The organism is Lacicoccus qingdaonensis (assembly GCF_900101075.1).
Taxonomy (GTDB): Bacteria; Bacillota; Bacilli; order Staphylococcales; family Salinicoccaceae; genus Lacicoccus; species Lacicoccus qingdaonensis.
Genome location: NZ_FNFY01000012.1, coordinates 1 through 57,671, shown reverse-complemented (window position 1 = coordinate 57,671; position 57,671 = coordinate 1). Strand labels below are relative to the sequence as shown.

Below are 57,671 nucleotides of genomic sequence, written 5' to 3'. Positions count from 1 at the left end.
ACGATGGATGGCGGGTGATGATTCACCTTTTTAATTTGTACAAGGAATAATAATCACTTATCCTTTTGTTTCAGGAAGATCGATTCCGGTAATATAATAACTGTGGAAGATATTATGATATTGGAGGTTATTCAATTGTCAAAAGAACGTTTTCACTTTCAGTTGAAATCAGTCAGAGGAATGGTAATCAAGTCCATGGACGAAATCGACGACAGCCTTATCGAAGTGATTCCTGCCGGATATAATAACAATCTGTTGTGGCATTTTGGACATATTGCCACATTTATGGAAGGTGAAATCATCAGGCTGACAGGCAAGGATTCTTCTGTAAAAGAACGTTTCGACAAATATTTCGACAACGGCACTTCCCCTGCAGATTTTGATGATGATACTCCGGATAAAGAGGAAATCAGGAAAGTATTGGAAAGTCATGTGGACGAGTACAGCCAGGTGTCTCAGGAAAAGTTGGACGAGGAACTGGATGAAGAATTTTTGGGTATCACAAGAAGTGATGATCTTTCCGCGTTCATGATTCTGCATGAAGCCCTTCACGAAGGTAAGATACAGTCAATGGCTATTCTTTTGAATGAGCAATATTAATTAAAACGAAACTGAAACCAGTCAGACAGATAAAAAAACGCTATGAACACTGATATACCCGTGTTCATAGCGTTTTATACTGAGATTTCCAAAGTTTTTTCGGTCAATTTGACGCATGGTGTCCTCTGCCAATCATTCATCCCGCTTATTTCGTGTATTGCGCCAGTACTGGTAGGAAATCCATGTGGATATGAGGACTAGAATCCAGGCAGTGACGAGCACGGTACCGTTAAAGAGGGATTGATTGACTGCAAAGGCACCGATTGAGACGAGTGAGATTTGTCCGGGGATGGAGGCGATAACGGTGGCTGCTAAAAAAGCGGACTGATTGACGCCTAAAGCCCCTGCTCCGTAATTGACCGGCCAGTATGGCAGACCCGGCATCAGCCTTGCTGTACACATTGATATAAAGCCTGCGTTCCCCAAATACTTTTTAACCGTCGGTCCGTGACGGCCAAGGAGTTTGAAGGTCAGGTCCCGGCCGGTCAGTCTTGCCAGCCAGTAAGCCAGCCAGGAGCCGATCAATACGCCTGTATACGAGAACAAGCTGCCGGCTATAACACCGTATAGAGAACCTGCCACAAGGGCGGGTATGGTGACGGGTATTGGTGTAATGGCAATCAGAGCTGTAATACCGATAAAAACCAGCCAGCCGGCCCAGCCGTAGCTTTGGATCATCTCCCTTAACACTACAGGCTCCGGAATGTTCACATTAAAATTCACCCATATCAATGTGCCAATGGCTAAGACCAGGGTTAATAGTGAAACCATTGATCGTGGAGAAAAGGCGTCGGTACGGTCTTTATCCAAACTCATTGTGCTCCCTCTTTCCTGAAGAACTTATCCAAAATGATATTAATTACTAAATTGCTCCAAATAAACTGGGCAGACTCCCCCGTGTCTAAAGAGATAAAATCATTGTTTTAACTACTGTACCATTTATCATTGAATCTGGGCAGTTCATATTAATATAAAACATTTTTTGCCTGGCTATCAGTTTAAATATACTTCTACGATTTCTGGTCATAAAAAACCTCCTGAGATTTACAGACTTTTTATTTCATCTGTAAATTTAGGAGGTAACAGCTCCACTGCTGCGGTTAATGACATTTACTTTTATATTTTAATATTTAAAGCAATACAATGGATAAATATAACGACAGTATGATTAAAAACATGGAGAAGGATACGCTTGAAACCACAATGGATCTGGTCAGCGGCTTCTTCAATGCGGTATTTCTGATTAAAAAGATCAGAGGAACGACAGTGCTGATCAACCAGAGTATTGTAAGTTGTAAAGTGACATTTTCTAAATTTGTGTCTAAAAATAAAAAATTATTAAAAGTAAAATAGACAAGGACACCGATTGCTGCGAGGAATAGTATTGTACTGTACAAAAAAGGGAAAAATGGGTCTTCCTGTCTGACTGATTTTACACAGCCAATCACTAACTGATATAGGGCGGCTGCTGTAATGATAAATAGAATTAAGGCTAACATCCTGGTCTCTCCTGTATGATTTTTGAGTATGTCGTGAGGCATGTGCTTCAGTTATTATATTAATATCTTTTACAGCTGATCAAGCTGGACTGCCTCAACCAACTTGAGCAAAAAATCATAATCTCTCTATTTTGAAACTTATCATTTAACAGCTCAGGATGCAATTGACGATTTGTGAACATTTCCGAAGAAAAATGGACTATCCGCTTTTACCGGATAGTCCAACTATGTTTCAATTTTACTTTTTATTCAATTTCTCATTGATTGTTCTGCTGTCGAATACGGACAGCAGGTAGAACACGACAAAAATGATGAGCATAATGACAAATATTACACCGGCATAGAAGATAATGTCTGTTGTGTTGAGTGCGATCCATCCGTTGAACACGGCGATTGTGGTAAATGCGATGATTCCGGTGCCGAGCTGTATGACCATGGCCAGGGTGCTTGCCATCTGAGTATGATGCAGTGCAGATGCCACACCTATAAGGGCGGATGCAATCCATACAGATATTATTTCTGCAGGGTCGGCTCCAACGGTTGCGCCGAATACTCCATTCAACAAATAGATGAAACTCCCGATACCCACAGATAGTGATACAGTTATGATCAGATTCCTTAACATCAAATCCCCAGCCTTTCTTTTAATTTGGATACGTAACGTCTTGAAATACTCACTTTATTACCATTTTTCATGCGTGCAATCAGGTTTCCTGAGAACGATGGTTCCACACGGTCGATCATCTGAATGTTTAACATCCCGGATTTTGACACTTTCATAAATGTCTCTGACTGCAGTTCCTCCATCAGTGCACTCAAAGTTTTCGTTGTGACAATGTCATCGTCTTTTGTAGAAATCGTCAGTGTCTTATCCTGCACCTCGGCACAGATGATATCCGACTTCTGAACCATCAAAAATTCTTCATCTGAACGGATGGCCAGATTTTCTCTGTCAGTCGTGAAGTGATCTATGAATGATAGAATGCGTGCGCCGACTGTCGCAGTCTTTGTGTGAATTTTGATTTCATCATCATTTAATTGTTCATCAATAATTAATTCCGTCTTCATGAAAATCCCCCTTAACAGTTAACTTATTTTGCATATAAGCTGAATGTTTTTGCAAGAGATTTTAATACTATGGATGCGATAAAGAACAGCACGGCTATTTTAACGATGAACTGAACGGTATCTGTAATCGGCAAAGTCATATTCTGATAAGTGGCAGCGATCATGAAAAAGATGAAAATCCCGATAAATGTATTGATGAGAATTTTTTTCATAATAAATCTCTCCTTTGCTTTGTTGTTCACAGTATATAACGGGAAACTGTGCCGTCGGGGATTTTTCCGCAAGCGGCAGAAAAAATAGCCTGACCGGTAAATAAGTAATGGCTGATATCATGGTGCACTTCGATTTTGTGTGTTTTCAATCATTGTTAAACTGGTATATGTAATGAAAAGAGATTTTTTTATCAGAAGGAGTATATGTATGAAGGATGCCAGGCAACTTGAATCCAAACTGAATAATCTGGACGGCCAGAAATACGGGGCCTACAAACAGTTGAAGGGAATTTACCAGTTCAAAGATTTCAGGCTCGCAATCGATCATGTGCAGGTCGATCCGTTCGCACCGCCATCGAAGATGCGGTTGATCATGAACCGTGAAACCGCAGGTATTCCGGCTGCTCTGCTGGACTCGAAGAATAAAAGAATCGCAGTGTCAGATTTTTTGACACGTGCATTCGGAGAAAGTATAAGAAAACAAATCAAAACATCTGATATGAACAATAAAAATATCAAAATTATGATCGACCGTCCCGGGCAGGAAATATTGGAACGGACATCCACAGTCATCGATGAACAGGTTCTGGAAGTCCGGTTCGAAGCCGGTCTGCCAGCGGCAGGCAGGAAAATACTCGGAAGAGCTGCAGCACGCATCATTACCGGACTTCTGCCTGAAATTGCAGGCGATTCACTGTTTTATCAAAACATTGACCAAAAAGCACTGAGGGAACATGTGGAGATGATGCTGGACCAGGTACACATGCGAAAAGAGCTGGATGAGAGAGATCTTGTCGCCTTTGTTGCCGACGAGAGCATCCTGCCCCGCCACAGTGGTGTATCGGATAAACCGTTGAAAAATGCTGTGCCATTTTCAAGTCCGGAAAATCTGAAAGTTGAAATCAGCCTGCCGAGTGGACGGACGGTCACAGGCATGGGAATTGGCGAAGGTATCACCCTCATTGTCGGCGGCGGTTATCACGGCAAGTCCACCCTACTCCAGGCACTGGAACGCGGTGTTTATAACCATATACCGGATGACGGCCGTGAGATGGTCATTACACGAAATGATGCATCCAAAATCAGGGCGGAAGACGGCAGAAATATTGAAAAAGTGAATATCAGTACTTTCATCAACAATCTGCCGGCAAAGAAAGATACTCACGCATTTTCAACAGAGAATGCGAGCGGCAGTACTTCACAGGCTGCGAATGTAATGGAGGCACTCGAAGCGGATACGAGACTGCTGTTGATCGATGAAGACACTTCAGCGACGAATTTCATGATTCGTGATGCACGCATGCAGAAATTGATTGCACCGGACAAAGAACCGATTACACCGTTCTCCGGCAAAGTGAAACCGTTATATGAGGATAAAGATGTTTCAACGATACTGATTGTCGGCGGTTCCGGAGACTATTTCGATGTTGCCGACCGTGTGCTGATGATGGATGAGTACAAATTGAAAGATGTGACAGCTGCCGCAAAGGAAATTGCGGAGACGGAAGGATACAGGCGGGAAGATATGTCAGACAACACATTCGGTGAAATGACAGAAAGAGTGTTGCTGAAATCCGGATTTCCGAAGTCAGGCAAAGAATCCAGGCTGAAAACGAAAGGCCGGACGACGATATTGTACGGACGTGAACCGATTGAAATTTCCGGTCTGGAGCAGCTTGTGGATGACAGTCAGACCAACTGTATCTCGGTGATGATTGAATATTTCAGAAATCAAATATTGGATGACAGACTGACCATGTCTGAGACTGCCGACCGGATATACAATGATATCGAAAAGAACGGACTCGATTCAATATCCCCTTATTCCGGCCATCCAGGGAACCTGGCACTGCCGAGAAAACAGGAATTCATCGGAACACTCAACCGCTATCGCAGCCTGAAGGTAAAATAATGGTAAGGAGAATGTCATGAATATACTGAAAAATGACCAATACTTCCGCTATGGCGATGACAGATTTCAAGTAAAGACGAGAAGACCGGGATTGATTTTCCAGGATTTTGACCGGGAGGACTACGCTTTCGGTCCGCTCAGCCGTTTCGACCATGTGAAATTGGCACAGGACTACTGTATTGATATGCACCTGCATCATAATGATGAAATACTGAGCTATCTGTATAAAGGTGAAATGCTCCACCGTGATACAGCCGATAATAAAGTGCTGCTTACTCCGAACAAATTGATGACCATGAATGCAGGACATGAATTTTATCACGAAGAATCCACACCTGAGGAAGGGAACGAAATGCTCCAAATACTGATTCGTCCTGAAAAGGCGGATTTGACACCCGATGTACAGTTTTGGGACCGTGAGGTCAGCCGTAATTCCGAGTGGAACCTGATTGCGGGACCTGAAACAATGGAACCGCCGATGGTTTTGCGGAATGACGTTGCAGTAATGGATGTGCATGGAAGTGCCGGTGAAAAACTGATGATACCGGTCAAGGAAGGCATGACACCATTGCTGTATGTTATGGACGGCAGTATAGAAGTCCAGGGAGAGACGCTTTATAAAGGGGATGCGGTGACAGATGATCCCATCAGGCTGGAATCTCTCAGGCTGAAGGAAGACTCGACACTCGTTTTGTTTCTCGTCAACCTGGATGCACCGATGACACTGAAAGGGAATTTCAGCGGCCATAAATGTAACAATATGGAAAAATATCAGAAATAGAAGTAAAAAGCATCCATTTCAATGGATGCTTTCATTGTTTAACCGTATTTATTTATTCACCTGATGATCGAGCGCCTGGCCAGTCAGAGCTTTGACTGCCTGATCAGCCGCGGTTTCTGCCATCTGATCCCTTGCTTCAAAAGTATCATTCCCGATATGCGGTGTCAGAATGACATTATCAAGCTTTGCGAGCTTTTCATTGATGTGCGGTTCTTTTTCATGCACATCAAGAGCTGCAGCCTGTATCTCTTTATTTTCAAGGGCTTCATACAGTGCTTCTTCATCCACCACACGGCCGCGTGCAGTGTTGATGAAATATGCAGTGTCTTTCATCTGTTCAAATTCTTTTTTGCTGAACAGATGATGGGAGGTTTCATTGTAGTTCATCTGTGCAATTACATAATCTGCTTCTTTCAAGGCCTCTTTAAGGGTCACTTTTTCAGCATTGATCTCCGTTTCTTTCTCTTCGTGGTCCACATACAGAATCTTCATATCAAATGCCTGGGCAAGTTTGCCGATATACTGTCCGATCTGTCCGAATCCGACAATCGCGAGTGTTTTACCGATGACCTGGCTGCCTCCGAGGTAACCCATGACCTGCCAGCCGTCAAACTCATTTTTTACAGCCATTTCATGGCCGGGCAGGACACGTCGTGACAACGTCAGCATCAATGTAACTGCGAGTTCTGCCGTTGATGCGACAGACTTGTGGACCGGGGTATTCGTCACCGCGATATTATGCTTCTTCGCTTCTTCAATATCGATATTGTTGAAGCCGGCACCTACGTTTGCGATCATTTTCATGTCCGGGTTCGCGTGGATGACTTCAGCCGGCACCTGGACATTGACGCCTGTAATCAATCCATCAGCGTTTTTAATATTTTCGATGATCTGATCCTGGTCCGGTGTGGTCAATTTCTCATGCATATTCAGTTCAATATTTTGATCTTCAATAATTTTTACGGCACTATCTGGAAGTTTTACAGAACTATAAACTTGTGGCATAATCATCCTGCTTTCTTTTTCAAAAATAATGTTTTCATACATTCTGGCATACTTGAATGAAAATGTACCGCCTCTTTCAGCGTCGATATCTTGAGCTCATCCATCATTAACCGTTGATAACCTTATCCGTCAAACGAAAAAATAAGCGAAAGTCTGTCTTTAAATTTTCAGAGCGATAATTAAAATTATGTTAAATTGAAAATCCTTTTAACATCATTGTAAGCTTTTTCAGCAGTAGCCAGTGCACCTTCCAGGTGTCCTCCATGATTCTTTTAGAAAATTAAAATAATCATATCACAGTTATTTCCTTAATAGAATATTTAAGGGGCACTGGCAAAAAAAGAATCGTAAAATGATGAAAGTGCCAATAAATCGCATGTATAGCTTGTAAATGAATATATTGAAAATAAAGAAATGGTGCGGGCATATGTTATATACCTGCACCATTTTTACAGATTTGAACTGGGTTTGAGACCAATGGTACAGTCTCATGATGCCCTGATAATCAAGCTTTTGTCCTATAGCTGGTGTTATGGTCTTTCAATGTCCTGTCTTTTCCAAATAAAAAGTGCTTCTCCATATTGGGAGAATATTCTGAATTAATCGTCTCCTGCCCTATCGCTTCAGCAACAGAACGCAACATTGCCGGCGAAGCCCCACAGCATAACCCAATATAGTTGATGCCGATATTATGCGCCTTCCGAGCCCAATCAGCCAGTTCATAACGGTTATGGTACAGTGGATCTAACGCAGTTGGGAAAGTCGTTTCCATTGGCAGGTGACAACTGCATCCACCGTCCGGCAGATTAAAGAAAGTCGGGTGTTCTTCTGTCGTACGGTATGGCAGTGGAACGCCCCCGACATAGCCATCAACTTCTTTACGTATTTTTTCAAGATATGGGTGCATGCTGTCCGGACCGCGGAAACAGTTCATCCCTACTACAAGGGCACCTTCTTCTGATAATATTTTGCAGGACTCTTCCACGGTATACCCGTCTCTTAAAATATTTTCACCCATCAGTCCAAGTGTAATTACGGCTGGCAACCCTTGTCTTTGAATTTCTTCCAGCGCAATCAGTGCTTCTTCATGATAATAGAATGTTTCACCCTGAATATAATCGACGCCCTCCTCTTTACACCAACCCACCATCTCCCTGAATATTTCTCTGACTTTTTCTTTTGATTCAGAATCCTCGGGATCAAAAATATTAGTGTTTGAGATATTACCGGCGACCAATGCTTCTTCTTCCGGGTGTTCCAGGGCAACTTCTTTTGCTAACTGAATTGCGCTCCTGTTCAAAGGCTCCAGTAAATCTTCTTTGCCAATAATCCTCATTTTTTCTCTGTGGGCATTATAGGTGAAGGCGAGCACCACATCTGAACCTGCTTTCATGTAATCACGGTATGTTTGTTTCAGTGCTTCCGGATTTTTCAATGCGACCTCCGGAACGAAAGAACCTGCTTGCAGATATCCTCTGCGTTCAAGTTCAAACAAATAACCTTCCCCTACAATAACTGTGCCATTTTCCAGTCTTTTTTCCAAACTTCGTTTCATATGAATCCCCTCCTTATAAATTAAAATAAGTTTACCACGGTAAAATCGATATAGTGTAATACTGAATGTTCATGGCGCAATATAACATTTGGCTATATCCATAATGAATCATCCGGAAATGCTGAAGTTAAATCAACAGAGATGGAGGATGGTTCAGAACTAGCCCCGGATGATTATTGTGTTGTTATGATTGCTGAAATATTGCCGGCGTGATATTACGGTTATTACATATGGATATCCTTTTTGTTCAACAAGTCTCTTTCTACAGCAATGCATCGATGATCATATAAATGCCGATAATCAAAAGACCTGATATCAGCACCGTAGACAGTGTCTGACTGTCCAGTGACCGGTTGATCCGCACACCGATTTTGGAACCGATATAGGTCACAATGATAAGGATGATGACGTAACCCCACAATATATTGTCCTGGGCAAAAATGACCGACGGAACTGGCCAGGCTGGAAGTGAATATGATGATCATGCTTGTCGCAACAGCAACATAGGGGAGAAGTTCAGCACAATAATCATCAACGGAGTCATAAGTGCACAGCCGCCGATGCCAAAAAGGCCGGCACCGATGCCGATAAAGAATGAAGCAGTAATACCCAACACCGGTTTGAAATCCTTTTTCTCTTTATATAAATCAACTTTTCTTTTATCATCTTATTTTTTGAAGTCAGTACAGTATATATGAGCAGTAAAAATATCCCGAAAATGATACCGAAGGAATCTTGATTCAAAAACCTGCTTAAATAAGCACCCGTAAGGGAGCCTGATATAAATTATCATAACACAACTATTTCGTAATTTTGTTTCAAGTATAGCGCTAATAAAATATACATTATTTTTAAGATGTTTATATTTAACACTGATTATTTATTGTTTCTGCTGAAACTTAAAATATTATTTTAAGATTATATATCAATTAGTATAATATATATATAAATTGTGCTATCATATTTCATTGATGTATTTTACAAATATTAATTAGAAGGCTGGATTGTATGTCAAACTCAGATTCATTTGATTTTAAAAAGAACCTGCCGCTCCTCGTCGTTCTGCTGTCAGGTGCTTTCGTCACAATTTTGAACCAGACACTTCTTGGCACAGCCCTTCCGCCTATAATGAATGATCTTAATTTAAGCGGCAGTACTGCTCAGTGGCTGCAATCTATATTTATGCTGGTCAACGGGATCATGATTCCTGTTACGGCTTTTTTAATTGATAAATTTACTACACGCAGACTGTTTTTGACTGCGATGGGATTATTTACACTTGGTACATTATTATGTGCCATTGCACCGAGTTTTTCTATACTTATGGCCGGCCGTGTGCTTCAGGCATCAGGTGCGGGTATCATGATGCCTTTGATGCAGACGATACTTTTCCTGTCTTTCCCGGTTAACAGAAGAGGGACTGCCATGGGGCTGTTCGGTCTGATTATCGCTTTTGCACCGGCAATCGGGCCGAGTCTGTCAGGATTTCTGGTCGACCAGTTCCCTTGGCGAAGTGTCTTCATTGTTGTGCTGCCGATTGCTGTCATCGATATCATTGCCGCATACTTCCTGCTCAGAAACGTAACAGAACTTAAAAATCCAAAAGTGGATGTCACATCCATCATACTTTCCACGCTCGGATTCGGCGGTATCTTATACGGATTCAGTGTCGCAGGTGATACCGGCTGGCTCAGCTGGCAGGTACTGCTGACTGTAATCGGCGGCGGATTGATTCTCTACTTCTTTATAACGAGACAGTTGAAACTGAAAGAACCGCTGCTCGAATTCAGAGTGTTTCAGAACAAGACATTCAGCCTGGCGACAGCACTCGGCATGGTCGTCTTTGCTGCGATGATCGGTACAAATGTGATACTTCCGCTCTACATGCAGAATATGGCGGGTTTCTCAGCACTGGAATCCGGACTGGTTCTGTTGCCGGGAGCGATAATCATGGGCTTTTCAAGTCCGATCACCGGCTATCTTTTTGACAGATTTGGCGGAAAGTGGCTTGCGAGAATCGGAATGTTCTTACTTGCAGTCACGACCTTTGGATTCATAGACTTGAGTGCAGAGACCAGTTTCAGTTATCTGGCGACCATGCATGCACTGCGTATGATGTCCATATCGATGGTCATGATGCCGATGACGACATTGGCGCTCAACCAGCTGCCGAATGATCTGATATCACATGGTACGGCTGTGAATAATACATTCCGGCAGGTGTCAGGTGCGATCGGCACAGCGATTCTTGTAACGGTCATGAGTACTGCCGCCATCCCATCAGATGGTGTGGAAGGTACCATTCATGGCGTGAATGTATCCTTTATCGTTGCAGGTGTCGCATCCTTCCTCGGATTTATACTTTCTTTCAGATTGAAAGAAGAAGTAAAACCCGGAGATTGATTAAAATAAAAACCCATTAAAAAAACAGTCCGTCAAATCTGACGGACTGTTTTTATTCATACATATAAATATTATAGAAGCATTGTTCTGCCTATTTGACGATGACTACAGGAATGTTCGAGCGTTTGGCGACTTTATGGCTGACACTCCCCATGACCATTTCCTGCAGTGTATTCAGCCCTCTGCTGCCGAGGACCACCAATTGATATGAACCGCTGTTGGCTGCTGAAACGACCGTTTCATTTGGAGTGCCGTGTTCGAAACGAATATTGCAGGAGATTTTATTAGTTTCATACAGCTCAACAATCTTTGCCAGCTTTTCTTTCCGTTTATGGATGATGCTCTCAGAGGGGCTGCTGTGCAGCACGTCATTTTTGGAAGTCTCTGCATCAATCACATTAATTATGGTGATTTCTGTCTCACCATTGATGAAATTTAAACTTTCTTCAGCAGCCCTGAAGCTGTTATCAGAACCGTCTGCTGCAAGCAAAATGTTTTTATACATATATGTTCTCCCCTTGTATTAAGTTAAATGTTGTTCGTTGATCTGACTCAGTTCTTTAACAATTTTACGACTGTCTGCATTCAACTGGTGGACATAAACGGTGTTCCCTTTCTCTTCAAACTTTCTGACAATCGTATCGACCGCGTCCACTGCGGAATCATCCCATAAGTGAGCCCGTGAGAAATCCAGCTGAACCGGTTTATCATATTTCTTGAACTCAATCTGCTCGATTGTCGTATCGATTGATGCAAAGAAAATCTGTCCTGCAAAACGCAAAGTGACTGTGTCGGCCAATTCTTCCAAATGCACATCGACTTTTGAAATTTTGGTCGCAAAGAACAGAGCACTGAATACGACACCGACGATGACACCGATTGCCAGGTTGTCAGTCATTAAAACAATGATGACTGTAATCAGCATAACAAATGCGTCAGTACGCGGTGCCTTTTGAAGGAATCTGAAAGAGCCCCAGTCGAATGTACCGATGGATACCATTACCATGATACCTGCTAAAATCGGCATCGGTATTTGTACGACCCATTCGCCCAGTACGATAATGAGAAACATCAGGAAAACACCCGCCGTGAAAGTGGATAACCTTGTTGTGGCACCGGACCTGACGTTTATGACGGACTGTCCGATCATTGCACAGCCGCCCATGCCGCCGAAGAAACCGGTGACGAAGTTGGCGATACCCTGACCGCGTGATTCCCTGTTCTTACTGCTGTATGTATCTGTCGCATTATCGACGATTCTTGCGGTCAGCAGACTTTCAACCAGGCCGACAAGTGCCATCGAAACTGAGTATGGCAGGATGATCATCAACGTTTCCATCGTAAACGGCACATCCGGCAGGAAGAAACTCGGCAGAGAACGATCGATGTCCCCCAAATCACCCACCGTTCCGACATTTGAACCGAAGATGAGATAAATACTTGTCAGAACGACAAGTGCGATCAACGGTGCCGGTATTTTTTTGAAAAATCTTGGTACGACATATACGATAAATAACGTAATGATGACATAAATATATGTATCTATTGATATTCCAAAAATATGTTCCAACTGTGACATGAAAATCATAATTGCAAGCGCGTTGACGAAACCGATCATCACCGAATTAGGGATGAATTTCATCAGTTTGCCGACTTTGAGGATACCTAATATAATTTGAATGACACCCATCAGTATCGTCGCTGCAAGCAGATAATCCACACCGTACTCGCTGACCAGAGGGGTAACGAGCAGTGCGATAGCTCCAGTGGCAGCTGATATCATTGCAGGTCGTCCGCCGACGAAGGATATTATGACGGCAATAAGAAATGAGGCGTATAATCCAACCATCGGATCGACCCCGGCAATGATTGAGAATGCGATGGCTTCCGGTATTAATGCCAGAGCAACAACAATGCCGGCCAAAATATTAGTGCCCGGTGCCGTCAGCCATTCCCTTTTAAATTTTTCAACCATAAATACACTTCCTAATCTATTAAATAACTAAAGCAAGTATAACAGAACAGTTTCATAAGTCTACCCGTTTTGAGAACTAAAACTGAAAAATAATGTTATAATATTGTAAAGACAGGAGTGGAAACAAATGAAATATGGTTATATCCGGCCGATTGAATTATATGATGAAATTGCCGGCCAAAAAGGGAAAATAAAAAAACTCACAAATGATATTCATATAGAGGAACATGCAGAAAATAAAAGAAGACATCAGCTGGATACCCTCCTCGATCAGATTTTGCAGGAAAATGATGAACTGATTGTCACTGACCTGTGTATATTGGCAGATTCAACAAAACATCTCGCAGATATTATATTTGTATGCAGTAAAAAATCGGTTCATATAGAAGTCCTTAATCCGGGCATTTCAATTTCACCTGATTCTCAATATACTTTCGAACAGGTGTTGAATGAGATATCTGCTTTCCAAAGCGATGTTGTCAAATTCAGAACACAATTAGGACTCAATAAAGCGATCAAAGACGGGAAAAAGATGGGCAGACCGAAGAGAAGCGATGACAATATTAAAAAAGCGGTTGAAATGTATATGTCAAAAGAATATACACTGGATGAAATCAAAGAGCACACGAATATCAGCAGGGCGACACTCTACAGACATCTGGAAAGCTGATTTCTAATGGGCAGAAGTCTGCATCTCAGACCGGTCTTACCCATATGTCATTAATGTTCACATTATCAGACTGGCTTGTAATGAAAAGGATGATCCAAAAATTTTGGACCATCCTTTTGTACTATATTATATGAGAATTTCGGACCATATTTTTACTGCAGTTGCCAAAATGAGCAGTGCGAGTACCCATTGAAGTATTTTTACATTCATCTTCTGGCCGGCTTTGGCTCCGAGCGGTGCGGCAATCAGACTGGCGATGATCATTATCACTGCCGGTCCGTATAATACCTGATCGGTGACAATCTTTCCGACGGTAGTGCCGATGGAAGAGATGAACGTCACAGCCAGGCTGGTGGCAATCGTCACCCGCGTGGGTATCTTAAGGACGACCAGCATAATCGGTACCAGTATGAAAGCGCCGGCCGCACCGACTATACCTGCCGCTACCCCCGTTATGAGAGCGAGGCCGGCCGCAAGAGGCGCATTAAAGTTCAGTCTCTCTCCAGGTGAAAATGGTATTTCTTTTTTCGGCAAGAACATCATTACAGCGGCAATCGTTGCAAGGACGGCATATACAGCATCCACATGGTTTTCGGCTAGAAACTCGGAACCATATCCTCCTGCAAGACTGCCAGCTAATATCGCAGTTCCCATATAGATGATCAGCTTCATATTGAGATAGCCGCTGTTTTTATAAGCCCAGACACCGCTGATAGTGGCGAAAAACACCTGCACTGCGCTGATCCCTGCCACTTCATGCGAAGTGAATGCGGCGAAACCGAGCACAGAAGGGATATAAAGAAGCATCGGGTATTTGATGATGGAACCGCCGATGCCCACCATACCAGAAATGAAAGAACCGATAAAACCAATCAGAAATATGACGATGATGAATGAAATATCCATTATTTCATCGCTTCTTTAATGCCTGCATATCCTTTTTCGATATTGACGATATCATCGAAACCGTTGGCTTTGAGTACACTTGCTGCAATGGCGGAACGTACACCGGATTGGCAGTGGACATAAATTTTATCATTTTTATCAAACGGCACATCTTTTTTACCGAGCTGTCCGAAATGAAGATGTTCCGCATTCTCGAGGTTTCCTGAGTTATATTCGGAAAGGGAACGCACATCGAGGATATTGAATTCTTTATGGTTGTTGACAATATCATTTGGCGAGATGTTTTCATAGGAATCATCGGAATACTTTTCAGCCTCATCAGACGGTACAATGAGTTCAAGGTGATCAAAACCGATGGAAGCGAGGTCTTCCTGCAGTTCTTTGCTGTCTTTCGGGTTGCCAATGACTGTCATCGGCTGGTCATAATCGATATACCATCCTGCAAACTGCAGAAAATTTTGGTTATAAGGAACATTGATCGCCCCTTTTTTGAATCTTTTTTTAAAGTCTTCTTTACTTCTCAAGTCGAACACCTGCCCGGGAAGTGTATCCGGCGTTCCGACCGTCACTTCCCTGACTTTGAATTCCGGCAGCCCTTCTTTGTTGACCTTTTTCATTTGTGCGAAATACGTCGGGGGCTCCGGCTGATCTCTGGTCAGTTCTGTGATGAATGCACCTTTGTCCTCATACTCGAATACCCAGTTATTCTTGAGTTCATAACCGAGAGTGGATAAAGGTACTGCACCCAGGGATTTACCACATGCGCTTCCTGCACCGTGTCCCGGCCATATCTGCATGAAATCAGGGTAACCTTCCATCTTTCTTAAAGAATCAAACATGGCATTGGCCCCTTCTTCCGTTGTACCTTCCATATTTGCGGCTTCTTCAAGCAGGTCAGGCCGCCCGATATCACCGACGAACATGAAGTCCCCGGTGAAGATGCCCATCGGCTCATCACTTCCTCCGCCGCGGTCTGTCAGTACAAATGATATGCTCTCAGGTGTATGCCCCGGTGTGTGAATGACCTTGAGTTCTACATGGCCGACGTTGATGACATCCCCTTCTGTGAGGAAGACTGTGTTTTCAGGGACGTTTTGATATTTCCAATCTTCGTCCCCTTCGTCTGAAACATATAGCTTTGCTCCAAATCGTTTTGCGGCATCGCGCAGACCTGAAGCAAAATCTGCATGTATATGCGTTTCTGTTGCCTGGACAATATTGAAGCCTTCAGCTTTTGCGACTTCTTCGTAATCATCAAGCACACGTTTTGGGTCGATGATTATCGCTTCATTCGTCTGCTGACAGGCTACCATATAGGAAGACTGTGAGAGTTTCTGGTCATAAAATTGTTTGAAAAACATTATATACACTCCTTAAATTTTGATTTTTTATGTTTGATGTTACTTTAGATGAAAAGGTTGAGGTTGGCATTTTCAGTATCACCCAGATACGTTCCGACACCACCAAAATTTACATTTGGCAGCAGCTCGTCGCTGTCAATTGCCATAATATCCATGCTCATGGTACAGGCGACCATTTTAACACCGAGTTCATCCGCTTTTTTGATCATTTCCGACAAAGCATCCACTTTTTTCTTCTGCATGACATACTTGATCATTTTTTGTCCGAGCCCAAACATATTCATATTGGAAATCGGCAGTTTGGAAGCCGATTTCGGCATCATCATGCTGAATGCCTTATCCAGACCTTTTTTGTTTTTTACAGGTGCTTTGGGGTCTTTGATGACATTCAATCCCCAGAATGTAAAGAACATCGTCACTTCTTTACCCATGCTTTTAGCGCCGGCGGCAATAATGAATGAAGCAAGTGCCTTATCCATGTCACCGCTGAAAACGACCATTGTTGCCCCGTCTTTCGTTTCAACCATCTGGTGTCCTTCAGAATTCTTTATGGTCTGTGGATTATTCTTTTGAAGTACTACGGAAAGTTTATCTCCTGTTCTTTCATTTCTCAATATAGTATTGCCTGACTTTTTGGCCCAGGCTTCGACGTCAGTGCTGAAACCGAAATCGGTCACAATGATTTCCATCTGTTCTCCTGAATTCAATTGTTCCATTGCACTGTTGACTTTGATTAACGGACCGGGACATTGAAGACCACTGGCTTCAATTTTCATCCTGTCAGGGTCCAGACGGGTTTTCTTGTGTCCACTTCCGGCATCGTCGGATGTCTGATTATAGGAAGCAAATCCATTTTCAAGGTTCACCGCCTCAAAGCTGTTCTGTTTCAGTATGTCTGCTGCCTTCTGACTGCGAGATCCACGTTGGCAATAGACGTATATTTTCCGGTCTTTCGGCACTTCTGCAAGCCGTCTTTCAAGTTCCCCGAGGGGAATATTTTGTGCCGAAGAGATATGCCCGATTTCATATTCCAGCGGTTCCCTGACATCCAGGATAAACTCGCCTTGACGCACCAATTCATCCGCATCATTTATATTCCGAATTTCCTTATCATTGTTCATATTATAAACCTACCTCCAATTTAATATACCCTAGTAGGTATATTACAAGATCTTTTATTGTTTGTCAAATACGGTATGGGGTATTTATTATTATAAATAAAAAGCAGATGAAATCATCTGCTTTTATTAAGCAATTCGACGGCCTCTTTTACTAAAGCATCCGTATCTTCATCTGGATTGTCCATCGTATCTTTTACACATTGAACAAGATTTTCACTGACAATGATATTCATTGTACGATTGAGCGCATTTTTTGCAGCGCTCAACTGCATGACGACTTCTCTGCATCCTTTACCTTCCTCAATCATTTTCAAAGCACCGTTGATCTGACCCTGCAGTCTGTTGATACGGTTGATGATCGCTTTATCATATATTGTTTTATCATTTTCAAAAATCATTTACATCACCCTCCACAATTATTATATGAAATAATTGAGATCAGGTCAAATACCCTGCCAGGTATTTTATGTGCAAACTGAGAACTTCTCTTTTATAATGGTTACCAACGATATTTAAAAAGGAAAGTGAACTTTGTCATGAATCATTGGGATGAAAAATTTAAACATGAGGATTATATATATGGAGTAGAACCCAACGAGTGGATCCGTTCGGTTTTTAATGACAGAGGTGATTCAAAGATTGCCCTGCTTGCTGAAGGAGAAGGAAGAAATGCCGCTTATTTAGCGACTCTCGGCCACAAGGTCACCACTTATGATTTTTCAAAAGAAGGTATTGAAAAAACGAAGCGGCTGGCAGGTTCCAAAGGAGTTGAGGTTGACGCCAATCTGCAGGATATCACCATAAAAGATGCGCTTCCATCAAATGTTTACGATGTCGGTATCAGTGTTTTCGGTCATGTACCGGCAGAAGGTAAAGAGACTATGTTTTCCAACTTGGTAAACTGTGTCAAGCCCGGTGGAACGGTCGTGTTTGAACTTTACTCAATACAGCAGCTGGAATTCGGGACAGGCGGCCCTCAAAATCTGGATATGCTTTTCAGTGTTGATGAAATTGAAGGATATCTGAGGAATTTGTCTGCAGATGTGATTGAATTGAAAGAAATCATTACCATGAGACATGAGGGAAAAATGCATAATGGCAAGAGTGCCGTTATTCAAGGTAAAATTCTAAAAAGATAAAACATGAAAAAAGCCACACCAGTCAGCCGTTATTCGGCCGTCTGATGTGGCTTTACATTTACTCAGGTATTACCACCAGTTGTTTGCTTCACGGAATTCGATTGCTTCTGAAACTGAACCATAACGTTCATTTGCATAGTCGATCATACCTTCAGTCTGTGTTTCAACAGAACCAGTTCCCCAATACTCTTTAGTCTGACCAAGACCTTGGTAGCCGAGATGGTTGACTGCATTAGGGTCACCGCTGGATTCAGGCATTACGATTGAATCCCACATTGCCTGTGTACCACCGGCAGCATGGAACTGCTCTTTGACAGAGCCGTCAGCTGCTGATTCTGACTGCTGAGTATTTTGTTCAGGCTGTTCTGCGTTTTGAGCTGGAGCAGCAGGCTGTTCTTCTACAGCTGGTGCTTCCTCAGTTTCCTGATCTGCAGGTTGTGCCTGCTCAACATTTTCCTCTTCAACTTGTTGTTCTTCCTGAACATATTCTTCAGTCACCTGTGGTGCAGGCTGTTCAGAAGTCTGCTCTTTGGCTGCTGTGTTTTCAGCTGACTGGTCAGCATAACCATTGTATGCCCAAGTATAGTTCACACCATCTGACTGGAAGTCATAATCGACTTGATTCAGATTGAAATTATAGTGATATTCACCTTCATGAAGTGGTGCGTTGTCCAATTCACTTGAATGATTCTGAGCTTTCTCGGCAAGTTCTTCTTTATTGATGTTCTGCTCTGAAGCTTCTGCATCATCAGTGACTGCCAAGCCGCCAACACCCAGGCCAAGAGCTAGAGTTGTAGTTAATATAGTTTTCTTCATAATTCAAATTCCTCCAAAAGCTAGGTTATTATTAGTGATTCTTGATTAATCCTAAAGATTAAAAATCACTTTCAGCCTTTAATTTCAAGACATGACCTAATGTAACACAGAATTATTCTCAGCAGGTTACAGTGCAATAATAATAAAGTTACATTTAGAGTGTTGAATGTAATATTGAAATATCACTGTATTATTTCTGAATACTGCCATAGAAGGGACAAAATTCGTGGGAGGAAATAATGAATCCACTAATATAAAAAGCTCTGGACACCTGACAGAAAACAGTGTTCAGAGCTTGTATATCCATTCAGTCATATATTCCCTGCAGACAAGCGAATTTTATAAATCCTCTTCATCAATACCGGCATCTTTTTGTTTTTGGTACTCTGCCTCTTCTTTTGTGAGGTATTCTTTCATCCGGTGTTTATTCGGAGTGAGCGTCAGACCGAGATATTTCCGCTCTTCGTTCGCATCTTTATAGAATGACAATATCATCATGATAATGACGAAGCTGAACGGCAGTGCTGCAATGATTGCCGCAGACTGCAGTGCCTCAAGCCCTGTTTCCCCACCTGAAAGAAGCAGGACATATGCGATGGACGACAGTGCAACCCCCCATACGATTTTCAGCTTTGCGGAAGGACGCAATGAACCGTGTGACGTCTGCATGCCAAGGACAAAAGTCGCTGAATCGGCAGAAGTAATAAAGAATGACGAAACAAGGATGACTGCCAATATAGACAATGGTACACTGATCGGCATTTCATTAAATATGGCGAAAAGCTGTATCTCAGGGCCAAGTTCTACGATTTCCGGCACTTTACTGGCAACTTCTATGCCTGTTACACCAAAAACGGTGAACCAGATGATGCCAATTGTCGTTGGAACGAGCAGCAGTGCCATAACGAATTCGCGTACTGTCCTGCCTTTTGACACACGGGCGATGAAAATACCCACGAATGGGCTCCAGCTGAGCCACCATGCCCAGTAATAGATGGTCCATGTCTGCAGCCAATCGTTTTTCTGATCGTTCATCGGCGCTGCATCGAGTGTTCTTGCAACAAACGTGTTGATATATTCACCTGCGGCAGTCGGCAGCATATTTAAAATCAGCATCGTAGGCCCCAATATAAGGATAGCGATTAATAATATTCCTGCCAGCACCATATTCAGGTTGCTTAAATATTTTATGCCTTTACTTAAACCGCTCCAGGCACTTGCCAGAAAAAGGACGGTCACTGCAGCAATGATCATGCCCTGGGCAGCCAGGTTTATCGGCACACCGAATAAATAATTCAGTCCGCCGTTGATCTGTGTCGTCCCGACTCCGAGGGAGACTGCGACCCCGATGACTGTTGCGAAGACTGTCAGTACATCGATGACAACGCCGACCGGACCGTCAACTCTGTCCCCCAGTATCGGACGCAGCGTTTTGGAAAGCAGTCCCGACTCCCCTTTTCTGAACTGAAAATAGGCGAGAGCCAGTGCAACTGCACCATACATTCCCCAGGCATGCGCGCCCCAGTGGAAAATGGTCGCCCTGATGGCTTCAAGCATTGCTTCTTCAGTTTCAGGGTCTGCGGTTGCAGGCGTAAAAAAATGTGAAATCGGTTCTGACGTACTATAGAATACAACACCGATACCCATCCCTGCACTGAACAGCATTGTCAGCCATGAACGTGTGCTGAATTCAGGTTCATGATGCGGTTTACCCAACTTTAATTTACCGATTGGACTGAATACGAGAAAAATACAAAAGAATAACATTCCGGATGTAATGATCATATAGTACCAACCGAAATAATTACTCACCCAATTGGATATGGAACCGGCAACCGCCCCGAACTTGTCCGGATTGATTGCACCGATAATTACCAGTAATGCGACTATAATAACTGAATATATAAATACTCCCGACAACTTTTTGCTGCTTGGACTTGAAGGATCCTTCATTAATCTGCTCCTTAAAATTTTATAAAACATGAAATGAAAATCAATGTTTTTATATCGTTTAAATGAATAACCTATTGATGATAACAAAGATTAACCTAAAGAGCAATTTGGTTTCAGGAATATATAGACCGAGAATGATAATCGTCGTTATCGGGCAACATTGACGCATATTATCAAATTGAAAGAATTACTGATAAAAATATTGAATTTATATTGTAACCTGTATATTTTAAAAGACGAATACAGTATAATGAAATGCAAGCGCTTCATTTTAAGGTCGCTGATTTACAAAATACTTTTTACAATAAAGTTTACTGAGTATTGACAATTTTTTGAAACAAGGTAAAATTTCATGTAAGAATGTATATAAGGGGGATGTCAAATGAAATTGAACAAGTTTTGGTTACTGGCTACAATGTTAGTGTTTATGTTGGTGCTTGCAGCATGTGGTAACGGCGGCGACTCAGGTGAAGATGGTGCAGAGTCGGAAGGTACAGAAGAATCCGGTGGCGAAGATTCCGGAGACGGTGCTGAAGCCGAAGGAGAAACGCCTGACTTCCTGACATTGCTGACAGGTGGTACAAGTGGTACGTATTATCCACTTGGTGGTGAAATGGCTTCAAACATCACTGATGAGACCGGCATTCAAACAGATGCACTTTCGTCAAACGCTTCTGCAGATAACATAGTTGACTTGCAGGCAGGAGAAGCAGATCTTGCAATGGTACAAACTGACACAGTCGCTCAGGCTGTTGAAGGTAGCGGCGCATTTGAAGGTGAAGCTGTTGAAAACGTGTTGGCATTGGGATCACTTTATCCTGAGACAGTTCAGATTGTAACTACGGCTGATTCCGGTATAGAATCTGTTGAAGATCTTGAAGGTAAATCAGTTTCAGTAGGTGCACCGGGTTCCGGTACATTCTATAATGCTGAACAGATTCTTGAAATTCACGGTTTGAGTGTAGAAGACGATATTGAAGCTCAAAATCTTGATTTCGGTGAATCTACAGGCGGTATTCAAGATGGAAACATTGATGCAGCGATTATTACAGGTGGTACGCCAACTGGTGCTGTAGAAGAATTGACAGCTACAGTTGATGTGAAAATTCTTCCAATCGAACAGGATAAGATTGACGAACTGGTTGAACAGTACCCATTCTATGCTGAAGACACTGTGGAATCAGGCACATACGGTATTGAAGAAGATGTAACGACAGTAGCAGTACTTGCAATGATTGCAGTATCAGACAGCTTGTCTGAGGACGCTGTATACGATATCACAGCAGCTATTTACGAAAACACAGACTCAATGGCACATGCGAGAGCTGAAGATATTACAATCGATAGTGCTCTGGACGGTATCGGTATAGATATGCATCCAGGTGCACAGAAATACTTCGATGAGCAGGGCGTAAGTGCAGAGTAAAACATAATTAATGAATGTTATGACCGGCGGTCAATCACGAATTCATGTGATGGGCTCCGGTCAATACTTATTTTTTGAGTGCTTTTAGAGTGCAAATCTTATTTTGGATGGATGATACATGAAAAAATTCTTAATAATACTATTACCTGTCATCCTTCTCTTTACAGTATTAATAATTTTATTTATTCCCTTTAAACAATCACTCACATTTTATGAAGAAAATACAAGTGATATCGAAGCATACTTACCGTTAGAAGATGGGGGTACTTTCCAGATTATTTTCACACACTCTATTCACTTAACTGATGTAGTGGAAAAGTATATTGTTTTGGAAAATCAAGATATACAACAGTATGAGATAGTTTATGAGGAGTTTGGAATCGGAATGCCTTCCAACGCACAGGGGAATGAAGAATTCGTTTATGAGGACGGTAGATATCACATAAAGAATATGGAAAATGTTTTTCCTGAAATTAAGCTGAGAAATGGTAAGGCAGTGTCAGAACACAGACTTGTATGGGGTTCAGATCATGAATACATTACAGAGTTTAATAATTATTTTGAACCGGGTGCCTGGTTTACCATAAAAATTGATAAATTGTCTTTATGGCAAATGATACAAGGGGTGAGGATCCATGAGTGATACAAAAAAACAGAGTGGAGAGCAAAATGCACAGGAACAGGAAGACAAGAGAATAGAAGAGAAACAGGCAGCAGGAGAAGAATTATCCCAGGAAGAACAAGATAGACTGATAGAAAAATATGATACTGAATCAAACACCAGGAATCTTACCGGTATCGTTGGCACCATTGTTTTCCTAATACTTATAGCATTTTCATTATTCCAGATTTACACAGGTATGTTTGGGCAATACACGGCCTATGTACAACGTACGGTCCACCTGGGCTTTGCGCTTGTCCTGATCTTTCTGCTGTTTCCTGCAAGAAAGGGCGGTCCAAAAAGAAAAGTTGCCTGGTATGACTATATACTGGCAGTTTTATCCATTATCGTAGCCGGATACTGGCCGGTATATTATGACACGATAGTCCAGCAGCTTGGCGGTGTCACCGAAGCTCAATTGGTTATCGGTGCTTTGGCTATTTTACTTGTCCTGGAAGCTTCAAGAAGAGCCGTAGGTTTACCGATTGTGATCGTAGCCGGCGCTTTTCTTATCTATGCATATTTTGGACCACAAATGCCTGGAGGACTAGCCCACCGGGGCCTTAGTCTGAACCAGCTGGTCAACTCCATGTACTTCACAACTGAAGGTATTTTGGGTACACCACTAGCGGTGTCCTCAACCTATATATTCCTGTTCCTGTTATTCGGGGCTTTCCTCGTACAAACCGGAGTGGGAACGTATTTCAATGACCTTGCTTTGGCCATAGCCGGAAAACGTGTCGGCGGGCCGGCAAAAGTCGCCATATTCTCAAGTGCCCTTAACGGTACAATCTCGGGGAGCTCAGTGGCAAACACAGTAACAACAGGTTCATATACTATACCCATGATGAAAAAATTGGGTTATCGTAAAAACTTTGCCGGGGCGGTTGAAGCCGCCTCCTCCACCGGTGGTCAGCTGATGCCGCCGATTATGGGGGCGGCAGCTTTTCTGATGATTGAATTTGCAGGGGAAAGTTACTGGGATATCGCAAAAGCGGCGACCATACCTGCACTTTTATACTTCACAGGAATTTGGATCGTCACTCATTTTGAAGCAAAACGAATTGGTCTGCTCGGGCTGCCGTCGGATCAACTGCCGAACAAATTAGAAGTTTTAAAGAAAATACATTTATTACTTCCAATTGTAGCAATCGTATGGCTTCTGTTTCAGGGATTCAGTATTGAAAGAACGGCACTTTATGGTATAGCAATCACTATTATTGTCAGTCTGTTCCGTAAAGATACAAGAATCACTCCGAGTAAGTTTATCGTCGCTCTGACCTCAGGAGCCAGGACAGCGCTGGGAGTGGCAGCGGCTACAGCTTGTGCGGGTATCATTGTTGGTGTTGTGACAAGAACCGGCCTGGGATTAAAATTCGGTAACATGCTCGTTGATATTGCTGGAACTCTTGCATTTAATGTGGATATGCAACTAATACTGACGCTGGTATTTACAATGATTGCTTCCATTATTTTAGGTATGGGATCACCAACTACAGCAAACTATATCATTACCTCGACGATAGCACTGCCGGCAATTCTTGCCCTCAATGATCAGTTGGACGTTGCAGTGCCTGTACTTGCGGCGCATATGTTCGTCTTTTACTTTGGTATAGTGGCAGATATTACGCCACCAGTTGCTCTTGCCGCTTTTGCGGCAACTGGGATATCCGGTGGAGAGCCGATGCGGACAGGCGGAAACGCAGTCAAACTGGCGATAGCCGCATTTATCATTCCTTATATGTTCGTCCTTCAGCCGGAGATATTAATGATAGATACAAACGTTTGGGAAGTCACTTTTATCGTCATTACTGCATTGATGGGTATGAACGCCATCGGGGCCAGTATGGTTGGTTACTGGTATAGGAAGATCCCGTGGTATGTCAGAATAATCGCGTTCCTGACAGGACTGCTTCTAATGTACCCTGGTACGATGTCAGATATTATCGGTATCCCGGCCTTTGCACTGTTGATTATCTTACAGTTTGTAATAAAGGGCGGCACCGGTAAAAATAAAGAAGCACAGAGTGCAGGTTAAACTATTAAAGAAATGCATCCTCATATGAGGATGCATTTTATATTGCCAATTAATTTTACAGGAAACAGTCTCCTTAGGCAGGGACGGATGACATTTAAAATCGATGTAAAATTATAGCCAGCATACACTATGAGGTATGCTGGCTATATTTATTATGTTGCGGGCAGTTCTTTATTTTTCCATTTGAAATAATTAAATCCCAAAACGACTGCTATAATTATAATTCCGGAGATATCTGTAAAGGTTTCCGGTGCTACGGAAAGTACCGCTGCAGCGATGAGAACGAATCTGGAGATTGCTCCCAGATGGGTTTTAAAGAACCCTTCAAGTCCTGCAGATAACGCCGTCAATCCTATGACAGTGGTTATTACGACTATGATGATATCGAACACGCTTGCGAGCGGATATTCACGTGCGTTTGCTGCCAACCCTTCAATATCGACCATAAGAAGTGCCGGTTCATATATGAATATGAAAGGGATAAGGAAACCGGCTATGGACAATTTCAACGCCTGGAACCCGGTTCTCATCGGATCGCCACCTGAGACCCCTGCGCCGGCAAAGGCTGCAAGTGCAACAGGAGGTGTGACGTTTGCAAAGATGCCAAAGTAAAAGACGAACATATGCGCAAGCAGTACCGGCACTCCAAATTCTGCCAAAGCAGGTGCTGCCATAGTGGCTGTAATGATATACGCAGGAATCGAAGGCAGGCCCATCCCTAGCACCATTGACGCGATCATCGTAAAGAATAGTGTCAGGAAGAGTGAGCCTGCACCGATACTTGCAATTGCAGATGTCAGTACTGCACCAAATCCTGTAAGTGAAACGACACCGATAATAATACCGACCACAGCACAGGCGATCATTACTGACAACGCCTGCTGGGCCCCGTTTGCCATAGCATCAAATATATCCCTGAATGACATGCGTGTAGACTTTCTAAGCGTTGCAACGATGATTGTCAGAAATATTGTAAATATTGCCGCTCTTGGAATCGGCATGTTCATAAATAACATGACAATCAGTCCGATTATAGGGAGGAGTAAATGACCCCTTTCAATCAGTACTTCTTTTACTCTGGGAAGGTCAGCTCTTGGTATCCCCTTCAAATCACGCTTTCCAGCACGATAATGGACCTGCAGAATTACTGCAAAGTAATACAATATTGCCGGTAAAACTGCTGCGAGCGCGATCACACCATAGTTGATTCCAGTGGTCTCGGCCATGATAAAAGCACTTGCACCCATGAAATGAAAACGCTATCTGTCAGAGTTAACAAACTATTATCATATTTAAATTAAAAAACCATACTTCATAATTTTATTATGAAATATGGTTTATGGATAAAGGTTATTTTTCTATGATTGCGACAGGATTGCATATGCTGGCGTCCCTTCCGACAATTCTGAGCGGTGTACAGTATATTTTCCTGATGGTTTTATCAACGATCGGTTCAAGGTTTACATCTTCATAAATCAATATCGTATCATTCGGTCTGTCTGGATCGAGAAATGCTTTGTGTGTTCTGAAGCCATTGGTTTTCCCAATCGGGATATTTTCGATACTGAGTGTATCGATTGCTACAGCTTTCACTTTTGGCAGCTGTTCCCTGATGTATTCGGCAGCTTCTGGACTCACTGTTGAAAATCCGTCGGAATAGGATTCAAAGTCATCATTCCTTTTCTTGTAGGCATGTGTATTAAATATCAGTATATCCGCCTCCTGCAGTTGATCGCCATATGCCAGCAGCTGTTCAATTGTAATCAGGTCGTTTTCTTTTTGAGCGGGTACATCCAGCATTAAAGGACTGTCATAAAAGAAGTTTTCAGCAGGGATGCTGTCAATTCCGACGCTTTCATCACTGAAATGGTGAAAAGGAGCGTCTACATGAGTACCGGCATGCAAATATGTTGTCAGTACGCTGCCGTTCCAGTGATCACCTTTTTCCTTATCTTCTCTCAATTCCACTTTAACTTCCGGCAGCCCCGGAAAGACCGGACTGCCTTCATAAATGGGATAGCCCAGATCTACATATTTTTCTGTCATCCTCCATTTCCTCCTTTCTCTTAATCTCTTATATGATGATTGTGACATAAATGAATGGGTACAGCCATTTATTTTCTGAAAATTGTGTTGTTCAGCTTTGATGACATATTAGGATGAAACCGTTTCAGCACTAAAAATTAAATTTTATTTCGGCTGAAGAGAATGTATACTGGAATATGAACAGTTAATATTATCTGTAAAGGAAGTTTTATAAATGACTAACAGATACAGACAGGCACAAAGGGCCACAATCATAGGCATAGTCGTCAACATTATCCTGGCGATTATAAAAGGAATTGGCGGAATAATGGGAAACAGCCGTGCACTTATTGCGGATGCTGTTCATTCGGCCTCGGATGTCATCAGTTCGGTGGCTGTCTTTATCGGTATCAGAGCTGCACAAAAGCCGCCTGACAGGGAGCATCCATACGGTCACGGGAAATCTGAGAATGTTGCTACACTAATAGTGGCGATTCTGCTGGTCGTTGTCGGTTTTGAAATCATGTATAACTCAATCTCTTCAATATGGACTGAAACGGCCAATGAAGTGACATCCATGATGGTGCTTTACATCATTATTTTCTCGCTTGTCATCAAAGAAGTGCTATTCCAATATAAGTATCGTCTCGGCAGGAAAATCAGCAGTCCTGCATTGGTTGCCGATGCCTGGCATCATCGTACGGATGCAATATCATCTGCGGTTGCACTGTTCGGTGTCGGTCTGACTATAATAGGTTCCCGTTTTGATATCCCCTACCTCATTTACTTCGATCCAATTGCGAGTGCCGTCATTGCAATCATCATCATGTACATGGGTTTTCAATTGGCCAAGGAAGCTGTGAGTATGACACTTGAAGTCGTGTTGAACGAAGATGAGACAAGGGACATGATGATGACAGTAAAAGCTGTGGAAAAAGTTGTAAAGATAGACAGCCTCAGTGCCCGTTCACACGGTTCGTATGTCATCGTGGATATTAAAATTTCGGTAGATGCGAATATCACTGTGGAAGATGGACACAAAATCGCAAGGAATGTGAAGCAGAAGCTGATCAGAGAACATGATATTGTGAGAGACGTCAATGTTCATGTCAATCCGTATGATCTTGAAGATAAAAGCGAAATTTAAAATATTGAAAAATAAAAATCACTGCCAAAAGTCAAGATTGATTGTGGAAGTGATTTTTTATTATATTTCCTGATTTTTTGATTCCATCAGTTTGTTATAGGCGTCCAGATATACTTTTTCTGCATCGGAAGCTCTTTCCATCGAGTTCATCGCTCTGTGCCAGAGTGGATAGAGTGCCTCTGGTGCAGTGAGGTCATTGATCTGTGCAATATCCTGATCAGTAAGCTGGAGATTGTATGATGCGACATCTTCATACCACTGCTCATTGTTACGTGCGCCGATAATGACAGAATCGACGTTCGGCCTGTCACGCACCCACGCAAGGACGACCTGCGTTACGGTGGCGTTATGCTTCGATGTAATATCTTTCAGCATGTCGACGAGATTATAAAGCATTTCTTTATCTTTGATATAGGGTTCCGGCCAGCCTTCACCCTGACGGGTGCCCGGCTCGGCTTTTTTATTTCTGGAAATTTTTCCTGTAAGCAGTCCCTCGCCTATCGGTGACCAGATTGTATTGCCGATGCCGAGTTCCCGTCCTGCCGGCAGCAGTTCATATTCTGCTTCACGTGATTCGGGTGTATAGTAGATCTGATGGGCAGCCGGCGGTGCGAGATTATTCTCGACAGCATACGTATGGGTCTTGGCCAGCTGCCATCCGCTGTAGTTCGAGACGCCCCAGTAGAGGATTTTACCTTTTTTGATAAGATCGTTCATTGCATGGACGGTTTCTTCAACAGGCACCTGGCCGTCCCATGTATGAACATAATATAAATCAAGGTAGTCCGTTCCGAGCCTCTGTAATGATTCATCGATGGAAGCTTCAATATTGATTCTTGTCGCTCCGACATCATTCGGGTTGTCAGACAGCCTGAAGCCGGTTTTGCTCGCAATCGTCATCTCTTTACGTCTGTTTCTGACTGCTTTGCCGAGGACTTTTTCGGCATCGCCTGTTGCATAAAGGTTCGCAGTATCAAAGTGGTTGATCCCATGATCCAGTGCATAATCGACCATATGATCCGCCGTGTCCTGGTTCATATCAGCTGCAGGTTCAAAACCTTTAGTGCCGCTGAACGGTATGGTGCCGAGTGCATATTTGGAAATGTTCAATCCCGAGCTGCCAAGTAATGTGTAATCCATCATTATCCCTCCATTACTTATAAATTCCCCGGGAAATAAATGATTAAACCGGAATATTGGAAAGTGCCTGCTCAAGGTCCTCTTTCAAATCTTCAGCATTTTCAAGGCCGACGGACAGTCGGAGCAGGTTGTCCGGTGCCATCGTCAGTTCCTTTTCAACGGATGCACGGTGTTCGATGTAAGTGTGGGTGCCTCCGAGACTCGTTGCCTGCGTGATGATGTTGACGCTATTGGCGACTTTCAAGGCATCTTTTTCACTGCCTTTGACTTTAAATGACAGCAGACCGCCGAAACCTTTCATCTGTTTTGCTGCTATGTCGTGACCGGAATGGCTTTTCAGTCCGGGATAATAAACAGCCTCGATCTTTTCGTGGGCTTCGAGGAAGTCAGCGATGATTTTTGCGCTGCTGCACTGCATCATCACCCTTGCTGAGAGTGACTGGACGCCGCGGAGCGCGAGCCAGCAATCAAATGAGGATGGTACAGCGCCTTTTGCATGCTGCCAAGCTCTTAAATTTTGAAGCATGTCGTTGTCCTCAGCTGCAATTACAGCACCGAGCAGCAGGTCACTGTGACCGCCGATATACTTTGTCACTGAATGCAGCGAAAAATCGACGCCGAGTGAGAGCGGCTGCTGGAGCACCGGTGTCGCAGCGGTATTGTCGATCACTGAAAATGCGCCGGCCTGTTTCGCCATTTCAGCAACTGCTTCAATATCGATGATTTTAATCTGGGGATTTGAAGGGGTCTCCATCCAGACCAGACCTGTCGGTGCACTCTCAATCGTACTTTTTACTTTATCGAGGTCTGTCATATCGACTGTGACGATATCGAATCTTCTGCCGATATCCGTTTCCATCAGCATCGTGCGGACACCGAAGTACATATCATCTGCCATGACGACCCTTTTCGGTTTTTCTTCCGGCAGTGCTTCGATGACTGATGATATGGCTGCCATCCCTGATGCATAGGTCACGCAGTCATGACCATTTTCCAGGGAGGTCAGACATTCTTCAAGTGAACGGCGGTTTGGATTGTCTCCCCTGCTGTACATGAATCCATCCGTATAAGATCCGTCAGAAGATCTTTCATATGTAGTGGAAAGATGTATCGGTGTAGTTACAGCGCCTGTCGTCGGATCAATTTCACGTCCGGCGTGGACGGCTTTTGTTTCAAAACGCATATATATCCCTCTTTTTTTCATAATATATTAACATTATATAGTTTATTGACAGACTAATCACTAAATTCAAAATAAAAAAGCCATAAACAGGCTTTTTTATTTCAGTCTCCCTAAATATTGAGCACCATCCCGGCTTCGGCCAGTTGTATTTCTTCTTTACCATGCTGTTTTGCACTGTCCAATAGAGCATCCAACGCACCCCGGTGAGGCAGGTTCGTCAAAACAGTCAGGCCGGCATCGGATTTTGCTGCAAGCTGGCCTGCTTCACCTGCGTTCATATGTCCTTCGGATTTTGCATCGAAACCTTCATAGAAACTGCAGTCTGTGAGCAGCAGATCGGCGCCGAATGCAAACCGGACCAGTCCGGCATGATAACTTGAGTCCGAAGTGTATACGAATGTTGCCCCTGAATCATCCACTGCCCTCACTGCATAAGTTTCAACCGGGTGGGCAGAGCGGTGGAAATCAAACTTGAAAGGGCCGATTTCGAATTTACTGTTCTTTTTGATGGCATGGAATTTACTGAACTTCGCCCGTTTCAGCAGTTTAACGGCTGTACCGCTGTCCGGTCCATACAGATTCAAATACTGATTACGGTGGTTGAACCGCCCTGCCAGCCTCCGCGCCAGCATGAACGCCACTACATCTGCAGCGTGGTCATGGTGATAATGCGTCAATATAATATGATGGATATCATGGATGCCGATGTAATCCTGTACATGCGCCGCAATACCGCTGCCGGTATCAATGAGCACAGTAAATCCATCTTTCTCCAAAAGATAGCCTGAAGTCGCTTCATTATTTTTAGGGAAACTGTTCCACATACCTACAATTGTAATTTTCATGGTATCATCCCCTGCTCCGTTTATTATCTATACCCGCATGAGTGAATGTACAAGCAATATTTTTATAATTATGCATAATATTGAAATTATTTTCGTGAAAAAATAAAGAAAAACCTCCTGCATATTTTGCAATGCAGGAGGTTCTGTTTATGACTGATGGTTTTATTTATCAGAACGGTCATTCTTCATTTTATCGATTAATTTTTGCATTTCACTGATATAGTCTTCTTTTGACTCTGTGCTGTAATATTCCTCAATTTCAGGCGCTTTTTCACTGTCATGATCATGATAATCATAACTGTCATCATTTTCCTGACTCATTTTCTGCGCTTCGGCTTCTTCCCGTTTTTTGGCATCGACTTCTTTTTGAGTGATGACCTCGCCGTCAGGTGTCATATATTTTTTATGCATATTGCGTGTTTCCTTATCTATATAGCTGTAGAAGACTGGAATGACGAACAGTGTAAATACGGTACTGCTCAGAAGTCCGCCGATGACGACTGTACCCATCGGTGCGATCATATCTCCGCCTTCACCCATACCCATGGCAAGCGGAAGCATTCCGAGTGCAGTAGTGAGTGCTGTAATCATGATCGGACGGAAGCGGTGCTGCACGCTGAGTTCCAGTGCTTCAAGTGTCGGCATGCCTTTTGCCTTCTGCTGGTTTGTATAGTCCACGAGAAGTATGGAGTTATTGACCACTATACCAAGCAGCATGATGATACCGACAAATGAAACGACACTCAATGGACTGTCGGTGATGAATAATGCAGCCATTACACCGATGATGCTGAGCGGCATGGCGATGATGACTATAAATGGATGTCTGAATGATTCAAACTGTGCAACCATCACAAGGTAGATGAATATGATTCCGAGAATAAGAGCGAGCACCATCTGCGGCAGTGCGTCTGAAAGCATTTCCAGGTCTCCGCCGATGGAATGAGACGTCTCGTCACTGTAATCTGCACTTTCCAACAGGTCTTCAACATACGGTCCTGCCTGGCTTAAAGACATATTCGAAGAATAAGTCACAGTCAGTTCACTTGTTTCTTCCGAATCTGCCCTTGTAATCAGCGGCAGCATCTGTGCCTCTTCAAGGTCTGCCACTTCACTGATTGCTACATATTCACCATCAGCATTCGGAATTTCAATGCTTTCGAAATTGTCTACGCTGTCAAGAAATGCAGACGGATACTTAACAACAATCGAAAGGAAATCTTCATCGGTTTCAAGGGTGGTGGCTTCTATACCGTTTGAAGCTTCGTACAGCGCCGTACCGATCTGTGCAGGCTGCAGACCATTTTCCCTTGCAGCTTCCCTGTCGACAACAACCTGCAGTTCTTCAACCATATCTTCACGGGTGGAAGTTACATCCTCTATCTGACTGTCTGATTCCAGTTCATCAATGATGATCTCCTCTGATTCTTCAAGCCTCTCGGAATTATCATCGGAAATACTGAAGGTCATCGTATTCGGCTCTGAACTCATGCCCGACTGTGACATCGGAATCACATTGATATCCGCCGATTCATCCAGGGATTCGATATCCTGTTCTATACTGCTGATGAAATCATTTGTCGTCACACTGCGTTCATCCGGACTGACCAGAGTGGCAGTGATATTGGCTTTATTCGTCTCTTCCGACATGGACATCGGCTGTGTGGAACCGATGTTGCTCAAATAAATGTCTATTTCAGAATGATCTTCAAGCTCTGCTTCAATGCTTTCCACTGTTTCCAAAGTATCCTGATAAATCGTGCCCTGTTCTTTTTCAACTTCGATCGTAAAGGCACCTTCATCACTTTCCGGCATTAAAGTCATTCCTTTTGTATATATGCCAAAGATACCGATGACCATTAACAACACCGTAACCAAAAGCACGATGACGCGGTGTTTCAGTGTCCAGCGTGAAAACTTTCTCAGGAGCTTCATGTAAGACCGTTCGCTTCTGACTTCTTCAAGATTTTCTTTCGGAGCAACAAGTATGCGGCTCGCAATCATCGGAACGACTGTCAATGCGATAAAGAGTGATGCAAACAAACTGAAGACCACAGTGATCGCAAGTGGTGTGAACAGCTGTCCGACGAGACCACTGACAAACACTACCGGAAGGAACACGGCACCGGTCGTCAGAGTTGCCGCGATGATGGCTGAAGCAACTTCCTTGGTTCCGTCACTTGCCGCTTTTTTTGGGTTTTTGCCCATGGACAGGTGACGGTATATATTCTCAATGACGACGACCGAGTTATCGACCAGCAAACCGATACCGAGCGTCAATCCTCCGAGTGTCATCAGGTTGATGCTGATATCTGTAAAGAACAGCAGCGCAAATGTTGTGATTACGGAGAATGGGATGGCCAAACCAATGATTAAAGGTGCTTTCAAATTTCTGAGGAAAGCAAACAGAATGACCATTGCGAGAATTGCACCCAAGATCAGAGCGGTATATACACTGTCTATGGCGATATCGATGAACTCACCTTCGTCATACAGTGTTTCAACGTTCAGGTTGCTGAATTCATCTTCAGCGAGTTTCTCATCTAAAACTTCGTTGAATTCACTGTTGACGTTTGAAGCGTTCGCATCGGAGGCGAGCATGACATCGATGGAAAGCGCGTCTTCCTGATTCAGTCTTGTGATGGAATTGCTGTCCTGATTTTCAATCGATACATCAGCTATATCACTGAGGGTCAGGCTTCCTCCATCGGGTAAATCGGTGATGACGAGTTCTCTCAGTTCCTCCACGCCGTCGATACTGCTGATTGTACGGGTTGATATGGAGTCACCTGCCTCCTCATCGACAATTGTTGCGTTCGGAATGGAAATATCATTTGCTTCTATAAGGGAAGCCACATCAGACTGGCTGAGCCCGTATTCAGAAATTGCATCCGTATCCAGATTCACCTGGACTTCTTCAACGACTGCGCCGTTTTCTGTGATTGAAGCAACGCCTTCAATATTCTCCAGGTCTGAAATCAGGTCATTCACCTGATCCTGATATTCAACGACTTCTTCCCCGCTCGATGATACAGCCATCTGTATACTCGGCATCATCGAAATATCAAATTCAAGAAAAGACGGCGCACCTGCCTGTTCAGGTAAGTCAGCACTGTCCATCGCTTTTGTTATATCATTTTCAACATCCTCGATAGACATGTCGTAACCAAATTCCAAAATGACGATGGAAGAACTTTCCTGTGATTGAGATTGGATATTGGTTAAGCCGTTCAGCGAAGACAGTTCTGTTTCCATGGGCTTAGTAACATCTTCCATAACTTCTTCAGGACCAGCGCCCTGGTATGTTGTGGCTACAGCTGCGATTGGCGGCTGGATGTTCGGCATCAGCTGCAGAGGCAGTTGTGTCACTGACACGCCTCCAAGTAACATCAGAATAATCATAATTACGATTGTGAATTTAGGCCGTCTTATGGAAAAATCCGATAATTTCAAATTATTTTCGCTCCTTATTTTTATGTATTTATTATATGTAATCGTTTATTTGTTTTAATCCAACACCATGTTGTACAATATTAAATACTACCGATATTACGCTATTCTGTCAACAAACAATCTTTGGCAAAGTGTTGAAAAGAGGGAATTATGTCGAAAATGAGTCAGACAGAAGAGACAAGAAAAAACTTGATTGAGGCATTCTGGGAGTTATACAAAGAAAAACCGCTAATGAAAATAACAGTCAAAGAAATTACAGATAAAGCGGGCTACAACCGCGGCACATTTTACACTTATTTCTCTGATGTGTATCAAATTCAGGATATACTAAAAAAATCTCTAATACCAGAAAAAGATATGATATTGGATCCTCTGATGTCACTGGAGAAAAGCGGGGGTGAAATATTTGAATCATTTGAGAAAACGAACGCTTATATACAGGAGAATAGTGAAAAGATAGCTGTTATGATTGGTCCTGAAGGTGATCCGAGTTTTGTTCATGAATTTAAGAAAGAGATAAGAGAGGTTATCATGAGTTATGTTTACGAAATCGGTATTAAAGAACCCGGGAAGTTTGAGTATATTATCGAATACGAGATATCCGCGCTGATCGGCATATTCCAGTTATGGATGGAAAAAAATGAAGATATGGATGAATATGCACTGGCTGAGCTGATGGAAGAGGTTTCAAACAGCGGTGTCACCTCCATGATGGAATCCATGCTGAATGATAAAGCATAAAATAAAGCACCTCTTTACCAAAAAAGTAAGAGGTGCTTTATTATTTTATTCAGCCGGCTCGAGTTCTTCAATGGATTCGATATCCATATACTCAGGAACCACAATACCGTTTCTTGTATCTGTTGAATTCGCGCCGAGGTCTTCAAAGTTTCCTTCGTGCTCTTCATAATGGTGACCTTGAGTCACAGGCAGCCACGGTGCGACAGTTGCATCTGCTTCTCCGTTGGCGATGGCCTGGAACACCACTGCCGGGTCGACATCAGTGACAGTCACTTCGTAACCGAGTTCTTCCAGCACCGTGCGTACAACTTGTGCAGAGGCAACCTCCGATTCCCAGGACATGGATACAAGTTCGAACGGTTCGCCGTCTACAGGTTCAATACCGTCCACCCATTCGTCCACTTTGTCCCTGTTGTTGTCCACCCAGGCTTCTGCTGCCTCAGGGTATGTGCTGTCTTCACCTTCGTACATGACCTGCTCCATATCTTCAAGATCCCAGGAAAATGCGTCCAGCATCTGGTACGCTTCGGGCTTATCTTCTTCAAGTCCGAGACGGGCGATGGTATGTACGTCTTCAGTTTCGCCCATTCCGCTTTCTGGATCATCAAGGTATTTTAAATCGAATTCGACGAATTTATAGTGCGGTGACCATCCGGTAATAAAGATAGGTTCCTCGTTGTCAATCGCATCTCTCAGTTCTGTCATCATGCCGCCTGTGGAACTCTCTTCCAGAGTCCATCCGTCAAGATTATCGTAAGTGTCCAAAGTATTGTGGGCGAGTTCAGTGATGCCCGCTCCCGGTTCGATGCCGTAGATGGTATAATCGACCGCTTCACTGTAGTTCACATCTTCGCCGTTGTTTTCAACATCTGCAGAACCGTCGTCCCCGCCTTCATCTCCATTGCCGCAGGCTGCAAGAATAAGTGTCAGTACGGCTACTGTAAACAGATTTAAAAACTTTTTGATAAAAATCCCTCCATAAATTTTTAAAATACAGAAATTTACATACAATGTAACCCTATCATAATGGATATTACTGTCAAGTTCATGACTTGTCGCTATTTCGTTGAATTATAAAATGGCTGTAAATGTTAAAAGCATGAGAGGAAATCTTAAATGGTTCATCTGATATGTGTATAGAGATTTTGGTATATTCGCAGGCAACCAGGTTGTCATGACAATAAAAAGACCGGAACATAAGTCCCGGTCTGTGTAAAAATCAGTGTAATGAATTGTATCTGTCGTGGTCCTGTGTATCATGGCCGTCATCGTGTCCTGTGCCGCCTTTATCATTATGGGATGCTGTGTCTGACGCCTCTTCTGTACTCACGTCAGTATAGGGTTTAACTGCATCGGTACCAGCGACTAATGAAGCGGCAACACCTGCTGAGGTCAGTACTTTTAATAATGCATGTCTATCCATGTGAAACATCTCCTGGATTAAGCTGTATTCGATTTTCACCAAGCATATTACATATATTGAAACGGACTTGCAATCAAAAACTGTGAAGGCAATGACACTCCAATTATTTTCTGAATTTAATCTGTTACCAATGAAAATCTCATAATTTAGAAGTACAATTGAAGAAATTGATATTTTTATTTTAAGTGACAGGTGAGAATATGACAGAAATCAGAGTCAAAAAAGATAAACTGATGATTGATGAACCGTTGGACATTAAAGTCTATACATCGGAGCCGAACCAGCAGGTGACCATCCGGATGGAAGTTGATGATGATGAACAAAAGACGTTCCACTCCTATGGTGATTTTACATCAGATGAAAGTTATGAAATAGATTTGAATACCGCAGCACCGGTAAATGGTACTTATCATCAGGCTGATGGCGCCGGTCTGCTCTGGTCGATGATCAGTAAAAAAACAAATAAAGATGATTATTTCGTTAAAAAATCGGATAAGAACCTGGAAGCGACATTGTATGTGACAACAGATGATGAAATTCATGCAACAGAAGTCATAACAATCCGCTTCAAAGATGATTCAGTTGAAAAGATAGAATTGGATCATGATGATATAAAGGGTAATCTATATGCGCCTGCAGCACCTGGCAGTTACCCATCCGTCATGATATTAAGCGGTTCCGACGGCGGCAATGAGGCCCATGCGGCATCATATCTTGCGGGTAAAGGTTATCTGGTGCTCGCATTGTCCTACTTCAATGATGAGGGATTGAACGAACATCTGGAAAAGGTGGATCTCGCTTATTTCAAAAGGGCAGCGGATTACTTATCACACCATGAGAAAAGCAATGGCAAAGTCAACCTTGCCGGCTACTCGAAAGGAGCCGAACTTGCATTGCTGCTCGGGAGTGTTTTTAATTGTTTTCAGTCCATCGTGGCAGGATCTGCTTCAAACTATGTCACTTCCGGCATGAAAGGCGGTATTTTTGCACCGGTGCCGGGATGGATGCTGGACGGTGAGGCATTGCCCTATTTGAAGATGAAGTTTCCGGTCAGTTTCATGTTTTCCACAATCAAGAATTATATAAGGAAACGCCCGATGTACTTTCTTGAAATATGGAAAAAATCCCTTGGAAGGAAAAATGTCTCAGAATATAAAATCCGTGTGGATAAAATTGATGCACCGCTTCTTATAATTTCGGGCGGCGATGATAAGCTGTGGCCATCCGGAAATTTCAATGATGAGATCCAAAAAGAAAGAAACAACGAAAATGACATTTATCTTTCATATAAGAAGGCGGGGCATTTTATTTCTTTTCCATACAGTTTCTATCAATCGCCGGCAAACGTCCATATGGACCTCGACGGCATGATCATAAATTTTGGCGGTACAAAACATGAAAATGCCCAGGCGGCGGAAGACTCCCTGGGAAAAATCCTTGCGTTTCTCGAACAGAATAATGGTTAGGATAAACCTGACTGACATTATCTTATTTTATATACATTGTGCATATAAGCACTGTATCTATGGTAAACTGAAAACGTCTTAGAAATCTGTTTTATATCATACAGAAAATCAGGTGATGCTGCATATGGCAAAGAAAGACTATGAAATGCTTGCTGCGGAGATAATTGAACTCGTCGGGGGCAGGGAGAATATCAACAGTGTCATTCATTGTGTGACCCGCCTCCGTTTTTATCTGAAGGACCACTCCAGGGCAGACACTGGAAAGATCAAGGAACTGGACGGAGTAATGGGTGCAGTTGAAGCAAGCGGGCAGTACCAGGTCGTCGTCGGACCGGCTGTTGATGATATTTATAAAGAATTGACAGCACAGCTGCCTTCGACAGATGATACAGATCAAAAGGAAGAAGCGGAATTTATTTCGTCCGACAGCAGGACTATATATGGCAGTGTTAAAAATAATTTCAATAAATTTATCGGCCTGATTACAGCTTCGGTCATGCCGGTGATCAATATCCTTGCTGCGGCGGGTATTATAAAAGGGCTTCTCTCAGTATTTACAAGTTTTGAGCTGATTACCGAAACAGGCAATGCCTATTTGATCATCAATGCCATGACTGATGCGGTGTTCTACTTCCTGCCGGTTCTTGTCGGTTTCAATGCAGCAAAAAAGCTGAATGGAAACCCACTTTTAACCGCTGTCATCGGCGGCGTAATCATCCATCCTTCCATATTGGAAGCGGCAGAAGCTGAAGCGAACATTTTTTCGCTCGCAACATTCGAATTTCCATTCGTCACCTATACATATTCTATTTTCCCGATGATATTGGCAGCATGGATGATTAAAAAACTTGAGGACTGGCTGAAGACTTGGGTATCCTCTTATATTCAGTCAATCTTCATCCCGATTGTTGTTATTGGAGTCGTTTCCTCGATTACGATCATACTGACAGGTCCTGTACTGGTTGGACTTTCATCCGGGTTGGCCAACAGTCTTGAAACGATGCTGAATGTAAATGCCCCGCTCTTTGGTGCCATTATCAACGGGTTTTATCAGATACTCGTAGTATTCGGGCTGCACTGGGGTATCATTCCCGTTTATGTCAATGATTTTGCCACACTGGGATACAGTTACCTATCTGCCATGGTCAGCATGACGATTGTCGGCCAGGGCGGTGCGGCACTTGCTGTCGCCGTAAAATCCAAAAAGAAAAACATTAAAGAAATCGGGTATGCGGGCGCATTTTCGGCATTTTGCGGTATTACGGAGCCTGCAATCTATGGAATCAACCTCAGGTTCAGGAGGCCTTTCATCTGTGCCAGTATCGCCAGTGCAGCCGGCGGATTTTTAGCAGGTCTCTTCGGCATAAATATGTGGAGCATCATCGGTTCGATAATCGGTCTGCCTTCATTCATCGATCCACAAAACGGTATTACGGCGAATTTCTGGTATGCAGTCTTTGTCACGTTCTTCACTTTGTTTTCAGCATTTATACTGACTTACATTTGGGGATACAATGATAAGATGACCATGGACAAGAAACGTGAGAAACCGAAAAATCCTGCTAAAGCGGATTAACTGAATAAACATGAAAAAACAACGAATTTATTATTTTCGTTGTTTTTTCATGTAAGATTCTGTTTGAAGTTTTTATCGTAATATGACAGTGTGAACGTTGCATAATACGGAACCAAAGCAGTCTGAGTCAACCCGTTTTTCCACACTTTTTCAAAAGCATTGTCAATATTATAATTTAAAACACTCCCGTAGTAGATCGGATCATACACTTTGCTTAAAATATGGGGGTTGTCATTAATGATTACATTCATCACGGTTTTGAACGTGTCATTGAACTCACCTGTATTTTTCTCAATCAGCTGCAGAAAGGGTTCCATACTTTTGGTGAAAGTGATGATTTTATTTCTGACGGAAATATTAATGTTTTCCATTTCTTCAGGCAGCTGCAATTCATAAAAATTGATTTCATTCTTATTCAACGTGAAATTATCCAGCACTTCCTGATCTGTCGGATAATGAGGAGTGTCACCCTCCGTAAAGATTCCGTGGGTACTCTGGATCAATGATAGTTTCAATAATTCCACCCGGATGAAGCTGCGGCATAATTCGACGGCGGAAAGGTGGTTGAATCCTTCGTCTTTGAAAGTTGTCTGTATCTCTTCGAAATGGGCAGTTTCTTTGTCCATCATCCCGGGCAGGTATCGGGAACGTATGATAAAACTTCTGTAATCCTCTGTTTCAAGCAGTCTTTCTTTTGTCTTCTTATAACTTTCCATTTAAATACCCCCATTTTTGATATCATTGCCAGTATTCTAACACACCTTTTCAAACCATATTGAAAATTACAGTCCACTTATCTTTTAAAATTAACTAATTATTAGGCAAAGTATTAATATTGCGTGTAATCATGGATGAGCGGGTTAATTTATTTATTTTAATGCATTTTATAAATGGACTGTATATAATTAATTTTAAGTGAAGTTTGCAAATGTTATATTAAGATTGTAAATATACGGTTAAGCTTCTCAAGTGCCAAAGTGGAGGTATTTAAATGGAACTCAGCCCGATGGAAGTGCTGTTCACTTTTTTAGGTGGACTCGGTATTTTTCTTTACGGTATTAAAAGCATGGGAGACGGTTTGCAGGCAGCAGCAGGAGACCGGTTACGTGAAATACTTAACCGCATGACTACAAACCCGTTTCTGGGTATTTTGGCAGGTATTATAATCACAATATTGATTCAAAGCAGTTCCGGAACTACGGCAATTACAATCGGTCTCGTTTCGGCAGGTTTTATGACTTTAAGGCAGGCAATCGGCGTCATTATGGGTGCTAACGTCGGTACAACTGTTACAGCTTTTGTCATCGGTCTTGATATCGGTGCATATGCGCTTCCTATCCTGGCCTTGGGTGTAGTGTTGATCTTTTTCTTCAAGTCACCGAAAGTCAATAACTTCGGCCGTGTATTTTTTGGTTTTGGTGCATTATTTTACGGTTTGGAATTAATGGGAGACGGTGTTGGACCGCTTGCTGACCTCGCATGGTTCTCAGACCTTATGCTTCAACTATCTGATAATTCACTGCTCGGTTTTGCAGTAGGTACAGTACTTACGATAATCGTTCAGAGTTCAAGTGCGACAATCGCAATTTTACAGAATTTCTACATGAATGATCTGATTAATTTGAATGCGGCGCTGCCTGTTCTTCTGGGTGACAACGTCGGTACAACGATTACAGCTCTGCTGGCAGGGCTTGTAGGTACGATCGCAGCAAAACGCGCAGCGGCAGTCCATGTAGTGTTCAACTTGATCGGTGCAGTCATCTTTATGTTGATTTTGCCAATCTTCACAATGTATGTGGGGTACCTGGAAACGGCGCTGGATCTGAACGGCCGTATGACCATTGCCTTTGCACACGGTTCTTACAATCTGGCAAACACATTGATCCATCTGCCGCTCATCGGGTTCCTTGCATGGCTTGTAACCAAGATTGTACCTGGAAAAGATTTCTCGGAAGACTACAAACCTGTACACCTGGACGAGGCGCTTATGGTACAGTCTTCATCACTTGCGCTTCAGGCGTCGCAAAAAGAAATCCAGCAGCTTGGGAAATTGACACTCAGCATGCTTGAAGATGCGAGGGATTTCAGCGATAAATATGATTCGAAAATAGAAAAACAAATCCGGGAAAAAGAGAACGTGGTAGATGGTTTGAATGAAAGCATCAGAAAATACTTACAGAATTTGTCCAAATATGATATTTCAAATGATGATGCAATCAGACAGACAACATTGCTTGAAGTTAACAGGATATTGTATAAGGTCAGTGAACAAATTGTTTATTTCACTGATTTGAATGTCAAGAAATACAATAAGGAGATAGAGCTGTCGGAATCTGCAGAAAAAGGATTGCAGGATTTCCTGAAACACGTTGGGAAATCATACAGAAAAGCTGTAGATGCCATTGATATCTATAATCCGCAAGAAATAGAACACATTTTAAACATGAGTCAGAAAGCGACAAATATTGAGAAGAAACTGAGAAAACAGCATGTGAAACGTATGAATAAAGGTATATGTTCCACAGATGGAGGCCACCTCTATGTTGATTTAATCAGTACTCTTGAAAGAATTGGCTATAATACAAGAAACATCATAGAGCTGAGTCTTGAAGAAGATGACGGAACAGAAGAAGAACAAATCATTTTTGAAGATTAGAGAAAACATCCTGCAGTGATTACTGTGATGGGAAATCGATCTTCAGTACACTTATTATTTATCAGTGCGCCCACGCTCCCACCTTTGAGCGTGGGCGTTTTAAGTTGAAAAAATAACCGATGATTTTACAGGGTGGTATTTTCATGACCGGAATATCAAACAGATTTATGGAATTGTCGAAGCGGATGTTTTGGACTGGCTCATTAATTATCACTTCAAGCACGGCTGATGAGCCGTTAAAGGTTGTATGTTACAATCAGGATACTATTTAAATGATGTGAGGATATGTAAATGAATCAATTATTGGATGTATCTGATGTTAGTAATGTGAAGTTCACAGGTGTGTCATTCATTGATGATATTGTCGGTCTGGGTGAGAAAAAGATTGCACTTGATATCAAGCATTTCAGAGATTTGAATTTGAAATCCGATAAAGTGGAACTGGTCATTGACCGGAAATCGCTGGCTAAATTTTTGGAAGGCCGTAATGAAGTATTACTGCAATATGAAAATTATCCCGAGTTTGATCATATGAACAGCATGATTGTCATGCTTGAGTATGATTTCAACAGTATCGACAGAATCAAGCTGTTCTATAAAGATGAACACAACCTGTCAGGCGAATATGTCATCGATACTTCGGATGAAGACATAGTGGCGATGAAAAGTGAATTCGATGATAAAGAACTGGTGCTGAAGGTGGATACTAAATCATAAATCGAATACAAAAAGGGTGAAGCTTATGCTTCACCCTTTTTCATTATCAGATATTCACTCTTTGTGAATATCTGTTCTCTTTAAATTTCAATCCGAGCTCCCCGCGTAAAGTGTCGCTTTCATAAGATGTATCGTAATACCCCTTCTCGACAAGGATTGGAATGACTTTATTTAAGAAATCATCATAAAGCTCACCGAGAACATGAGGTGTAAGAACAAAACCGTCCGCAGCCTGCTCATCCACCCACTCAATGATTTTCTCTGCCACTTTTTCAGGCGTGCCCATAAACGGTGTTTCACGTGTCGTTTCCTCAAGGGCGACTTCACGCAATGTGAGATTATTTTCCTTTGCTCTTCTTTTGATTTCATCTGTCGTCGACTGGAAACTGTTTTTACCGACGTCCCCGAGCTCAGGGAATGGTGCATCCAGATCGTACTGTGTAAAATCATGGTGATCGAAATATCTTCCGAGATATGCCAGAGCTTCTTCTATTGTCACGAGATTTTGGATTTCTTTATATTTCTTTTGGACTTCTTCATCGGTCTCCCCGATAATCGGTGACAGGACCGGGAAGATTTTAATGTCGTCTGCGCTTCTGCCGGCATCGACTGCTTTTTGTCTTAAATCTTTATAAGCATCCTGTGCCTGCTCAAGAGTTCCGCCGTTTGTGAATACTGCGTCTGCATATTTTGCGGCAAAGCCTGAACCTTTTTTGGAAGCACCTGCCTGAAAAATGATTGGCTGGCCCTGTTTAGAACGGTCAATATTTAACGGACCTTTTACTTGGAAATACTCCCCTTTATAGTTGAGTTCATGCATTTTCTCTTTATCGAAGTATTGGTTGTTTTCTGCATCGCGGACGAAAGCGTCATCCTCCCATGAATCCCACAGCCCCTGAACGACCTGCAGGTGTTCTTCGGCTATATCATAACGGAGGCTGTGCTCGGGATGTTTATCCTTGCTGAAGTTATACGCACTGCCTTCAAGCGGTGAAGTAACGACGTTCCATCCTGCACGGCCGCCGCTGATCTTATCGATTGAAGCCAGCTGTCTTGCTACGGTGAACGGTTCACTGTATGAACTGGAAATCGTACCGACCAGTCCGATTTTGCTCGTTATCGGTGCCAGTGCTGCAAGTATCGTCAGCGGTTCGAAACGGCTGAGGAAATGAGGGATGGACTTTTCATTTATATACAGTCCGTCTGCTACGAAAACAAAAGAAAACCCTGCTTTCTCCGCCTTTTTGGTCACGTTCATGTAATGCTCGAAGTTTGTACTGGCGTCAGACGGTACATCGTCACTGCGCCATGCGTTCATATGCCCGCCCGGGCCATGAAGCATCACGCCGAACTGTACTTTTTTACTGCTCATACTATCCCTGCTTTCTCTGAATTATGAATCGTATTGACGGGTGCGAGTGCTTCAAGTGTCTGTTCACGTATTTCAGGATCCGTCGTCGGCAGATGAAACATGAATTCATCGATATAATTATCTTTGTTGAGTTCAGTTAATTGTTCCAGGACTTCATCCGGGCTGCCCATTATGATATCAGGCTGTTTTTTAACGACTTCAATTTCTTCATCTGAATTTTTCACGAAGGTCTCAGCCTGCTCCTCTGTTATCACCCTGTACTTTCTGCCGTCTTTATACAGTAATTGATAATATTCATTTTCTTTGATCATCGCTGCCTTGCTGTCTTCGCCTTCAATGACCAGTACGGATAAGGCGACGATGAACTTTCCTTTCCTGGCATTATTCTTATAATTTTTTGCGACCTCTTTTAACAGTTCGACATCGTTGTTTATAAAGTGGGCGAACATGTAATTCACATTTTCTTCAGCTGCAAACAGTGCCGAACTCACACTGCCGCCGAGAAGGAAAAGATCAGGCGGATTATCGGTGTCCGGGGAAATTTTCAATTCATCAGCATTTGAATGTTTACCGTGAAGGTATTTTTTCAACTGAACGAAACGGTCATTGAACGGTGCAATATCATCTTTCAGTTCATGTTGGAGCGCCTTTGTTGCATCAGGTGTACCGCCGGGTGCCTTACCGATTCCAAGATCGATGCGCCCATCAGCCAGATGGTTGATCAGCTGGAACTGCTCGGCGACATGAAATGGATTATGATGGGACAACATGATGCCGCCTGCCCCGATATGCATCTTGGAAGTATGGGCGGCAAGATGCGAGACGAGCACTTCTGGTGCCGTGCCGATCAATGTTTTCAAGTTGTGGTGTTCAGAAACGAAAAACCTTTTGTAGCCTAGACGCTCAGCTTTCACCGCAAAGTTTATAGTATTCTGCAGTGATTCTTTAACTGTATGATTTTTTAAAATGGGACTTTGATTTAAAAGACTGAATTCCATATACACCATCCTTAATATATAGCCTACTATGTAAGTATGAATTAAAACCATAGTAACACAGTCGGAAAAAGAATCAAGTCTTTAACATGGAAGAGACTGAAAATTTTAAGAATAAAAATCCACCGGTCACATGCCGGTGGATTCAACATTTGATTTTACTGATTGTGATTCGGTCATTCATATTCCTCCCAATATACTTTGGGCATATCCGCCATAAAGTTGTCCATCGGTTCGTCCCTTATCAGAGTACACGCCTTTCAGGAAGGGTCGTAATCTTCAATTCCGAGGTTTTTCATTGTTTCAGTTTCTCTATGGACCTGACGGACGATATCCTTTCTGTCGTATTCATAATAATAGAAAGCATCTGTGTAATCCGAGTGGTCTCTCAGCATTCTGGCAAGGTACATTCCATCTTCAAGACTGAGTGTTGTTCCCATGCTTGAAAACAGGCGGAGGTTCAAAAATCCATGCTCAATGAGAAACAGCCATTACCTCCGGCAAATCAGAAGTAATGGCTGTTTTTCTATGCTTACAATCTTGAAGGTTCGCCCGATTCATTGTTTGACAAGGATGTTTCTTCCTTTTCGGCCGGGACGATACCCAAGATGAGACTTCCGCCGACATATATGACCAGGTTGATCATCAGTCCCAAGACCCCGCTGAATATACCGAGCGGTGTCAGACCAAGGAAAGTGAAGGTGGCTGCGACGACTGCCCCGACCAGCATACCTGCAAAAACGGACTTGGAATGGCTGCGTTCCCAGTAGAGGCCGAGTATGATCGCCGGTGCGACTTGCACGAGAATTTTCAGCTTCAGTACAAAGATCTGATACAGTGTTCCCGGAGGGTTCCATGCGATGATGAGCAGCAGGGCTACTACAATGACACCTATGATTTTACCGATATGAATCTTCATTTTATCAGAAGCTTCCGGATTGATGTATCTTCCATATATATCTTTTGAAATGATGGAAGAGAAAGTCAGCAATACGGAATCCGCAGTTGAAACAATAGCGGCGATGATTCCACCGAACAGAAGTACCATGGCGATATAGAAAATAATATTCTGGTTGGCAATCGTACTTGCCATGATTCCTACGAGCTGTTCAGATTCAGCAACCGAAAGGTCTGGATATGCGTTGTACGCCATAATGCCGATGAAGAAAACAACACCGGCCGTCAGAAACGGCATCCATGCCATCTGAGTGAATGAACGCTTTAATGCACGTTCATTTTTAGCGGAAAATATTCTCTGGATGGCATTCGGGTAGACGGCAGCACCGATTCCGACAAGAATCAGGAAGTTGCTCCACCTGACGAGGCCCCCGCCTTCAGGCACACCGAGATTTTCCGGGGAATAAGTCCGCATATATTCACCCGCAGAAGGTACGCCTCCAAAGTAGACAATCGTACCGATCAGCAGCATGAACACCCCGACCAGCAGGGCGATTCCCTGCATAGTGTCTGTATAGGCGACAGAGCGCATACCGCCGAGCCAGCCGTAGGCGATCATTATAGCGATGAAAAAGATCACGCCCGCCTGATAAGGCACGGTGCCTCCTGTAAGACCTGCGACACCCTGTCCGAGTGCGACAAGCTGCTCCAGCAGGAAATTCGCGAGTGCATAAAGCATCAGTATCGCAGCGAGAATGGAAACGCTTTTGGATTTGAACTTCATATCCAGCCAATCGACAGGTGTAACGATATTGTGTTTTTTACCAAGTTTGTACATACGCGGTGCAAAACTCAGGTAGACCAATATGATCATTATGAAGAAAGGTATGGTTACAAGGTTTGCGTAACCGACTCGGTATGCTTCCGCTGAATAGCCGATGACGGTATTTCCACTGTACTGGGTGGCGAAAAAGGTGAAGAATAGTACCATGGTCCCCAGTCCGCGACCACCCAGATAATATTCATCCAGACTGCTGTGAATGTTGTTGTTTTTCAAATATGTAACGATGCCGATGCCAAGCATGAGCAGGCCGTAAAACAACATGATCAGTATACCGGACATTCCGGAAAAAGCCAGTTCCATTTCCATTGTCATTCCTCCTCCCTGATATCTTCATCCTCATCTGTATCCCAGTGAAAATGGATGACATAAGTGATATAAAGCGATAAAACAATACTCATTAAAATAATTACGAGAGCCCAGAGCGGCACACCAAATATAAGTACAGGCTCTCCCCCGGATGGAAAATACCAAGGATTAAGCAATATAAATATAATAAGAAAACCAATCCAGACTTTATAGTTTTTAATAGGTTCCTTCATTTCCTCACTCCCAGTCTTTAGTGCAGATATTACTGTTAAATAAAATATAATTATCGATACATTACCATTGTTTGACGCAACTTTCTATACTTTCTGAATTTTTGATGTGAGAATGCGTTTTCACTATTAATAAAATAAAAAAACCGCCGTCTCGATTGTTTTGAGGCAGCGGCTGCTGTGGTCATTTGAAGATTTTAATTGGTATTGTCAGTACTGGATTTAAGTTTATCATTCGGTGAAAAGCACTTTTTTGTCCCATTTGCCGAATCTGTAGTAACCGTAGGCAAAAGCACTGCTTAATATAAAACTTGCTCCCATGCCCATACCGATTCCGATTGACCCGAACCATGATGAGAAAATGTCGGTCAGCGGAAATCTGAGCACCCAGAAAGAAATGATGTTGAGCACGAGTACCTGGAACATTGCGCCGGAAGCACGGACAATGCCGTTCAGTACAAAGTTAATCCCGAGAAACGGAAAGCACAGCGCGACAATCCTTAAATAGGCTGCGCCAAATTCAACGGCTTCAGTTTCCTGTATGAACAAACGAATTCCGGCTTCTGCAAAAATCATTATGATGACGGCAATGGCGATCATGATGGACAGATTATATACCACCGCATATTTTGCAATGCTTTTCACACGGGTCCAATAGTTCAGACCAATATTCTGTCCGGCCATGCTGTTGACCGCCGTACCGAGAGCCATTGCGGGCAGTGTAATCAGGCTGGTCAGCCTTTGTGCTGCACTGAATCCTGCGACCGTCTGTCCGCCGAAGCTTGTCACCACACTCAATATGGCGGCTGAACCTGCAGCGATAACTCCCATCTGCAGCCCTGCCGGGATGCCCAGCTTTAATATCAGTGAGACTTCAGAGAATTTCGGCAGCGTCGGATAAGTGAAAGGAATCAGCTTGTATCTCATGGAGTGATAGACACTGTATAGAAATGCGATGCCCTGCGATGCCACTGTTGCGAGAGCTGCACCGACAATGCCAAGATCAAAAATAATCATCAATACCGGTGCCAGAATGGCATTAAGCATTACAGCAATCAGAACAATTCTCATCGGTGTCTTACTGTCGCCGAGTGCTCTTAAAACGGTATTGATGAAGTTATATGCAAACAGGAAAAACATGCCCAGAAAACTGATTTGAAGATATATTTGCGCCTGGTCCAAGATTGCTTCAGGCGTCCCGAGCAAAAGGAGCAGTTCGGCAGAGAATATGTAACCGAGAATGCCGAATCCGACCGCCATCACCGTCATAACGACGATAAAAGCGTTTAAATAACTTTTCAATCCTTTTTCATCACGTCTGCCGTACTGTTGTGAAAGGATTGTTAGGGCGGCATTGTTCAACCCGAGTACAAATGACAGAACAGTAACGAGTATCGTTGTAGAAATATTAACTGCAGCTAGCGCCTCTGCCCCGAGAATATTGCCGACCCATAAGCTGTCGACGATCTGAAACGATGTCTGCAGCAGATTGGTCAGCATGATCGGACCCGAGAAGAGTATTAATGGTTTCATTATCGGCCCCTGCGTGAAATCCTGTGTGTTATTAGCCACTTCGTCACCTTCCAGTTAATAATCATTAGCATATATTATAAAGATGATGGATGTGTATTGCTAGATTCGAGATCATAAGGGGCCGGTCTGTGCAATCAATTTGTTATCCATTTACAAATATTAAATTTTTAATCAAATGAAATCGGTCGTGAAACTTTATTGATCTGGCCGCCGTCAACCATCATCGTCTGGCCGCTGACAAAGGCTGAATCATCAGAGGCGAAGAACAGGCATGCTTTTGCAATATCATCAACAGTTGCGATGCGTCCCATCGGATTGAATTCCAGGGAGTGCTTCATTGCCTCCTCCGGATTTTCCAGACTTTCAAAAGTTTTTTGCAGAAGCGGTGTATCGACAGTGCCCGGCCCGACTGCATTTACTCGAATTTGATCTTTACCGTAATCAAGAGCCATCTGGCGTGTTAATGCAGTCAATCCGCCTTTGGCACTGGCATAGGCGGCGAGTCTTGTAATCGTTGTCTCAGCATGCCATGATGCAATATTGATGATTGAAGCATTATCCTGCTTCTGCATTTCAGGAATCGCATATTTACTGCATAGGAAAGCGCCTGTCAAGTTGACGTTCATTAAACTGTTCCACTCTTCCAATGTTGTTTCATGTACTGCTTTACGATAATTGACCGCAGCATTGTTAACAAGAACATCAATACTTCCAAATTTATCAGCGGTAAATTTCATAAGATTTTTCACATCATCTTCATTTCCTACATCAGTTTTATGAAAAGCAACCTGAAGTCTTTCGTTTGTAAACTCTATTTCCGCCTGTTCACCCGTCTCTCTGTTAACGTCGGCAATGACAACTTTTGCGCCTTCTGCGGCAAATAATCTCACAATGCCTCTGCCAATGCCCTGACTGCCACCGGTAACGATGGCCACTTTGTTTTTTAATCTCATATTTTCATCCCTTCTGTTAATTGAGTGCTGTTGGTTTATGCTGATAAATCAGGACTCCTATCACGCCACTTCTTACTGTCCATCCATCTTTTTATGCCCGGCAGAGCCAGCTGGTAAAGGCTTATTGAGATGAATATTCCCGCCATGCCAAAAGTGAATCCTCCGATTGTATCCGACGGGTAATGGACGCCGAGATATACTCTTGAAGTCAAGACGAACAGTATGATCATACCTGCAATGCCGCCGATGACAATTTTCTGCCAGAGCTTTTTTACGACCAGCATGAGTATCAGTCCGACAAAGCCGTAGAGCATCACCGAGGATATGGAATGACCGCTTGGGTAGCTCATTGACGATTCCATCGTGATGACCAGCAAGTCCGGCCTTTCACGCCCGATGACCGCTTTCATCGTATCCATTAATAATGAAGCGCATATATAGACAGTGAGGCCAAACCATAAAGACGCGATATACATCTTTTTAATCAGCAGTGTCAATACGACAGCCATGGTCAGTACGAAGACTGGTGGAAAGCCGGCAATATCCGTCGCCACGGCGACAAAGTCTGCCCCGTCTTCGGTGATCCGGCCCTGGATCAGTGCGGTCAATGCATAATCAAATCTTTGGACCCATTCATGGCCTGCAATCACCCCCCAGGTGATGACAGAATATAATAATAAAAAGACAGTCCCTGTAAAACCGAATTTTTTAGCCATTATTCCTCTCCTTTGATACGATCGAGCTCATCTTTCTTTATTATATAGATTACTGCTGAATATTTTAAGTGCTTTGGAGAGTGAGTATGTAATCAGAATGACGACCGCCTGAATAATATTAAAGATGATAAAAGAACCGGGTATGTCGGTTGTGAATGTCAGGGTATCATAATTGATGATCAGAAGAAGCGGGAAAACGGTGATCAGCATGGTTATATAATGTATGAAGATTTGTTTTATGAGCGGCCATTCAGAAACCTGGAATATGACGCTGCCGAACCCTAAAAATAAAGCGATGAACCCGTAATAAAGAAAGACTCTTACATTTTCAGCCGGACCGATGAAGAGACTCCATACAGACAACAGCACAAAAATCGAAAACAGTGCAGCGCCTCTGAAAAAACCCCGTACGAATAAACTGATAAGAATCCCTCCTTTTTTTGAATAATATAACAATTTTGTATTTGTCTTATATTATAACCATCAATGCATGAAAAAAGTAGCCCATATTTTAAAAGACTGCTGAAAGAAAAGATCATATCGCCATCAACGGTGAACTCTGAACCTGTCGAGTAATTGGATTCATCTGAAGCGAGAAAATATTATAAAAATGCATGTTACAATGATTGAAACACTGACATTGTTTTTTAGGAGGTATTTTCATGGGGACGATGAATCTGAAGTAAGGCCGATTTACCGCATATTACATTGACGGGGGTCTTTAACATGAAAAGTAAATGGGCAGACGAATTTTATAAAATGCAGTATGGAAACATGAGTGCTGTCGATGCGTCGTATTATGAAGTGCAGGCAGATGAAATAATGGAGCAGATCGGCAAACCGGTTGATTCACTGCTGGAACTTGGTGCATGGGACGGCAGCCTGGCAAAAGCGATGTCGAAAAAGGTAAGCCATATGACGACAGTGGAACTTGTTAAAGAGATGGCTGAAGCGGTAAAGGAAAATAACCCGGGGAATATTGAAGTGATTCACGGCAGTTTTTATGATGTTCAAATCACAGATACATTTGATGCAGTGATTTATATTGAGGGTTTTGGGGTGGGGACCGATGCGGATCAATTGGAGCTGCTTAGAAAAATTGGACAATGGCTGGACAATGAAGGCTGTGCGTTGATTGATAATTATCAGCCGGAACATTGGAAGAAGGCAGATGACATCGAGATGCGTCCCGACCCTTCAAACAACCCTGATGTCATCCGCAGGTACTCATATAATTTTGAAGAGAATATCATAATGGATACATGGTGGAAGAAAGGTCATGAGAAACTGGCACAGACCCAGTATTTAAAGTGTTACACACCGGAAGAAATTGATAAAATGTGCAGACAGGCAGGACTTAGGGTTACTGTCTATTTTCCGGGCGGTGCGATGGATTATGAAAATATGAGATACTTTGAACATGCGTCTTTAAAGGAATGCATGTCATACCGTATTAAAATTATGAATTTATAAAATGATTTACTCATCACCTTTAGTGGTATATATGTTGTACACATCAATATAAGAAGGTGAGATTTATGGATCAATCAAAAGCGATAGAACGTATTACTGAGATATTGGATGATTCCAAGATTGGTATATTATCTACGGCAAAAGACGATGTTCCGAACGCTCGTTACATGTGGTTCTATAATGACGGCATCACACTTTACGCAAAAACGAGTGATGAATCCCCGAAGTTTGATGAGATAGAAGAGAACCCGCAAGGATTTGTATTGCTCGGTTTCCATGATGAAAAGAATCATGCATTTGTAGAATATTACGGAGAAATCGAAGTCATCAGAGATCAGGAGACGATTAACTGGCTGTGGGAAAATCAGGACAAGGACTTTTTCGATAATAAAGAAAACCCTCACCTCGTTGCGCTTAAAATCAACCCGACTGCGATCAAGATCATGAATGACGATGCATTCGAAAATGTGGAATTATCATTTTAAACATTGTGCTGAAAGTGGGTCTTTCCCCACTTTCTTTTTGTATACAGAAGATGGAAATTTTGAAATTAATCGTGAGGATTTCGGGTAAAGAGAACTATGACTATCTTTTAGAGACAAGGAGAGATTTTAATGCTGGCATTTGTCTGGGCTGAAGATGAAAATAAATTGATCGGTAAAGGTGACGAGCTGCCATGGCGTTTACCGGCAGACGTTGCTTTCTTTAAAAAGGTGACGATGCGCGGCGACATGGTGACGGGCAGAAAAACTTATGAGACGATACCGAGAAGACCGCTGCCGGGACGCCGCAATATTGTATTGACAACTCAAAAGGACTACGATGCTCCGGGCGCCGTCGTCGTCAATTCCAAAGAAGAGATTTTGGAGCTGGAAGAAAAGAACGGTGAAGATCTGTATATCATCGGCGGTGAGTCTTTATTCAGAATGTTTGAAGATGAAGTGGATGAGCTGTACAGAACGGTCATTCACGATACTTTCGAAGGCGACACATACTTTCCGAAAGACTTTGATTATGAACCGTTTGAACTCGTTAAATCCGAGGACGGGCCTGTAGACGATAAGAATAGATACGAGCACACTTATGAATTGTGGCGTCGTAAGTAAAATTGAAGATCGCTCACTTGTTAACACTCGTGACAAGTGAGCTTTATATTTAAATGATACATAAATGATAAAGGAGCACGTCCCTTATGAGAGAAGAAGTCAATTTACGGAGTCAGAGAAAGAATGAACACGTCCAGCATGCATTGAATCAAAAGCCCCAAAATGTAATATCAGATTTTGATAAAGTTCATTTTGTCCACCATTCCATGCCTGCCGTTAATCTGGATGAGGTAGATCTTTCTACAGCTATCGGGGATATGAAATTTGATGTACCTTTATATATCAATGCGATGACAGGCGGCAGTTCGTGGACGAAATCCATTAATGAAAAGTTTGGAAAAGTGGCTGAAGCGACAGGTATTCCAATGGCTGTCGGTTCCATGCATGCTGCTGTCAGACACCCGGAACTTTCAGGTTCCTACTCCATTGTAAGAGAAGTCAATCCTGAAGGACTGGTATTTGCGAATGTCGGTGCGGACGTTTCCTTGGAAGGTGCAAAGAAGGCAGTCGATATGATCCGCGCAGATGGTCTGCAGATACACCTGAACGTTGCCCAGGAGCTGATTATGCCTGAAGGCGACCGGGATTTTAAAAGCTGGCAGTCCAATATAAAAAGTGTTTTAAACGGTGTGGATGTGCCTGTCATCGTCAAAGAAGTCGGCTTCGGCATGAGCAGGGAAACGTTACAGTTATTAAAAGCGGCCGGAGTAAAGTACGTTGATGTCAGCGGCAGAGGCGGTACCAATTTCGCAGAAATTGAAAATGCACGACGCAGTGCGCAGGATATGGACTATCTCAGTGACTGGGGAATGTCCACTGTGCAGTCGCTCATGGAATCGAAGGGGTTTCAGAAAGATATGACGATACTCGCAAGCGGAGGCGTCAAGACGCCGCTTGATGCAATGAAATCACTCGCTCTCGGAGGCAGTGCAGTCGGCATGTCTCATACACTTCTGAAATATGTTGAAGACAATGAGGTAGAGGCGACGATTGAATTCGTCGAACAGTTCTTTAATCAGATGAAAAAAATTGCCGTGATGGTCAATGCAAAGACTATAGAAGAACTGCGCACCAGCCCCATCGTATTCAGTCCTGATATCGTGTCGTGGATGGAACAGAGAAATATTCAGAGCCCTTAAAAAAATAAGCCGCCGGAGAAAAATCCGGCGGCTTATTTTACTGTATAATCAGCTGTCCCATTTTGAATTGACGATACATGTACAGAAGTTCGGATTCGCATAATCTGGCTCGAAGTGTTTGATGAAATCTTCTTTCATATTGCCGAATGTCGTTTCAGGTTTATGTTTGATGCCGTTGTAGAATGCTTCGATTATATCGTTTTTGAAATTATTTCTCGGGAATTTCTGAGTGACGGCTTTTCTGATCTCTTCAGAAAACTGATCAAAATTGTCACCCATGACATCCATGCCGACACCGTGAAAAAGCAGTGCGACTTCGTTCTCTTTATGCTCTGCAACCCCTGGGGTGGTATGAAGTGCAATCGCATCCCAGACAAGCTGCATCTGATCTGGTGTAATGTTGTGGATATCTAAAAACTGGCGGGCAGCATTTGCGCCGTCGACTTCAAATCGCAGATCATCGCTGCTGTACTGCTTCGTAAGACCCAGGTCATGGAAAAGTGCACTGATGTATAAAAGTTCATGATCATACTTTACCTTGTCCTGGTCGCCCTTTACTGCGCCGAAAAGGTAGACTCTGTTCGAATGGTTCCAAATCAGTTCGTTACCGTGTTCATGTACGAGGTCTTGCGCTTCGATGATTATTTTACTCTCCGGGACTATGATTTTATCCAACTCTGTAATCATTACTGAATCAGCTCCTTATATACCCATGCTATAAGTGAAATGCATGAACTTCTAACAATCAAAATGATTTCTTCGAATAAAATACTGAGGTCAGCCTGTTTTCTAACGTCCATTCAAGGGTAAATGTGAAATGCATGAATGATAAGTTCGAATATTTAGGAGGAACTTTAAATGACTGAAGAAACAATTCTCGTAACAGGTGCAGGCACAGGCTTCGGTAAAGGCATCGTTTTTAAACTGGCTGAACAGGGGAAATCTGTGATTGCCGGTGTAGAAGTGATGTCACAAGTATCAGCATTGGAAAAAGAAGCGGATGACCGCGGCGTGGATATGCAGATTGAGAAGCTGGACGTGACGAACCCCAAAGACCGGAAAAAAGCATGGTCATGGGATATAGATGTTCTGGTCAATAACGCAGCCGTAAAAGAAGGCGGTTCACTCGTGGATATACCGGAAGAGAACCTGAGACATCAATTTGAAGTGAATACATTCGCACCGGTACTTCTGACACAGGAGTTTGCGCGTAAAATGATTAAGAAAAATAAAGGCCGGATTGTCAATGTATCATCCGTGTCCGGTCTGATGGCAGACCCGCTGTCAGGTCCATATTGCGGTTCTAAATTTGCACTGGAAGCATTTACTGAGTCGTTGAGCAAGGAACTGCAGGAGTTCAATATAGAAGTGGCAACAATCAATCCGGGACCGTATTTAACCGGATTTAACGATCGGGAGTTTGAAGCATGGAAAAACTGGCATGAAGATAATAGTGAAACAGTTTTTGACTACGAAAATGCAGCATTCCCTTATGAGCAGTTCGACCCTGAAGAAGTAATCGATCTCGCTGTAAAGGTGATTCTCGGTGAAACGAAGACTTATAGAAATGTCATTCCTGAAGCCATGGTGCCTGAAGTGAAGAAAAGAAGAGGGGCTGTGTGGGACAAAGAAACAGATGACGCACTTGGTCAAAGACATGAAATGATTGAAAAATCATATCAGATGAAACCCGGAACGAAAGCAGAATAAAAAGCATATCCCGGGAAGTGAGCGGCTGTTTCATTTCCCGGCTTTTATTGATTGGAGTGAGTAAATGACTCGACAAAGGAAATGGGTTATCGGATATTTCACGGCATTCATCATTATGATTATTATGAACTATTCTGTCGGTTCGGATGTAGGAAATGTGGCAGATGAGAACCCAACAATAATTCAGCCTGCAGGTTTTGCATTTGCCATCTGGGGCCTGATTTATGTATTAATTTTTATATGGATGATAAAACTGTTCTTTTCCAAAAATGAGCAGCCCTCTATTACAGAGCGTCTGAAATACTGGCCGATTATAAATTTCATATTGAATGGTATATGGATTGTTGTATTTACCCAGCAGTGGATGATCATTTCGACAATAGTCATACTGTTACTCTTATTTACATTGATTAAAATTCATATTGTCATTTCAGCTGAACTGTATCATTGGTATGACAGACTCCCGTTTTCAATTTATTTCGGCTGGGTGACGATTGCTTCAATAGTAAATATATTCACTGCTTTCTCCAACTACAATATAGACAGCTTTCTTGGTACAGATGAATTGATCTGGACGATTATAGCGATAATTGCAGCGGCACTTATCGGGTTGTTTATTGCCTGGTTCTTGAGTGACTGGCTGTATCCACTTGTGTTACTCTGGCCATTTTTCGGCATTTTCATGGAGAGCGGCGACGTGTCCACAGGCCTGAATGTAAGTCTGGCGACAGCGAGCTTAATACTTGTGATTACGGCAACAGTTATTATTATCAGAAAGATAAAAGCGGTGAGTGTTTAAAAGTAAAAAAGGAGCGGCTGTCAGCCGCTCTGATATGCTCCCCTCGTAGTAGACAGAGAAATAATAAAAACTCTGTAACTACGACGAGGGGGTATTTTTATGTCTAAACGAACAGCCAAGTATAC

56 protein-coding genes are annotated in these 57,671 nt (G+C 42.8%); 22 read left to right on the top strand and 34 right to left on the bottom strand.

Translation table 11 applies throughout. The features are described 5' to 3' along the window. Positions 1-135: 135 nt before the first annotated feature. Positions 136-600: a DinB family protein gene (locus BLR15_RS08020; RefSeq protein WP_176754100.1), complete on the top strand. Its 465-nt coding sequence runs from the start codon at positions 136-138 to the stop codon at positions 598-600. A 132-nt stretch (positions 601-732) separates the two neighbouring features. On the opposite strand, the gene BLR15_RS08015 is transcribed toward BLR15_RS08020, so the two are convergent. Continuing rightward, positions 733-1,416 carry a TVP38/TMEM64 family protein gene (locus BLR15_RS08015; RefSeq protein ID WP_092986391.1) on the bottom strand — a complete coding sequence of 228 codons (684 nt, stop codon included), beginning with the start codon at positions 1,414-1,416 and terminating at the stop codon, positions 733-735. 327 nt (positions 1,417-1,743) lie between these two features. On the opposite strand from BLR15_RS08015, the gene BLR15_RS08010 reads away from it, so the two are divergent. Continuing rightward, a complete protein-coding gene (locus tag BLR15_RS08010; protein ID WP_092986389.1) occupies positions 1,744-1,953 on the top strand; it encodes a hypothetical protein in 210 nt (69 codons plus the stop codon). A 384-nt stretch (positions 1,954-2,337) separates the two neighbouring features. Here BLR15_RS08010 and BLR15_RS08005 read toward each other — a convergent pair whose 3' ends face one another. The 3 genes from BLR15_RS08005 to BLR15_RS07995 are packed head-to-tail and all read right to left on the bottom strand — an operon-like array spanning position 2,338 to position 3,379. Then, positions 2,338-2,724 (bottom strand): DUF3021 family protein, encoded by a 387-nt coding sequence (locus BLR15_RS08005; protein ID WP_092986387.1) that lies wholly within the window; start codon positions 2,722-2,724, stop codon positions 2,338-2,340. Next, the gene (locus BLR15_RS08000; protein WP_092986385.1) at positions 2,724-3,167 is read right to left on the bottom strand and encodes a LytTR family DNA-binding domain-containing protein; all 444 of its coding nucleotides are present in this window, start codon (positions 3,165-3,167) and stop codon (positions 2,724-2,726) included. The genes BLR15_RS08005 and BLR15_RS08000 overlap by 1 nt, the downstream gene beginning before the upstream one ends. 23 nt (positions 3,168-3,190) lie before the next feature. Continuing rightward, positions 3,191-3,379 (bottom strand): hypothetical protein, encoded by a 189-nt coding sequence (locus BLR15_RS07995; protein WP_092986383.1) that lies wholly within the window; start codon positions 3,377-3,379, stop codon positions 3,191-3,193. Positions 3,380-3,587: 208 nt separating this feature from the next. Between BLR15_RS07995 and BLR15_RS07990 the strand changes: the two genes are divergently transcribed. Beyond that, positions 3,588-5,291 carry an ABC-ATPase domain-containing protein gene (locus BLR15_RS07990; protein ID WP_092986381.1) on the top strand — a complete coding sequence of 568 codons (1,704 nt, stop codon included), beginning with the start codon at positions 3,588-3,590 and terminating at the stop codon, positions 5,289-5,291. 16 nt (positions 5,292-5,307) lie between these two features. Then, complete coding sequence (locus tag BLR15_RS07985) at positions 5,308-6,072, top strand: pirin family protein (protein WP_092986379.1); 765 nt, start codon at positions 5,308-5,310, stop codon at positions 6,070-6,072. A 48-nt stretch (positions 6,073-6,120) separates the two neighbouring features. On the opposite strand, the gene BLR15_RS07980 is transcribed toward BLR15_RS07985, so the two are convergent. The 3 genes from BLR15_RS07980 to BLR15_RS14040 form a co-directional block, all read right to left on the bottom strand. Then, the gene (locus BLR15_RS07980) at positions 6,121-7,077 is read right to left on the bottom strand and encodes an NAD(P)-dependent oxidoreductase (protein ID WP_176754099.1); all 957 of its coding nucleotides are present in this window, start codon (positions 7,075-7,077) and stop codon (positions 6,121-6,123) included. Between the two features lie 505 nt (positions 7,078-7,582). After that, positions 7,583-8,632: a homocysteine S-methyltransferase family protein gene (locus tag BLR15_RS07975; protein ID WP_092986375.1), complete on the bottom strand. Its 1,050-nt coding sequence runs from the start codon at positions 8,630-8,632 to the stop codon at positions 7,583-7,585. Between the two features lie 262 nt (positions 8,633-8,894). Continuing rightward, positions 8,895-9,053, bottom strand: a complete 159-nt coding sequence (locus BLR15_RS14040; protein ID WP_176754098.1) for a hypothetical protein — start codon at positions 9,051-9,053, stop codon at positions 8,895-8,897. 587 nt (positions 9,054-9,640) lie between these two features. On the opposite strand from BLR15_RS14040, the gene BLR15_RS07965 reads away from it, so the two are divergent. Continuing rightward, the gene (locus BLR15_RS07965; RefSeq protein ID WP_092986371.1) at positions 9,641-11,035 is read left to right on the top strand and encodes an MDR family MFS transporter; all 1,395 of its coding nucleotides are present in this window, start codon (positions 9,641-9,643) and stop codon (positions 11,033-11,035) included. Positions 11,036-11,126: 91 nt separating this feature from the next. On the opposite strand, the gene BLR15_RS07960 is transcribed toward BLR15_RS07965, so the two are convergent. Next, entirely contained in the window at positions 11,127-11,540 is a 414-nt protein-coding gene (locus BLR15_RS07960; protein ID WP_092986369.1) for a universal stress protein, read from the bottom strand. Positions 11,541-11,558: 18 nt separating this feature from the next. Beyond that, a complete protein-coding gene (locus BLR15_RS07955) occupies positions 11,559-13,010 on the bottom strand; it encodes a SulP family inorganic anion transporter (RefSeq protein ID WP_092986367.1) in 1,452 nt (483 codons plus the stop codon). A gap of 127 nt (positions 13,011-13,137) precedes the next feature. Between BLR15_RS07955 and BLR15_RS07950 the strand changes: the two genes are divergently transcribed. Further along, complete coding sequence (locus BLR15_RS07950) at positions 13,138-13,680, top strand: recombinase family protein (RefSeq protein ID WP_176754097.1); 543 nt, start codon at positions 13,138-13,140, stop codon at positions 13,678-13,680. A 126-nt stretch (positions 13,681-13,806) separates the two neighbouring features. Here BLR15_RS07950 and BLR15_RS07945 read toward each other — a convergent pair whose 3' ends face one another. From BLR15_RS07945 to BLR15_RS07930, 4 genes are all read right to left on the bottom strand, one after another. Further along, the gene (locus BLR15_RS07945) at positions 13,807-14,586 is read right to left on the bottom strand and encodes a sulfite exporter TauE/SafE family protein (RefSeq protein WP_092986365.1); all 780 of its coding nucleotides are present in this window, start codon (positions 14,584-14,586) and stop codon (positions 13,807-13,809) included. Beyond that, positions 14,586-15,947: an MBL fold metallo-hydrolase gene (locus BLR15_RS07940; RefSeq protein ID WP_092986363.1), complete on the bottom strand. Its 1,362-nt coding sequence runs from the start codon at positions 15,945-15,947 to the stop codon at positions 14,586-14,588. The genes BLR15_RS07945 and BLR15_RS07940 overlap by 1 nt, the downstream gene beginning before the upstream one ends. Positions 15,948-15,991: 44 nt before the next feature. Continuing rightward, positions 15,992-17,068: a DsrE/DsrF/DrsH-like family protein gene (locus tag BLR15_RS07935; protein WP_092986361.1), complete on the bottom strand. Its 1,077-nt coding sequence runs from the start codon at positions 17,066-17,068 to the stop codon at positions 15,992-15,994. Positions 17,069-17,181: 113 nt separating this feature from the next. Further along, a complete protein-coding gene (locus tag BLR15_RS07930) occupies positions 17,182-17,466 on the bottom strand; it encodes a metal-sensing transcriptional repressor (RefSeq protein ID WP_092986359.1) in 285 nt (94 codons plus the stop codon). Between the two features lie 138 nt (positions 17,467-17,604). On the opposite strand from BLR15_RS07930, the gene BLR15_RS07925 reads away from it, so the two are divergent. Next, entirely contained in the window at positions 17,605-18,207 is a 603-nt protein-coding gene (locus BLR15_RS07925; RefSeq protein ID WP_092986357.1) for a class I SAM-dependent methyltransferase, read from the top strand. 69 nt (positions 18,208-18,276) lie between these two features. On the opposite strand, the gene BLR15_RS07920 is transcribed toward BLR15_RS07925, so the two are convergent. Together BLR15_RS07920 and BLR15_RS07915 are read right to left on the bottom strand one after the other, a co-directional pair. Next, complete coding sequence (locus tag BLR15_RS07920; RefSeq protein ID WP_092986355.1) at positions 18,277-19,023, bottom strand: aggregation-promoting factor C-terminal-like domain-containing protein; 747 nt, start codon at positions 19,021-19,023, stop codon at positions 18,277-18,279. 339 nt (positions 19,024-19,362) lie between these two features. Continuing rightward, positions 19,363-20,976, bottom strand: a complete 1,614-nt coding sequence (locus BLR15_RS07915; protein WP_092986353.1) for a BCCT family transporter — start codon at positions 20,974-20,976, stop codon at positions 19,363-19,365. A 382-nt stretch (positions 20,977-21,358) separates the two neighbouring features. Here BLR15_RS07915 and BLR15_RS07910 point away from each other — a divergent pair, with 382 nt between their 5' ends. From BLR15_RS07910 to BLR15_RS07900, 3 genes are all read left to right on the top strand, one after another. After that, positions 21,359-22,402: a TAXI family TRAP transporter solute-binding subunit gene (locus BLR15_RS07910; protein ID WP_092986351.1), complete on the top strand. Its 1,044-nt coding sequence runs from the start codon at positions 21,359-21,361 to the stop codon at positions 22,400-22,402. A 118-nt stretch (positions 22,403-22,520) separates the two neighbouring features. Further along, on the top strand, positions 22,521-23,045 hold the full coding sequence (locus BLR15_RS07905; protein ID WP_092986349.1) for a DUF1850 domain-containing protein: 525 nt from the start codon (positions 22,521-22,523) through the stop codon (positions 23,043-23,045). Then, positions 23,038-25,101, top strand: coding sequence for a TRAP transporter permease (locus BLR15_RS07900; protein ID WP_092986347.1), 2,064 nt, complete (start codon positions 23,038-23,040; stop codon positions 25,099-25,101). Before BLR15_RS07905 ends, BLR15_RS07900 begins: the two co-directional genes overlap by 8 nt. A 152-nt stretch (positions 25,102-25,253) precedes the next feature. Here BLR15_RS07900 and BLR15_RS07895 read toward each other — a convergent pair whose 3' ends face one another. Both BLR15_RS07895 and BLR15_RS07890 read right to left on the bottom strand, forming a co-directional pair. Next, positions 25,254-26,348 carry a TRAP transporter permease gene (locus tag BLR15_RS07895; RefSeq protein WP_092986345.1) on the bottom strand — a complete coding sequence of 365 codons (1,095 nt, stop codon included), beginning with the start codon at positions 26,346-26,348 and terminating at the stop codon, positions 25,254-25,256. A 103-nt stretch (positions 26,349-26,451) separates the two neighbouring features. Then, positions 26,452-27,147: a cyclase family protein gene (locus tag BLR15_RS07890; RefSeq protein ID WP_092986343.1), complete on the bottom strand. Its 696-nt coding sequence runs from the start codon at positions 27,145-27,147 to the stop codon at positions 26,452-26,454. Positions 27,148-27,361: 214 nt separating this feature from the next. On the opposite strand from BLR15_RS07890, the gene BLR15_RS07885 reads away from it, so the two are divergent. Next, a complete protein-coding gene (locus tag BLR15_RS07885) occupies positions 27,362-28,273 on the top strand; it encodes a cation diffusion facilitator family transporter (RefSeq protein WP_092986341.1) in 912 nt (303 codons plus the stop codon). Positions 28,274-28,333: 60 nt separating this feature from the next. Here the strand turns inward: BLR15_RS07885 and BLR15_RS07880 are convergent, their stop codons facing one another. The 4 genes from BLR15_RS07880 to BLR15_RS07865 form a co-directional block, all read right to left on the bottom strand. Beyond that, complete coding sequence (locus BLR15_RS07880; protein ID WP_092986339.1) at positions 28,334-29,413, bottom strand: aldo/keto reductase; 1,080 nt, start codon at positions 29,411-29,413, stop codon at positions 28,334-28,336. A gap of 43 nt (positions 29,414-29,456) precedes the next feature. After that, complete coding sequence (locus BLR15_RS07875; protein ID WP_092986337.1) at positions 29,457-30,596, bottom strand: trans-sulfuration enzyme family protein; 1,140 nt, start codon at positions 30,594-30,596, stop codon at positions 29,457-29,459. Between the two features lie 110 nt (positions 30,597-30,706). Then, on the bottom strand, positions 30,707-31,441 hold the full coding sequence (locus BLR15_RS07870) for an MBL fold metallo-hydrolase (protein ID WP_092986335.1): 735 nt from the start codon (positions 31,439-31,441) through the stop codon (positions 30,707-30,709). 162 nt (positions 31,442-31,603) lie between these two features. Next, on the bottom strand, positions 31,604-34,894 hold the full coding sequence (locus BLR15_RS07865) for an efflux RND transporter permease subunit (RefSeq protein ID WP_092986333.1): 3,291 nt from the start codon (positions 34,892-34,894) through the stop codon (positions 31,604-31,606). A gap of 150 nt (positions 34,895-35,044) precedes the next feature. Here BLR15_RS07865 and BLR15_RS07860 point away from each other — a divergent pair, with 150 nt between their 5' ends. Continuing rightward, positions 35,045-35,635, top strand: coding sequence for a TetR/AcrR family transcriptional regulator (locus BLR15_RS07860; RefSeq protein ID WP_092986331.1), 591 nt, complete (start codon positions 35,045-35,047; stop codon positions 35,633-35,635). Positions 35,636-35,680: 45 nt separating this feature from the next. Here the strand turns inward: BLR15_RS07860 and BLR15_RS07855 are convergent, their stop codons facing one another. Continuing rightward, positions 35,681-36,646 (bottom strand): glycine betaine ABC transporter substrate-binding protein, encoded by a 966-nt coding sequence (locus BLR15_RS07855; RefSeq protein ID WP_245696688.1) that lies wholly within the window; start codon positions 36,644-36,646, stop codon positions 35,681-35,683. A 208-nt stretch (positions 36,647-36,854) separates the two neighbouring features. Then, positions 36,855-37,058, bottom strand: a complete 204-nt coding sequence (locus tag BLR15_RS07850) for a hypothetical protein (protein WP_092986329.1) — start codon at positions 37,056-37,058, stop codon at positions 36,855-36,857. Between the two features lie 200 nt (positions 37,059-37,258). Between BLR15_RS07850 and BLR15_RS07845 the strand changes: the two genes are divergently transcribed. Together BLR15_RS07845 and BLR15_RS07840 are read left to right on the top strand one after the other, a co-directional pair. After that, positions 37,259-38,524 (top strand): acyl-CoA thioesterase/bile acid-CoA:amino acid N-acyltransferase family protein, encoded by a 1,266-nt coding sequence (locus tag BLR15_RS07845; RefSeq protein ID WP_092986327.1) that lies wholly within the window; start codon positions 37,259-37,261, stop codon positions 38,522-38,524. Between the two features lie 124 nt (positions 38,525-38,648). Further along, positions 38,649-40,100, top strand: coding sequence for a PTS transporter subunit EIIC (locus BLR15_RS07840; protein WP_092986325.1), 1,452 nt, complete (start codon positions 38,649-38,651; stop codon positions 40,098-40,100). A gap of 47 nt (positions 40,101-40,147) precedes the next feature. On the opposite strand, the gene BLR15_RS07835 is transcribed toward BLR15_RS07840, so the two are convergent. After that, positions 40,148-40,816, bottom strand: coding sequence for a hypothetical protein (locus BLR15_RS07835; RefSeq protein ID WP_092986323.1), 669 nt, complete (start codon positions 40,814-40,816; stop codon positions 40,148-40,150). Between the two features lie 275 nt (positions 40,817-41,091). On the opposite strand from BLR15_RS07835, the gene BLR15_RS07830 reads away from it, so the two are divergent. Together BLR15_RS07830 and BLR15_RS07825 are read left to right on the top strand one after the other, a co-directional pair. Beyond that, the gene (locus BLR15_RS07830) at positions 41,092-42,756 is read left to right on the top strand and encodes a Na/Pi cotransporter family protein (RefSeq protein WP_092986321.1); all 1,665 of its coding nucleotides are present in this window, start codon (positions 41,092-41,094) and stop codon (positions 42,754-42,756) included. A gap of 291 nt (positions 42,757-43,047) precedes the next feature. Then, positions 43,048-43,473, top strand: coding sequence for a hypothetical protein (locus tag BLR15_RS07825; protein WP_092986319.1), 426 nt, complete (start codon positions 43,048-43,050; stop codon positions 43,471-43,473). Positions 43,474-43,519: 46 nt separating this feature from the next. Here BLR15_RS07825 and BLR15_RS07820 read toward each other — a convergent pair whose 3' ends face one another. The 9 genes from BLR15_RS07820 to BLR15_RS07780 all read right to left on the bottom strand — a co-directional run bounded on the left by BLR15_RS07820 (position 43,520) and on the right by BLR15_RS07780 (position 51,775). Next, positions 43,520-44,845 (bottom strand): LLM class flavin-dependent oxidoreductase, encoded by a 1,326-nt coding sequence (locus BLR15_RS07820; RefSeq protein WP_092986317.1) that lies wholly within the window; start codon positions 44,843-44,845, stop codon positions 43,520-43,522. Beyond that, positions 44,842-45,843 (bottom strand): MsnO8 family LLM class oxidoreductase, encoded by a 1,002-nt coding sequence (locus tag BLR15_RS07815; RefSeq protein WP_176754096.1) that lies wholly within the window; start codon positions 45,841-45,843, stop codon positions 44,842-44,844. The genes BLR15_RS07820 and BLR15_RS07815 overlap by 4 nt, the downstream gene beginning before the upstream one ends. 257 nt (positions 45,844-46,100) lie before the next feature. After that, positions 46,101-46,280: a hypothetical protein gene (locus BLR15_RS07810; RefSeq protein ID WP_143003941.1), complete on the bottom strand. Its 180-nt coding sequence runs from the start codon at positions 46,278-46,280 to the stop codon at positions 46,101-46,103. 92 nt (positions 46,281-46,372) lie between these two features. Beyond that, on the bottom strand, positions 46,373-47,887 hold the full coding sequence (locus BLR15_RS07805; protein WP_245696687.1) for a sodium:solute symporter family protein: 1,515 nt from the start codon (positions 47,885-47,887) through the stop codon (positions 46,373-46,375). A 2-nt stretch (positions 47,888-47,889) separates the two neighbouring features. After that, the gene (locus BLR15_RS07800; protein ID WP_092986311.1) at positions 47,890-48,120 is read right to left on the bottom strand and encodes a hypothetical protein; all 231 of its coding nucleotides are present in this window, start codon (positions 48,118-48,120) and stop codon (positions 47,890-47,892) included. A gap of 228 nt (positions 48,121-48,348) precedes the next feature. Further along, a complete protein-coding gene (locus tag BLR15_RS07795) occupies positions 48,349-49,650 on the bottom strand; it encodes an MATE family efflux transporter (RefSeq protein WP_407927594.1) in 1,302 nt (433 codons plus the stop codon). Positions 49,651-49,817: 167 nt separating this feature from the next. Continuing rightward, positions 49,818-50,603, bottom strand: a complete 786-nt coding sequence (locus tag BLR15_RS07790) for an SDR family NAD(P)-dependent oxidoreductase (RefSeq protein ID WP_092986307.1) — start codon at positions 50,601-50,603, stop codon at positions 49,818-49,820. A gap of 35 nt (positions 50,604-50,638) precedes the next feature. After that, positions 50,639-51,319: a phosphatase PAP2 family protein gene (locus BLR15_RS07785; RefSeq protein ID WP_092986305.1), complete on the bottom strand. Its 681-nt coding sequence runs from the start codon at positions 51,317-51,319 to the stop codon at positions 50,639-50,641. Positions 51,320-51,346: 27 nt separating this feature from the next. Then, positions 51,347-51,775: a DUF3021 family protein gene (locus BLR15_RS07780; RefSeq protein ID WP_092986303.1), complete on the bottom strand. Its 429-nt coding sequence runs from the start codon at positions 51,773-51,775 to the stop codon at positions 51,347-51,349. 270 nt (positions 51,776-52,045) lie between these two features. Here BLR15_RS07780 and BLR15_RS07775 point away from each other — a divergent pair, with 270 nt between their 5' ends. The 4 genes from BLR15_RS07775 to fni all read left to right on the top strand — a co-directional run bounded on the left by BLR15_RS07775 (position 52,046) and on the right by fni (position 55,037). After that, positions 52,046-52,792, top strand: a complete 747-nt coding sequence (locus BLR15_RS07775; protein ID WP_092986301.1) for an SAM-dependent methyltransferase — start codon at positions 52,046-52,048, stop codon at positions 52,790-52,792. A gap of 65 nt (positions 52,793-52,857) precedes the next feature. Continuing rightward, positions 52,858-53,277, top strand: a complete 420-nt coding sequence (locus BLR15_RS07770; RefSeq protein ID WP_092986299.1) for a pyridoxamine 5'-phosphate oxidase family protein — start codon at positions 52,858-52,860, stop codon at positions 53,275-53,277. Positions 53,278-53,406: 129 nt separating this feature from the next. After that, a complete protein-coding gene (locus BLR15_RS07765) occupies positions 53,407-53,898 on the top strand; it encodes a dihydrofolate reductase (protein ID WP_092986297.1) in 492 nt (163 codons plus the stop codon). Between the two features lie 86 nt (positions 53,899-53,984). Beyond that, a complete protein-coding gene (gene fni, locus BLR15_RS07760; protein WP_092986295.1) occupies positions 53,985-55,037 on the top strand; it encodes a type 2 isopentenyl-diphosphate Delta-isomerase in 1,053 nt (350 codons plus the stop codon). A gap of 48 nt (positions 55,038-55,085) precedes the next feature. Here the strand turns inward: fni and BLR15_RS07755 are convergent, their stop codons facing one another. Beyond that, positions 55,086-55,724: an HD domain-containing protein gene (locus BLR15_RS07755; RefSeq protein ID WP_092986293.1), complete on the bottom strand. Its 639-nt coding sequence runs from the start codon at positions 55,722-55,724 to the stop codon at positions 55,086-55,088. 171 nt (positions 55,725-55,895) lie between these two features. Here BLR15_RS07755 and BLR15_RS07750 point away from each other — a divergent pair, with 171 nt between their 5' ends. Together BLR15_RS07750 and BLR15_RS07745 are read left to right on the top strand one after the other, a co-directional pair. Beyond that, the gene (locus BLR15_RS07750; RefSeq protein ID WP_092986291.1) at positions 55,896-56,747 is read left to right on the top strand and encodes an SDR family oxidoreductase; all 852 of its coding nucleotides are present in this window, start codon (positions 55,896-55,898) and stop codon (positions 56,745-56,747) included. A gap of 64 nt (positions 56,748-56,811) precedes the next feature. Next, positions 56,812-57,546 carry a tryptophan-rich sensory protein gene (locus BLR15_RS07745; RefSeq protein WP_092986289.1) on the top strand — a complete coding sequence of 245 codons (735 nt, stop codon included), beginning with the start codon at positions 56,812-56,814 and terminating at the stop codon, positions 57,544-57,546. Positions 57,547-57,671: the final 125 nt, after the last annotated feature.

Excerpts from the sequence above, each read along its gene's own strand:
- BLR15_RS07825 (WP_092986319.1), top strand. The coding sequence starts at position 43,048 with ATGAATCAATTATTGGATGTATCTGATGTTAGTAATGTGAAGTTCACA.
- BLR15_RS08010 (WP_092986389.1), top strand. The coding sequence starts at position 1,744 with ATGGATAAATATAACGACAGTATGATTAAAAACATGGAGAAGGATACG.
- BLR15_RS07860 (WP_092986331.1), top strand. The coding sequence starts at position 35,045 with ATGTCGAAAATGAGTCAGACAGAAGAGACAAGAAAAAACTTGATTGAG.
- BLR15_RS07765 (WP_092986297.1), top strand. The coding sequence starts at position 53,407 with ATGCTGGCATTTGTCTGGGCTGAAGATGAAAATAAATTGATCGGTAAA.
- BLR15_RS07945 (WP_092986365.1), bottom strand. The coding sequence starts at position 14,586 with ATGGATATTTCATTCATCATCGTCATATTTCTGATTGGTTTTATCGGT.
- BLR15_RS08005 (WP_092986387.1), bottom strand. The coding sequence starts at position 2,724 with ATGTTAAGGAATCTGATCATAACTGTATCACTATCTGTGGGTATCGGG.
- BLR15_RS07770 (WP_092986299.1), top strand. The coding sequence starts at position 52,858 with ATGGATCAATCAAAAGCGATAGAACGTATTACTGAGATATTGGATGAT.
- BLR15_RS08000 (WP_092986385.1), bottom strand. The coding sequence starts at position 3,167 with ATGAAGACGGAATTAATTATTGATGAACAATTAAATGATGATGAAATC.
- BLR15_RS07790 (WP_092986307.1), bottom strand. The coding sequence starts at position 50,603 with ATGAGATTAAAAAACAAAGTGGCCATCGTTACCGGTGGCAGTCAGGGC.
- BLR15_RS07880 (WP_092986339.1), bottom strand. The coding sequence starts at position 29,413 with ATGGATTACACATTACTTGGCAGCTCGGGATTGAACATTTCCAAATAT.
- BLR15_RS07935 (WP_092986361.1), bottom strand. The coding sequence starts at position 17,068 with ATGAACAATGATAAGGAAATTCGGAATATAAATGATGCGGATGAATTG.
- BLR15_RS07885 (WP_092986341.1), top strand. The coding sequence starts at position 27,362 with ATGACTAACAGATACAGACAGGCACAAAGGGCCACAATCATAGGCATA.
- BLR15_RS07920 (WP_092986355.1), bottom strand. The coding sequence starts at position 19,023 with ATGAAGAAAACTATATTAACTACAACTCTAGCTCTTGGCCTGGGTGTT.
- BLR15_RS07875 (WP_092986337.1), bottom strand. The coding sequence starts at position 30,596 with ATGCGTTTTGAAACAAAAGCCGTCCACGCCGGACGTGAAATTGATCCG.
- BLR15_RS07805 (WP_245696687.1), bottom strand. The coding sequence starts at position 47,887 with ATGGAAATGGAACTGGCTTTTTCCGGAATGTCCGGTATACTGATCATG.
- BLR15_RS07930 (WP_092986359.1), bottom strand. The coding sequence starts at position 17,466 with ATGATTTTTGAAAATGATAAAACAATATATGATAAAGCGATCATCAAC.
- BLR15_RS07795 (WP_407927594.1), bottom strand. The coding sequence starts at position 49,650 with ATGAAACCATTAATACTCTTCTCGGGTCCGATCATGCTGACCAATCTG.
- BLR15_RS07910 (WP_092986351.1), top strand. The coding sequence starts at position 21,359 with ATGAAATTGAACAAGTTTTGGTTACTGGCTACAATGTTAGTGTTTATG.
- BLR15_RS07870 (WP_092986335.1), bottom strand. The coding sequence starts at position 31,441 with ATGAAAATTACAATTGTAGGTATGTGGAACAGTTTCCCTAAAAATAAT.
- BLR15_RS07905 (WP_092986349.1), top strand. The coding sequence starts at position 22,521 with ATGAAAAAATTCTTAATAATACTATTACCTGTCATCCTTCTCTTTACA.
- BLR15_RS07995 (WP_092986383.1), bottom strand. The coding sequence starts at position 3,379 with ATGAAAAAAATTCTCATCAATACATTTATCGGGATTTTCATCTTTTTC.
- BLR15_RS07755 (WP_092986293.1), bottom strand. The coding sequence starts at position 55,724 with ATGATTACAGAGTTGGATAAAATCATAGTCCCGGAGAGTAAAATAATC.
- BLR15_RS07835 (WP_092986323.1), bottom strand. The coding sequence starts at position 40,816 with ATGGAAAGTTATAAGAAGACAAAAGAAAGACTGCTTGAAACAGAGGAT.
- BLR15_RS07785 (WP_092986305.1), bottom strand. The coding sequence starts at position 51,319 with ATGGCTAAAAAATTCGGTTTTACAGGGACTGTCTTTTTATTATTATAT.
- BLR15_RS08015 (WP_092986391.1), bottom strand. The coding sequence starts at position 1,416 with ATGAGTTTGGATAAAGACCGTACCGACGCCTTTTCTCCACGATCAATG.
- BLR15_RS07745 (WP_092986289.1), top strand. The coding sequence starts at position 56,812 with ATGACTCGACAAAGGAAATGGGTTATCGGATATTTCACGGCATTCATC.
- BLR15_RS07850 (WP_092986329.1), bottom strand. The coding sequence starts at position 37,058 with ATGGATAGACATGCATTATTAAAAGTACTGACCTCAGCAGGTGTTGCC.
- BLR15_RS07900 (WP_092986347.1), top strand. The coding sequence starts at position 23,038 with ATGAGTGATACAAAAAAACAGAGTGGAGAGCAAAATGCACAGGAACAG.
- BLR15_RS07990 (WP_092986381.1), top strand. The coding sequence starts at position 3,588 with ATGAAGGATGCCAGGCAACTTGAATCCAAACTGAATAATCTGGACGGC.
- BLR15_RS07810 (WP_143003941.1), bottom strand. The coding sequence starts at position 46,280 with ATGGGAACAACACTCAGTCTTGAAGATGGAATGTACCTTGCCAGAATG.
- BLR15_RS07840 (WP_092986325.1), top strand. The coding sequence starts at position 38,649 with ATGGCAAAGAAAGACTATGAAATGCTTGCTGCGGAGATAATTGAACTC.
- BLR15_RS07815 (WP_176754096.1), bottom strand. The coding sequence starts at position 45,843 with ATGGAATTCAGTCTTTTAAATCAAAGTCCCATTTTAAAAAATCATACA.
- BLR15_RS07975 (WP_092986375.1), bottom strand. The coding sequence starts at position 8,632 with ATGAAACGAAGTTTGGAAAAAAGACTGGAAAATGGCACAGTTATTGTA.
- BLR15_RS07800 (WP_092986311.1), bottom strand. The coding sequence starts at position 48,120 with ATGAAGGAACCTATTAAAAACTATAAAGTCTGGATTGGTTTTCTTATT.
- BLR15_RS07915 (WP_092986353.1), bottom strand. The coding sequence starts at position 20,976 with ATGAAGGATCCTTCAAGTCCAAGCAGCAAAAAGTTGTCGGGAGTATTT.
- BLR15_RS07960 (WP_092986369.1), bottom strand. The coding sequence starts at position 11,540 with ATGTATAAAAACATTTTGCTTGCAGCAGACGGTTCTGATAACAGCTTC.
- BLR15_RS07985 (WP_092986379.1), top strand. The coding sequence starts at position 5,308 with ATGAATATACTGAAAAATGACCAATACTTCCGCTATGGCGATGACAGA.
- BLR15_RS07955 (WP_092986367.1), bottom strand. The coding sequence starts at position 13,010 with ATGGTTGAAAAATTTAAAAGGGAATGGCTGACGGCACCGGGCACTAAT.
- BLR15_RS07890 (WP_092986343.1), bottom strand. The coding sequence starts at position 27,147 with ATGACAGAAAAATATGTAGATCTGGGCTATCCCATTTATGAAGGCAGT.
- BLR15_RS07950 (WP_176754097.1), top strand. The coding sequence starts at position 13,138 with ATGAAATATGGTTATATCCGGCCGATTGAATTATATGATGAAATTGCC.
- BLR15_RS07965 (WP_092986371.1), top strand. The coding sequence starts at position 9,641 with ATGTCAAACTCAGATTCATTTGATTTTAAAAAGAACCTGCCGCTCCTC.
- BLR15_RS07925 (WP_092986357.1), top strand. The coding sequence starts at position 17,605 with ATGAATCATTGGGATGAAAAATTTAAACATGAGGATTATATATATGGA.
- BLR15_RS07830 (WP_092986321.1), top strand. The coding sequence starts at position 41,092 with ATGGAACTCAGCCCGATGGAAGTGCTGTTCACTTTTTTAGGTGGACTC.
- BLR15_RS07940 (WP_092986363.1), bottom strand. The coding sequence starts at position 15,947 with ATGTTTTTCAAACAATTTTATGACCAGAAACTCTCACAGTCTTCCTAT.
- BLR15_RS07775 (WP_092986301.1), top strand. The coding sequence starts at position 52,046 with ATGAAAAGTAAATGGGCAGACGAATTTTATAAAATGCAGTATGGAAAC.
- BLR15_RS07895 (WP_092986345.1), bottom strand. The coding sequence starts at position 26,348 with ATGGGTGCAAGTGCTTTTATCATGGCCGAGACCACTGGAATCAACTAT.
- BLR15_RS07980 (WP_176754099.1), bottom strand. The coding sequence starts at position 7,077 with ATGCCACAAGTTTATAGTTCTGTAAAACTTCCAGATAGTGCCGTAAAA.
- BLR15_RS07820 (WP_092986317.1), bottom strand. The coding sequence starts at position 44,845 with ATGAGCAGTAAAAAAGTACAGTTCGGCGTGATGCTTCATGGCCCGGGC.
- fni (WP_092986295.1), top strand. The coding sequence starts at position 53,985 with ATGAGAGAAGAAGTCAATTTACGGAGTCAGAGAAAGAATGAACACGTC.
- BLR15_RS07845 (WP_092986327.1), top strand. The coding sequence starts at position 37,259 with ATGACAGAAATCAGAGTCAAAAAAGATAAACTGATGATTGATGAACCG.
- BLR15_RS07750 (WP_092986291.1), top strand. The coding sequence starts at position 55,896 with ATGACTGAAGAAACAATTCTCGTAACAGGTGCAGGCACAGGCTTCGGT.